This is a genomic window from bacterium (assembly GCA_035691305.1).
Classification (GTDB): Bacteria; Sysuimicrobiota; Sysuimicrobiia; order Sysuimicrobiales; family Segetimicrobiaceae; genus DASSJF01.
Genome location: DASSJF010000018.1, coordinates 1 through 43,273, shown reverse-complemented (window position 1 = coordinate 43,273; position 43,273 = coordinate 1). Strand labels below are relative to the sequence as shown.

Sequence of the window (43,273 nt, the reverse complement as noted above, 5' to 3'; positions counted from 1 at the left end):
ACCCGCCACGTCTCTCCGGTCCAGGCGCCTCCGTCTGTCCGGTGAACCTCTGCCCGCTCGGCGCCCCGGATGCGCTGGAGCCGCGTGATCATCGGACGCTGCGCGGTCCAGACGACCGCGATCCCGTCGTCGGCGTCACTCCAGCGGATGACCGTTTCCCGCTCTGCCGCCTCACCTGTCATGCCGGAATCCCTCCCAACGATCCTGCGCCATGTGACGACACTTAGCGGACCGATAGAACAGATCGAGCGTCGACGCCCTCGGGTCCACTAAGTGAATCGGCGGGAAGCCGCTCATTTGGCCTTCCCGAGCACGTTACTTTGCGCCCACGATCTGTTGCTGATCGGCCCGCCCGGCACCGGCAAGACGATGCTGGCGCAACGGCTGCCGGCGATCCTGCCGCCGCTGTCGCGAGACGAGGCCCTCGAGGTCACGCGGGTCTACAGCGCGGCCGGCAGGCTGCCGTCGTCCGCGCCGCTGATCGCATTGCGTCCGTTCCGGGCGCCGCACCACGCGACGACCGTGCAGGGGCTTGTCGGCGGCGGCTCGCCGCCATCGCCCGGAGAAGTGAGCCTTGCCCACCTCGGGGTGCTGTTTCTCGACGAAGTCCCGGAGTTTCACCACGACGCGCTGGAATCACTTCGCCAACCGCTCGAGGAGGGCCGGATCGTCATAGTCCGGACCGCCGGCGCGGTAGCCCTTCCGGCGCGGTGCATGCTCGTCGCCGCGATGAACCCGTGCCCGTGCGGGTATCTCGGCGACCCGCGCCGTGCCTGCGGTTGCACGCCGTCCCAGCGGGCGCGCTACCGCGCGCGGGTTTCGGGGCCGCTGCTCGACCGCATCGACCTCCACGTCGAGATGCCCGCGCTCAGCGGCGCCGAGCTGGCCGCGGCGGGGCCGGCGGAGCGGACCGCGGATGTGCGGGCCCGCGTGGCGCGCGCCCGGGCGGCGCAATCGGCGCGCGCCGCGGCTCTGGGACTCGCGGACGCGGTCAACGCCACGATGCCCGTGGCCGCGGCCCGGGCGTGTTGCGTCCTCGGGCCGGAGTCCCGCGCGCTGCTCCGGCAGGCCGTCGACCGTCTCGGGCTGAGTCCACGCGCGTACCACCGTCTCGGGCGCGTGGCCCGCACGATCGCCGATCTCGGCGGCGACGCGTCCATCGGCGCGCCGCACGTGGCCGAGGCGATCGGCTACCGGACGTTGGACCGCGCGATGCAGTCCGGCGCGGCGGCGCCGTTCTGACGGGCCCGACCGGTGGAACCCGCGCCGGGGGCGCTCTGGCGGGTGCTTCGCGCGCACGCGACGCCGCAGGCTCGCCCCTGCCTGTGCTGCGGAACGGGCTATCCGATCGCGCCCGGCTGCCTCGCCCCTGCCGTCGTGCCCATCGGGCCGGACGCGTGCCCGCGCTGCGCGCAGCCCCGCAGCGGCCCGGGGTGCCGCGGTCTCGGCTGCGCGCGCGCGTGGTCGCGCCTCGGGCGTGCGGACGTGGTGCTCGGTTACAAGCGCGGCGACGTCGAGCGGCTGGTCCTCGCCGCCAAGCGGGTGGAGGTCTGGGCGATCGTGGCGCTCGGCCGCGCGCTCGCCGGGTGGTTACTCGAGACCGGCGTCCGCCGGCGGTACGACGTCGTGCTCCCTGTACCGTTTCACCGCGCGAATCTCGGCGGGCGGCCGGCCCATCCGTTGACCGCCATCTATCTCGACGCGCGCCCGGCGGCGAGGCCCCGCCTGCCGCTCGACGATCTCGCGCCTCCGCTGCTGGTGCGGCGGCGACCCTCGTCGGGACGGTGGGCGCGGTCCGAGCGCGAGCGGTGGCGCGCCGCCCGCGGTGCGGTGAGGCTCGGATATCCCACGCGGCTCCTGCGCGGCGCCCGCGTTCTGGTCGTCGACGACGTGCTGACGAGCGGGGCGACGTTGTCCGAGTGCGCGCGCGTCATCCTCGATGACGGCGGCGCGGCGACGGTCGACGCCGTTGTCCTCGCCCGCCAGCCGTGGCGGGAGCCGTGACGGACTCCGAGCGCGAGCGGCACTGCCTCGTTGCGCTATCGCTCGTGCCGGGGCTCGGCGCGGTTCGTGTGGCGAGGCTGCTGGCGCACTTCGGGTCGGCGGAGGCCGCATCGACCGCCGACCCGGTCGCCCTCGCCGGGGTCCCGGGGATCGGGCGGGGCCTTGCGGAGGCCGTCGCCGCGGCACGCGGCGACGGCCGCGCGTCGCGCGCGTTCGAGTGCGCCGCACGCGCCGGCGCGCGGGTGATCACCCGCTCCGACCCGGCCTACCCTGTGCGGCTGCGGCAGATTGCCGCGGCGCCGCCGGTGCTCTACGTGCGCGGCGGGTGGCCGGACGATGCGCCCGCGGCGGCGATCGTCGGGACGCGCCGGGCCACGCCGTATGGTCTCACCGTCGCCGAGCGTCTCGCGTCCGCCCTCGCCGAGTCTCAGGTGGCCGTCGTGAGCGGGCTCGCGCGCGGCATCGACGCGGCGGCCCACGCGGCGGTGGTCCGTGCCCGCGGGTGCACGGTCGGGGTCCTCGCGTGCGGCGTCGACGTCGCCTATCCTCCGGAGCACCGGACGCTCATGGCCGCGATGCTCGCGCGCGGGGCCCTCCTCGCGGAAGCCCCGATGGGCGCGCCGCCGGAGCGCGGGGCGTTCCCGGCGCGCAACCGCCTCATCAGCGGGCTCGCCGATGCGGTCGTGGTGGTCGAGGGCGACCTGGACAGCGGGGCGCTCATCACTGCGCGTCAGGCGGAAACTCAGGGCCGGCCGGTTTTCGCGGTACCCGGCAGCGTATACGCGCGCGGCAGCGCGGGCCCGCACCATTTGCTGGCGATAGGCGCCCGGGTTCTCACGCATCCGGACGACCTCCTGGCGGTGCTCGAGCGGGCGTCTCCCGGCGATTCGCCGGGCGCCGGCCACCCCGGCGTTCCGCCCGGACTCACGCGGGCCGAACAGGCCGTGGTCGCCGCGCTCGACAGAGGCGAGGCTCGCGCCGTGGACGGCGTTGCCGCGGCGGCCGGCGTGCGCGTCGCGGACGCCGCGGCGGCGCTCGTGGCGCTCGAGGTGCGCGGTCTCGTCCACCGCATGCCGGGCGGCCTCTACGTCGCGTCGGCCAGGTCTTGGAAGCGACAAATTTGACAATAGAAAGGGAGGGGTATAGAATCCTCCGACGATGCCGTTACTAATATTATTGAAGTAACGCGTAATCGTCAGAAACGCGCAATCGTCAGGGAACGAACGGCGGGCGTCGTCCGGCCACGGGCCGCGCGGCAAATTGCTGGGAGGGACAGCGTGGCGAGATCACTGGTCGTCGTCGAATCACCGACCAAGGCGAGGACGCTCAAGAAGCTCCTCGACGGCCGGTACGACGTCATGGCCTCGATGGGACATGTGAAGGACCTTCCGCGCAGCCAGCTCGGCGTGGACGTAGAACACGCGTTCGCGCCCAAGTATCTGGTGCCGAAGGGCAAGGGCCCGATCATCAAAGAGCTCAAGTCGGCGGCCAAGAAAGCATCGACGGTATACCTGGCCACCGACCCGGACCGGGAGGGCGAGGCGATCTCGTGGCACCTCTCCAACATTCTCACGCCGGTCAACGACAAGATCAAGCGGATCGAGTTTCATGAGGTGACGCGTGACGCGGTGCGCCGCGCCCTGCAGCACCCGCGCGAGATTCAGACCAGCCTCGTCAACGCACAGCAGGCGCGCCGGATCCTCGACCGACTCGTCGGCTACAAGCTGAGCCCTCTACTGTGGCGCAAAGTGCGCGGCGGCCTGAGCGCAGGGCGCGTGCAGTCGGTGGCTGTGCGCCTGATCGTCGAACGCGAAAAGGAGATCGACGCGTTCGTTCCCCAGGAGTACTGGTCGATCGCCGCGCGCCTCATCCAGCAGGGCGGCGCGGCGCCCCAGGTCGCGGACGCGTCCTTCCTCGCCAAGTTCATCGGCAAGGGCTCCGACAAGATCTCGATCGGCAATGAGACGGAGGCCAAAGCGCTCGTCGCGGAACTGGAGCGGCTGCCCTATGTCGTCGGCGAGGTGCGCCGGCGGGATCAGCAGCGGAATCCGGCGGCGCCGTTCACAACCAGCACGCTGCAGCAGGAGGCGAACCGGAAGCTCGGCTACTCCGCGGCGCGCACGATGGTCGTGGCCCAGCAGCTGTACGAGGGCCTCGACGTCGGGCCGGAGGGAACCGTCGGTCTGATCACCTACATGCGCACCGACTCGGTGAACATCGCGGAGTCGGCCCAGCAGCAGGCGCGCGAGTACATCGGCGCGACCTACGGCGCGGACTACGTGCCGGAGAAGCCGCGGCGCTACACCTCACGGCGCGACGCGCAGGAGGCGCACGAAGCGATCAGGCCCACGTCCGTGACCCGGACGCCCGACGCGGTCCGGTCCCGCCTCAAGGCCGATCAGTACAAGGTGTACAAGCTGATCTGGGAGCGGTTCGTGGCGAGCCAGATGGCGTCGGCGGTGATGGACACTCTGGCCGTCGACATCAACGCCGGGCCGTACCTCCTGCGGGCAACCGGATCGCGCGTGAAGTTTCCGGGGTTCCTCCGCGTGTATCTGGAGGGCCGTGACAACGGCGAGGAGGAGACGCCGGAAGGCTGGCTGCCCGACCTCACCGCCGGCGAAAAGCTTCGCCTGCTCGGGCTCGATCCGCAGCAGCACTTCACGCAGCCGCCGCCCCGTTACACCGAGGCGACGCTCGTGCGCGCGCTCGAGGAGCGGGGGATCGGCCGGCCGAGCACCTACGCGCCGATCATCGAGACGATCAAGCACCGCGGCTACGTCGAGCTCGAGGACCGGCGGTTGTATCCGACCGACCTCGGGATCCTCGTGAACGCGCTGCTCGTCGAGCACTTTCCCAACGTCGTGGATGTGGAGTTCACGGCGCGGATGGAGGAGAACCTCGACAAAGTCGAGGGGGGGGCCGAGGACTGGGTCGGTCTTCTCGCCGGTTTCTACCGGCCGTTCTCGGACGAGCTCGTGAAGGCGGAGCAGGAGATCCAAGAGGTCGAGATGACCCCGGAGGAGATCGGCGAGCCCTGCCCCCGCTGCGGCAAGCCGCTCGTCAAGCGGCGCGGACGGTATGGGGAGTTCATTGCCTGCTCGGGCTATCCGGAGTGCTCGTACACCCGGCCCGTCGGCATCGGCGTGCGCTGCCCGGTGGACAACGGCGAGGTCGTCGAGCGCCGGACGCGCAAGGGCCGGGTGTTCTACGGCTGCGCGAACTATCCCAACTGCACGTACGTGTCGTGGGACCGGCCGACCGGGCGGATGTGCCCGACCTGCGGCTCGATGCTGGTCGCGAAGCGCGCCCGTCGGGGGACTCCGCCGACGATCGTCTGCAGCAACAAGCAGTGCCCGTACAAGGAAGCCCCGCAGTCCCGCGAGCCGGAGCACGCCGGCGCCCGACCCTGAACGAGGCCGGCGTTCATCACATGGGTGCCGGCGAGTCCGGCGTTAGCCGCCCCGACGGTACGATTCGCTCGACGACCGTCGTCGCCGTGCGCCGTGACGGCCGGGTCGCCGTGGCCGGCGACGGACAAGTCACCGTAGGGTCGACCGTCCTCAAGCACGGCGCGCGGAAGGTCCGCCGCGCCGGCGACGGCGTGCTGCTCGGGTTCGCCGGCTCCGCCGCGGACGGGTTGACGCTTTACGACCGCCTCGAAGAGAAGCTCCGCGAGACGCGCGGCGATCTCACCCGCGCCGTCGTGGCGCTGGCCAAAGACTGGCGCTCGGACCGCGTGCTGCGGCGGCTCGAAGCGCTGCTCGTGGTCGCCGACCGCGCCCACCTCTTCGTGCTGTCCGGCAGCGGCGACATCATCGAGCCGGACGACGGCGTGGCCGCGATCGGCTCGGGCGGTCCGTACGCGCTCGCCGCGGCGCGCGCGCTCCTCACGCACTCGTCGCTCGACGCCGAGGCGGTGGCGCGCGAAGCCCTGCGCGTCGCCGCCGAGATCTGCGTCTACACGAACGATCAGGTGACGGTCGAAGTCCTGGACTAGGCGGGGTCCTGAAACGTCGATGAGCGTCACAACCGGGGGTCTCGAGTCCGCGTTCTCCATCGAGGCGCTTACGCCGCGCCGGATCGTCGCGGAGCTCGACAGATATATTGTCGGCCAGACCGCCGCCAAGCGGGCGGTCGCGGTTGCCCTCCGCAACCGGTACCGCCGCAGCCGTCTGGGCCCGGAGCTGCGCGACGAGGTCATCCCGAAAAACATCCTCATGATCGGCCCGACCGGCGTCGGTAAGACTGAGATCGCCCGGCGGGTCGCCCGGCTCGCCGGCGCGCCGTTCGTGAAGGTCGAGGCGACGAAGTTCACCGAGGTCGGCTACGTCGGCCGCGACGTCGACTCGATGGTGCGCGACCTCGCCGAGACCGCGGTGCAAATGGTGAAGGCCGAGCGCGTGGAGTCCGTGCAGGAACGGGCGGCGGCGCACGCGCGCGACCGCCTCGTCGAGATCCTCGTGCCGGCGCCCCGCCGCGAAGCCGTCCTCGGCAATCCGCTTGAGATGTTGTTCGGGGCGCGGCCGGGCCAGAGCCCCCCCGCCGAGCCGCAGCCCGGGATGACGCCGCCCGCGCCCGAGGCGGGTGATCTCGCGGTGCGCCGGGCGGCGGCGCGCACACGGCTCGATCGGGGCGAGCTCGATGGGGATCCGGTCGAGCTCGACGTCGAGGAGACCGCGACCCCGACGGTCGAGGTGTTCTCGGGGCAGGGCGTCGAGGAGATGGGCGTCAACCTCCAGGACCTCTTCGGCACGCTCCTGCCGAAGCGCCGGAAGCGCCGGCGGACGACCGTCGGCGAGGCGCTGCGCATCCTGACCGCGGAAGAGGCGCAGAAGCTGATCGACATGGAGGAGGTCGTGCGCGAGGGGATCCGGCGGGCGCAGGAGCACGGGATCATCTTCATCGACGAGCTCGACAAGATCGCCGGCGGGCGGGGCCCGTCCGTCGGGCCGGACGTGTCCCGGGAAGGCGTGCAGCGTGACATCCTGCCGATCATCGAGGGCTCGACCGTCACGACCAAGTACGGGCCGGTCCGCACCGACCACGTCCTGTTCATCGCCGCCGGCGCGTTTCACGTGAGCAAGCCCGCCGACCTGATCCCGGAGCTGCAGGGCCGGCTGCCGATCCGCGTCGAGCTCGCGCCGCTGACCGAGGCGGACTTTGTCCGGATTCTCGTCGAGCCGCACAACGCGCTGACCAAGCAGTACGCCGCGTTGCTCGCGACCGAGGGCGTCACGGTGGAGTTCCCGGACGACGGCGTCCGCGAGCTCGCCCGCATCGCCCAAGAGGTGAACGGCGAGACGGAGGACATCGGCGCGCGCCGCCTGCACACCGTCCTTGAGAAGGTGACGGAGGACCTGTCCTTCGCCGCGCCCGAAGCCCCGGCGCGCGTCGTGATCGACGCTGCCTACGTGCGCGGGCGCCTCAAAGGCATTCTCGACAGCCGCGACCTCAGTCGGTACGTCCTCTAGTCCTCTCGGGGATTGCTCTCGTCCGCCACTCGTTCGCGTACCGGGACCTACGGGCGGAGATGTCGGGCTAGGCGGCCGCCGCGGGCACAATGTTTCCGATCCTGATCGCAGGAGGAGAGGGCGTTGATGCCGCGACTTCGCGCACTGTGGCTTGCGGTCGTCATTCTAGCAGTCGGGGTGCTTCCGGCCTCCGCCGGTCCGGCCTCGCGGCCCGGCGGGTTTCCACGACCCATGGAAATCACGTCGCGCAAGGCCGGCGAGGTGTTCTGTCCGGCCGTCGCCCTCGTCTACGGCGCCGTCGTCATTCCCGCGGGACGGTGTTACCTGATCTCGGTGCTCCACGACGACACGGGGATGTTTCTCGCCTTCGCGCCTGAGGATTCTCGCATTCCGCCCGGGCAGCTCATGCGTTTGGACACACCGGCCGGCCCAAAGCTCAGGGGACGGCTGTTCCTCGTCCCGATCCGCACCTACTCCTTTCTGGCACCGGTGAACACGGTTCGGCTCGTCGCGGCCGAGATCCAGGATACCGGCACGCGGCTCTCAATTACGGTGGTCGGTACGCCCATCAACAACCTCGTCGTCGTCTTCGCTCTGCAGGTGTAGCCCCGGCTCTCCGGAAGCGCGTTCGCCGGGCGTCCCCGCCCGGCTCGCCGCCGTTGTCACGCCGGGTCCGGCGGTGCGGACCGCTCGCAGGGCCTGCAACCCGGCCCCGCGCCGTGGTGTGCTATACTGTCATGGCACTATCACACGCCCGCGTGACGGCGCCGGCGGTGCCCAGCAAGCGACGCGCCAGGCGCGCTTCGGGGTTCCGGCGCGGGATGATCCGGGCGGAGGCCAAAACCGGACGGGAGGTAGCATTGTGGCAGTTGTGACAATGAAGCAGTTGCTGGAAGCCGGGGTGCACTTCGGGCACCAGACGCGCCGGTGGAACCCGAAGATGGCCCCGTTCATATTCACCCAGCGTAACGGGATCCACATCATCGACCTGCAGAAGTCCGTGCCGTTGATCGACGCGGCGTATCGCTTCGTGCGCGACACCGTCGCGCAGGGGGGTACCGTGCTGTTCGTCGGTACGAAAAAGCAGGCGCAGGACGCGATCCGCGAAGAGGCGACCCGGGCCCACCAGTTCTACGTCAACCAGCGGTGGCTTGGCGGGATGCTGACGAACTTCGCGACGATCAAGGCCCGGATCGAGCGGCTGCACGAGCTCGTCGACATGCGGGACAACGGTACCCTCGAGATCCTGCCGAAGCGCGAGCAGACCGGGCTGATGGACGAGCTCGCGCGGCTCGAGAAGTACCTCGGCGGCATCGCGACGATGCGAAACATCCCGTCGGCGGTGTACGTGGTCGACACGCGCAAGGAGCACATCGCGATCGCGGAAGCGCGGAAGCTCGGCATTCCGGTTGTCGCGATCATCGACACGAACTGCGACCCCGACGAGGCCGCCTATCCGGTCCCGGGCAACGACGACGCGATCCGCGCGGTGCGGCTCATCACCAACCGGGTCGCGAACGCGGCGCTCGAAGGCTACGAGGAGCACCGCAAGGCGGAGATCATCGAAGAAGAGGCGGCCGCGGAGGGCGTCGAGCCCGCGCCGATGGCGCCGCTGCCGGGCGAAGAGGAAGTGGTGGAGGAGCCCGCGGAGGAGGAGGAGGTCCAGGCCTGATGCCGGACCGCAAGGGAACGTCAACAGAGATTTCCGCCGCGCAGGTCAAGGCGCTGCGCGAGCGGACCGGCGCCGGCATCATCGACTGCCGCAACGCGTTGGCCGAGTGCGGCGGGGACATCGAGAAGGCCGTGCAGGTGCTGCGGGCCAAGGGGCTCGCGGCGGCCGCGAAGCGCACCGGCCGCGTCGCGAACGACGGCGTCGTGACGTCGTACATTCACGCCGGCGGCCGGCTCGGCGTGCTGGTGGAGATCAACTGCGAGACCGATTTCGTCGCGCGGACCGAGGAGTTCAAGACGCTCGCGCGGGACATCGCGATGCAGATCGCCGCGACGGATCCGCGGTACGTGTCCCGTGAGGAGATCGCGGCCGACGCCCTCGAGTCGGAGCGGGCCGCCTACGTGGCCCAGGCGATCCAGGACGGCAAGCCCGAGGCGGTCGCCGCGCGCATCGCCGAGGGCAAGCTCGAGAAGTACTTCGCGACCGTGTGCCTGCTCGACCAGCCGTTCATCCGCGACGAGGGCTCGAAACCGCGGACGATAGGCGAGGTCGTGCACGACGCCATCTCCCGGACCAAGGAGAACATCAAAGTCCGCCGGTTCGCCCGGTTCAAGCTCGGCGAAGCATGACCGAGGCGCCGGCGCCCAGGTACCGCCGCGTCCTCCTCAAGTTGAGCGGGGAGGCCCTCGGCGGTTCCGGGGAACGGAGCCTCGATCCCGACGTGCTGCATTTGGTGGCGCGCGAGGTCCGCGCCGTCCGCGAGTCCGGCGCGGACGTGGCGCTGGTGGTCGGCGGCGGCAACATCGCGCGCGGCGTGCAGGTGGCGGCGCGGACCGGCGTGGCGCGGGTCACCGCCGACTACATGGGCCTGCTCGCGACGGTCATCAACGCGCTCGCGCTGCAGGACGCGATGGAGCGCGAGGGGCTCGAGACGCGCGTGCAGACTGCGATCGAGATGCACCAAGTCGCCGAGCCCTACATCCGACGCCGCGCGATCCGCCACCTGGAAAAAGGCCGGGTCGTGGTCTTCGCCGGCGGCACCGGCAGCCCGTATTTCACTACGGACACCGCCGCGGCGCTGCGGGCGATCGAAATCGAAGCGGGCGCCATTCTGATGGCCAAGCGGGGCGTGGACGGCGTCTACGACAAAGACCCGCGCGAGTCCGCGAACGCCGTCCGGTTCAACCGGCTGGACTACATGGAGGTCCTCAACCGCGGCCTCAAAGTCATGGACGCCACCGCGACCTCGCTCTGCATGGATAACGGCATGCCGATCATCGTCTTCGATATCTCGCGGCCGGGCAATCTCCGCCGCGCGGTGCTGGGCGAGGAAATCGGGACGCTGGTAGGGGGAGGGAACCCCGATGCACGCGGTCGTCGCTGATGCGAAGAGCCACATGCAGAAGGCCGTGGACGCCACGAAGCGCGAGTTCGCGGGGGTTCGGACCGGCCGTGCCAGCCCGGCACTGCTCGAGCGCGTGAGCGTCGACTACTACGGCGTCTCGACGCCCATCACTCAGGTCGCCAACGTGTCGGTGCCGGAGGCGCGGCTGCTCGTGATCCAGCCGTGGGATAAGCAGCTGATCAAAGAGATCGAGCGGGCGATTCAGAAGAGCGAACTCGGTCTCACGCCCTCGACGGACGGCGCGGTGATCCGCCTGCCGATCCCGCCGCTCACCGGCGACCGGCGCAAGGAGCTCGTCAAGGTGGTCCACAAGCAGGCCGAAGAGGGCCGGGTGGCCATCCGCAACGTCCGGCGCGACAACCGCGAAAAACTGGAGCGGCTCGAGAAAGCGGGCGACCTCTCGAAGGACGACGCGCGCCGCCATCAGGACGAACTGCAGAAGCTTACCGACCAGTTCATCAAGGATGTCGACACGCTGCTGGCGGCAAAGGAAAAGGAGATCACCGAGGTCTGATGCGCGCCGCCGCCCCGCCGAACGTGGTGGGGTACCTCCTCGACGACGCCCGCGCCGCGCTCGCCGAGGCAGGTTGGACGGACGTCGAGACGTCCGAGACGCGTCCGCCGCGCCGCACCCTCGTGCCGCCGTATCGCGTGCTCCGGCAGCGGACCTCGGGGACCCGCGTTGCCCTCGTGGTCAGCGGCGAGCGCGCGCAGACGTGACCGCGGAGCGGTTTGGCGCGGCCCGGACTCGGCCTCCTCGCGACGGGGAGGCCGACTCTCAGGGGCCCGAGCCGGGGGGCGCCCCACCCGCCGCGTCGGACGCGCCGCGCGGCGCGGACGCCGTCGATCGGACGCGCATGCCGCGCCACGTGGCGATCATCATGGACGGCAACGGCCGGTGGGCGGAGCGCCACGGGCTGTCCCGCGTCGAAGGGCACCGTGCCGGGCGCGAGGCGCTGCGGCGCGTGCTCCGCGGGGCCTGCGAGTACGGCATCGAGGTGCTCACACTGTACGCGTTCAGCACCGAGAATTGGCGGCGCCCCGCGGGCGAAGTGCACGCGCTCATGGCGTTGCTACTCGAGTCTCTCGAGGGCGAGGCGCAGGAGCTGCACACGAACGGGGTGCGCTTCCGTGCCTCGGGGCTGGTGGGTGAGATGCCGCCGGAGGTCCAGGACGCGATCCGCCGGGTCACGGCGCTCACCCGGGACAACGGGACGATCATCCTCAACCTCGCGCTCAACTACGGCAGCCGCCGGGAGCTGACCGAAGCGGTTCGCCGGATCGCGGGCGCCGTGGCCGCCGGCGTCCTTGCGCCGGACGCGATCGACGAGCAGACGATCGCGCGCCATCTTTTCGCGCCGGACCTGCCGGATCCGGATCTGCTCATTCGCACGGGCGGCGAGCAGCGTCTCAGCAACTTCCTGTTGTGGCAGGCCGCATATACGGAACTCTACTTTACCGACGTGCCGTGGCCGGAGTTCACGCCGGAGCATCTCCTGGCGGCGGTGGCGGCCTATCAGGCGCGGGAGCGGCGATTCGGCGGCGTGGACCGTGGATAGCGTGCAGGACGTCGCGGCGACGGTGCGCGGCAGAGACGCCGCCGTCCCCGCCGAGCGAAGGCGCACGCTCGCGCAGCGCGCGCTCACGGCGATCTGGGGCGTGCCGCTCGTGCTCGCGCTCGTGCTGGCCGGCGGGCCATGGTTGCTGGCCGGCGTCGGCGCGCTGATCGTGGTCGGGCTGCTCGAGTTCTACCGCATGGTCGCGCGGGCAGGGTACCAGCCGATCTGGGAGGCCGGCCTGGCGGCCGGTCTGTGGCTCGCGATCGCGGCGGCGTGGCCGGGGGCGTGGCCGGCCGGGTGGGCCGACCTCGTGCTGCCGGCGCTCCTGTTCTACACGATCCTGACACAGTTGCGGCGCGGTCATCCCGACCGCTCGCTCGTCAACACCGGCCTCACGCTGCTCGGCGTGCTCTACGTCGCCTACCTGGCGACGTTCTTGATCCGGCTTCGCGCGCTGCCGATGGCGCCGGGCGGTCCCCACACCGCCGTGCCGGCGCTGCTCGTCATCTGCGCCGTGTGGGGGGCCGACAGCGCCGCGTACTTCGTCGGGCTTGCGATCGGCCGCCACAAGCTGTTGCCGCGCGTGAGCCCGCACAAATCCCGCGAGGGCGCCGCCGCCGGCGTGGCGGCCGGGGTGCTCGTGGGCCTCGCGTTTGCGTGGGCGACGGGCATGGCGCCCGGGGTCGCCCTCGCCGTCGGCGGCCTCTGCGCGGGCGCGAGCATCGTCGGAGACCTGTGGGAGTCGTCGATCAAGCGCGAGGTCGGCGTGAAAGACGCGGGCTGGGTGCTGCCCGGGCACGGAGGCATGCTCGATCGCTTCGACGGACTGCTCTTCGCCGCGGTGACGGGGTATCTCGTAATGCGCTGGTGGCTCGGGTCGTGACGCGGCGAATCGCGCTCCTCGGATCGACCGGCTCCATTGGGCGCGCGACGCTCGACGTCGTCGGGCGGCTTCGCGCCGCCGGTGTCGAGATCGAGGTGGCCGCGCTGGCCGCGCGCCGGGACGTCGCGGCGCTCGCCGCGCAGATCCGGGTATGCCGTCCCGCGGCCGCGGCACTGCAGCGTCCCGAGGACGCCGAAGCCCTGCGCGCCGCGGTGCCGGGATGGGACGGCGAGGTGTTCTCCGGACCGGAGGGACTCGACCGCCTGGCCGCCGGCGGGGCCGATCTTGTGGTGGTCGCGGTCGAGGGCGTCGTCGGCCTGGCGCCTACGCTGGCCGCGCTGCGCGCCGGCGCGGACGTCGCGCTGGCGACGAAAGAGGCGCTCGTCGCGGGCGGCGCGCTGGTCGTCGAGGCCGCCGCGCGCGCGGGCCGGCGGCTGCTGCCGGTCGACAGCGAGCACTCGGCTATCCTGCAGTGCTTGGAGGGACGGTCCGCGGGGGACGTCGCGCGGCTGTGGCTGACCGCGTCCGGCGGGCCGTTTCGCCGCACGCCGGCGGAGGCGCTGGTCGCGGTCACCCGCGAGGACGCGCTGCGCCACCCGACGTGGCAGATGGGGCCGAAGGTGACCGTAGACTCCGCCACCTTGATGAACAAAGGGCTCGAGATCATCGAGGCGCACTGGCTGTTCGGGGTTGCGCCCGAGCGGATCGAGGTGGTGGTCCATCCGCAGAGCATCGTGCACTCCTGCGTCGAGCTCGTAGACGGCTCGATCCTGGCGCAGCTCGGACCGGCCGACATGCGTCTGCCGATCCAGGCGGCGCTGACGTATCCGCGCCGCGTACCGCAGGGCATCGCCCGGCTCGACCTGCGCGCGCTCGGCGCGCTCGAGTTCGAAGCGCCGGACGACGCGCGGTTCCCGTGCCTGGAGCTTGCGCGCGAGGCGCTGCGGCGGGGCGGCACCGCGCCCGCGGCCCTCAACGCCGCCGACGAGGCGGCCGTGCGCTTATTCCTCGACGGACGCATCCGTTTTACCGACATCGCCCAGGCGGTGCGCCGCGCGCTCGACGCACACGTGCCGCGGCCGGTCGGCTCGCTCGCGGACGTGCTCGCCGCGGATCGGGAGGCGCGCGCCGCTGTAGAAGCGGTGTGCGCGGCATAATGGAGTTCTGAGACGAGGCACGAAATGGGCAGGAGGCCGCAAGGCCGGCAGTCCTGCGTAAGACAGGGGGACGGGAAGTGTCGACGATAATCCTGGCCGTGCTGGCCTTGGAACTCATGATCCTGGTCCACGAGCTGGGGCATCTCGTGGTGGCGAAGCGGGCCGGGATCCTCGTGCAGGCGTTTGCGATGGGGTTCGGGCCGCGCCTCTTCGCGGTGACCCGCGGCGAGACGACCTACAGCCTCAACCTGCTGCCGATCGGCGGCTACGTGAACATGGCCGGCGAAGACAGCGACAGCCCCGGCGTGCCGTCCGAGCGTACGTTCCGCGGCAAGTCGGTCGGGTGGCGGCTCGCCATCGTGCTCGCGGGGCCGGCGATGAACTTCGTGCTGGCGATCGTGCTGCTGGCGGCGGTGGCCATGTCGTACGGCGTGCCGCTACGCGTGAGCACCCAGGTTGGGACGCTCGTCCCGGACTATCCCGCGGCGCAGGCCGGACTCAAGACCGGCGACACGATCATCTCCGTGGACGGCCGGCTGATGCGCGACGGCCAGCAGATGATCGACCTCATCCACCGCAGCGGGGACCGCACCCTGGCGATTCTCGTCCAGCGCGACGGGCGGAGGTTCATTCTGCACGTGCCGACGCGGTTCGATCCGCGGCAGAAGGTGTGGATCACCGGCTTCTCCCCGACCGTGGTGCGTGGGCGCCTCGACCCCGTGCGCGCGGTGGGCTGGGGTGCCGCGACGACGTTCCGCGACGCGGGCGCGTACCTCGCCGCGCTCGGCAATCTGATCCAGTCCGGGCGTCTCCTCGGCGAGCTCGGCGGGCCCGTGACGGCGGTCAACGTGCTCGGGCAGGCGGCGCACGCCGGCGGGGAGACGTTCCTCTACTTTACGGCGTTCTTCAGTATCATCATCGGGCTGTTCAACCTGTTCCCGCTGCCCGCGCTCGACGGCGGACGCGCGGCGTTCCTGGTGATCGAGGGCCTCCGGCGGCGCCCCGTCGATCCGCGCCGCGAGGGCTACATCCATCTCGTCGGGCTGGCGCTGTTGTTGTGCTTGATTCTCGCGCTCACCGTGCGCGACGTCATGCATCCCGTGCACTTACCGCTGCCGTAACCTGCGCGTGCTACAATAACGCCGATGCATCGGACGAAGACAAGGCGGGTGATGGTCGGGCGCGTGCCGGTGGGCGGAGGCGCGCCGATCGCCGTCCAGTCGATGACCACGACCGACACCCGGGATCCCGAGGCGACGGTCGCCCAGATTCTCGCCCTCGAACAGGCCGGCGTCGAGATCGCGCGGGTGGCGGTGCCGGACCGCGCGGCGGCGGACGCGCTGCCGGCGATCAAGGCCCGCATTCACGTGCCGCTCGTCGCCGACATCCACTTCGACTACCGGCTCGCGCTGGCGTCGCTGGAGGCCGGGGTGGACAAGCTTCGGCTCAATCCGGGCAACATCGGCAGCGAGGACCGCGTGCGCGCGGTCGCCCGCGAGGCCAAGGGTCGGGGCGTGCCGATCCGGGTGGGCGCCAACATCGGCTCCCTTTCCAAGGAAATGCTGCGGAAGTACGGGGAACCCTGCGCCGCCGCGCTCGTCGACAGCGCGCTCGACGAGATCCGGATTCTCGAGGACCTCGACTTTCACGATATCGTGGTCTCGGTCAAGGCGAGCGACGTCGAGATGGCCCTCGAGGCATACACGACGATCGCGGAGCGGATGCCGTACCCGCTCCACGTCGGTATCACCGAGGCCGGGACGACGTGGGCCGGTACGGTGAAATCGGCCGTCGGGCTCGGCGCGATTCTCTCGCGCGGGATTGGTGACACCATTCGGGTCTCGCTCGCCACGGATCCGGTCGAAGAGGTCAAGGCCGGCTTCGAAGTGTTGAAGGCCCTCGGCTTGCGAATGCGCGGACCGATTCTCGTCGCCTGTCCCTCGTGCGGCCGGGCGGACGTGGACATCGTAGCGCTCGCCGAGGAAGTCGAGCGGCGCCTCGCCGCCTACCCGGTGCCGATCAAGGTCGCGGTGATGGGCTGCGCCGTCAACGGGCCCGGCGAGGCCCGGATGGCGGATCTGGGCGTGGCCTGCGGTAAAGGCATGGGTCTGATCTTCAAGCGCGGCCGGATCGTCGCGAGCCTGCCCGAAGCGGATCTGCTCGAGGCCGTGATGAAGGAAGTCGAGGTCGTGGCGCGCGAGAAGCAGGTGGCGGAAGAGAGCTAGACCGGACCGCACCTCGCTCGCGTCGCGTTCGCGCCGCCCGTTTCGCAACCCGATCCCCGCGCAGTCGGTACCGGTCGCGGCGCGCCTGCGCCCCGCAGGGGTTGTGGGGAGTGCGGCGAACCTGCAAGGTCGAATCTCGCGATCTCGCATGGTCGCGAACGAATCTGACTGGGCGGAGGCCATCGCGATGCGCGATATCAAGGTCGAAACGTTGCCGGGGGTGCCGGTCGGCGAACTCCAGGTCGAGATGGTCGAGCGCAAGGGCGTCGGTCATCCCGACTCGATTTGCGACGCGATCATGGATCGCGTGTCCGTCGAACTGAGCAAGGAGTACATCAGCCAGTTCGGGCACATTCTCCATCACAACATCGACAAGGCCTTCCTCGTCGCCGGCGACGCCGACACGCGCTTCGGCGGAGGGAAGATCACGGAGCCGATGCGGCTCATCTTCGGCGACCGCGCTACCTACGGGATCAACGGCAAGGAGCTGCCGATTCGGGAGATCGCGATCCGGACGGCGAAGCACTGGATGCGGGAGAACCTGCGCTTCGTCGATCCGGGCGCCGCGGACGACCAGGACGGTCCCCACGTCACCTACCAGCTTGAGCTGAAGCCCGGCTCCGCGGAGCTGGTCGACATCTTCAGCCGCGACACCACCGGCGCGAACGACACCTCGGCGGCGGTCGGCTACTGGCCGATGACGGAGACCGAGCGCCTCGTCCGGGAGACCGAGCAGTACATCAACTCGCGGACGTTCAAGGAAGAGTTCCCGGAAGCCGGCGAGGATGTGAAGGTGATGGGCGTGCGTCTCGGCCCGGAGCTGCGCCTGACCGCGGCCGTCGCCTTCGTCGATCGGTTTGTCGACGGCGAGGATCAGTATTTCCGGCGCAAGCGACAGCTGCACGAAAACGTCGTCCAGTTCTTGAAGAAGCGCTCGACGCTCGAGCGCGTGCACTTCGATGTCAACACGCTCGACGAGCCGGGCCGCGGGCAGAACGGCGTGTACCTGTCGGTACTGGGTACGTCCGCGGAGTCGGGCGACAGCGGGCAGGTCGGACGCGGCAACAAGGTGAACGGCGTGATCGCGATCAACCGACCGATGGGCACGGAGGCGGCGGCCGGCAAGAACCCAGTGTCGCACGTCGGCAAAATCTATTCGGTCTTCACCCACCAGGTCGCGCAGAAGGTCTACGAGGAAGTCTCCGGCATCCGCGAAGTGTACGTCTGGATGGTCAGCCAGATCGGCAAGCCCATCGACCAGCCCATTACGGCCGCGCAGATCATTCTCGCGAAGGGCGTGCGCCGCGGCGCCGTTGAGCGGCGGGTGCGCGACGTCGTCGATCGCGAGCTGGCCGGGATCAACGTCTTCTGCCGCGACCTCGCCGCCGGCAAGTACAGCGTCTGCTGATCCGGGCGGCCGCCGCCGGTGGATTCCGCCGCCGGCAACGATGTAATTGCAGCCGGCCGGTGAGTCGTCAGGCACGGCTGCCGGGAGCGATCCTGGCGGCCGTGTTCATTTGTGCGGGGTGCGCGGTCGAGCGCGTGCCCGTTGGAGCCGGCCCGCCGTTCCTCCGCGCCGCCGGGCTCGCGCGCGTGTCGGATCTGCACGCGGTGAGCCCTCCCGCCTGGGCGCCGGACGGCCGCCTCCTCGCGTTCAGCACGGCGGATGCGGTGTGGAGCGTCCGGGCGGCGCCGGGGGACCTTGACCGGCGGCGCGTCGCGTCGCTCGCCGGCGTCGAACGTGTGGCCTGGTCGCCGGACGGCCGCGCCCTCGTCGCGCTCGCCGGCGGGCGGCTGTTCGTTGTGGCCCTCGACGATCCCACGCCGCGCCCACTCGTGGCCGCCCGCGGCGTGCGGGATCCGGCGTGGCCTCCCACCGGCCGGAGGGTCTTCGAGCGAAGCACGGACGCCGGCGCCGGACCCGCGTACGCGACCGGCGCGGGTCCGACCACGCTGTGGACGGTGCGTGCCGGCGGGCGCGCGGCTCGCGTCGCATCGCTCGCGTCGGACCTCGAGGTTCGCGCGATTACGTGGCTGGCGGCGGACACGGGATTGGCGGTGAGCGCAGCCCCGCCCGGCGGCCGCGCCGACCGCGTGCTCTACCTGCGTTCCGGCGCGCGGGCGGCGCCGCGCACGCAGATGTTGCCGGCCGGCGGCCGAGACCCGGTCCCCTCGCCGGAGGGACGCTTCATCGCCTATCTCCAAAACGCGGGCGGGCCCGCGCCGGGCGGAAGCGCCGGGGACACGGTCCAGATCGCCGTGATGCGCGCCGACGGATCCGGGCGCCGCGTGCTGACGCCGCCGGGCCGCTACAGCAGCCTTGCGTGGTCACCCGCCGGTACCGTGCTGGCGTACGCGCGACAGGAGGCGGGCCGGACGGCGATCGAGATCGCCGATGTGCTCACAGGCGAACGGCTGTGGCTCGGCGATCACCGGTCGGAACCCGCCGCGTCACCCACGCCGATTGCAATCGTGTGGGCGCCCGACGGCTCGCGCCTCGCCTTCGACACGGGCACGAACGCCGGCTTCGTCTGGATCGCAACGCTCGAGCGGCGGTAGGCCGGCGCGGTTACCCGCGGTCGTTGACCGCAGCCGGCGCGCTCGCCTTGACACAATCTCGGACCGGGGAGACAATGAGTTGTAATGTGTGGGCGGCGGCCCCGCGGACACCCGGCGGGGCCGCGGCACGCGCGGGGGTGACGTCAGTGCCGACCTACGAATACCAGTGTCCGCACTGCGGGCATCGGTTCGAGACGATGCACGCGGTGAACGCAAAGCCGCCGAAGTGCGAGCGCTGCGGCCGCGATGTGCGGCGCGTCTTCACGCCGGTGGGCATCATCTTCAAAGGCTCGGGCTGGCACATCACGGATTACCGCAAGACGCCGCCGCCGGTCGACGGGGAGGCCAAGAAGAGCGAGACCGCCTCCGCGGACAAGAAGTCCGGCGACGGCGGGAAGGCGGACAAGCCGTCGGGCGCCGCTTCACCCGACGGGAAGAAGTCGGGCAGCAAGTCCGTGTCGCGCTCCGGTGGCGGCGGCGCGTCGTAGGAGTCGCGGTGGTGAGTGGGCGCGGCCGGCCGGCCGCGCCCTCGTGCTATCTCTGGCCTTCTTCGCGGCCGGGCCCGCGCCGGGAGGGGCGCAGCCCCCGCCGGCCGCGCCGGCGCTCGCGGTAACCCTCGGATTCGACGGCGCCGTGCGGCCGGGCGCGCCCGTCGCCCTCGACGTGCGGACGCCGCCGATGCCGGCGGGCGGATCGGCCGAACTTATCGTCGACACGCCGGCGCTCGCGCCGCAAACCGGCCGGGCGACCGTTTCTACGGTGGTGTCGTTTCAGGCCGCGGCCGGGGTCGTAGAGCGGCGGCGCGTGCCGATCGTGATCCGCGACGTCCGGCATCCGGTGCGTGTGCGTCTCACCCTCGGCGGCCGCGTCATCGCCCGCGCCGAGGTGCCGGTCGCTCCCGCGCGCGTCGGCGGCCGCCTCGTCGTGCTGGTCTCCGACGTTCGCGCCGGCCTCGGAGCGTTGCGGCGTGTCGATGAGCGCGCCGTCGATGCCTACGTGGGCGCCGACGCGCTGCCCTCGCGCTGGCAGGAGTACACGGGCGTCGATCTCCTCGTGCTGCGGGACCTCGATCCCGCCCGGCTCAGCGACGCGCAGCGCGCCGCCGTGGTGACGTGGGTCCGTCTCGGGGGGCGCCTGCTCGTGATCGCGCGGCCCGGCGTGCCGCTGCCGGCGTTCCTGCGACCCGTGCTTCCGGCCCGCCTCGGCCCGGTGCCGATGCCGGCGCCGGCCGCCGATCTCGTCGCGCGCTTCGGTGGGACGGCGCCGGCAGGGCCCGTCGCCGCGGTCGCGCTCGTCCCGGAGCCGGGCGCGGCGGTCGTGGACGCGGGTGGTCTGACCGTGATCGCGGGCCACGCCGAAGGCGACGGCTACGTCAGCGTCTGGGGCATCGATCCGACCGTGCCGCCGCTCGCGGAATGGGACGGTCGTTCACGGCTGTGGGCGGCCGCGCTCGGCGCGCCGCCTTCCACGCTCGTTGAACCGACCGCGCTCGCCGAGCGCCTCGTGCCGCGCGCCCCGGTGGACCGGTTCTCGCACATCGCCGCGGGGCTGCTGATCGCGCTGTACATCGCCGGCGTGGCCGCCGTGCGGCGCCGGCGTCCCACCGCGGCGGGCGCGTCGTCGGCGGCGGCGGCCGCGGTGCTGGCCGTCGCCGTGTTTGCGACGTTCGCCGTCGGTGCGCGGGGGCGCTCGACCGCGCTGACCCAGGTTGTCGTGTTGCAGCGGGCCGCGGGCGCGCCGCTCGCGCGCGCGGTCACCGTGGCCGCGGCGGCCGTGCCTTACGGCGGGCCCGTCGACGTTGCCGCCCCGACCGGCGCGGTCGCCGCGCCGGAAGCCATCACCGGCGACCTGCGAATCGACTGGCGGGACGCGACCGCCGTGCTGGCGGGATCGGCGCGACCGGAGGCGCCGTGGGTATTTCAGGCGCTGACCGCGGTCCCGCTCGCGACGTCGGCCCGGTTCGACCTGGACGCGCAGACACTCGCGACCGATCTCGGCGCCGCCGGGCTGCGCAGCGCGGCGGTGTGGTCGCGCGGCCTTGTCTACCCGCTCGGCGATCTCCCGGCGGGGCGGTCCACGCGCCACGTACCCGCGACCGGGTGGCGCCGCGCGGCGGAGGCGGTCTCGGACGACCGGTCGCCCGCGCGGTTTTTCAGAGAGCCCGGGGAGCAGTATCCCGGCGCGATCGCGCGGTATCCGCGGCCGCTGCTGGTCGGCGAATGGTCCGGCCCGGCGCCCGTCTTTGTGTTGCCGGAGCGGGGCGGGGAGACGGCCGAGCACGTGGTGCTCGTGATTCCGATCGACGGCCCGGCGCCGACGGCGCGGGACGGGCAGCCGTGACCAATCCGGTCCTCCGCGGAGACCTCCGCGCGCGCGCCGGCAGCCGCAAACTCCTGGCGATCGAGCTCTTCTATCTCGGCGTGCTCGGCGTGCTGGTGTGGCTCGGGATGCCTGCGGAGCTCAGCGCGCAGACCGCGGAGCGGACCGCAAGCCTGACGACCGCGCTGCTGGCCGTGCAGGCGATCCTCGTCACCTATTTCGCCTCAGCCTGCGCGGCCCAGGAGATCGCCGTCGAGAGTGAAAAGTCTCCGGTCGATCTCGTCTTCGCGCCCTTCGCGCCGCGGACGATCGTCGTCGGCAAAAGCGCCGCGACGCTGACGACGGCCGGCTACTGGCTGCTGCTGGGCGCGCCGCTCGTCGTGCTGTCGGCCGGCATCCGTCACGATTCGGCGTCCGGGCTCGCGGGCGCAGGAGCTCTGATCGCCGTGGTAGCGTGGAGCGTGGGACAACTGGCGCTGTGGCTCCGCATCGCCGTCGAGTCGGACTTCTCGCGGACGCTCGTCCACTGGGGGTGCCTGCTTGTGGTGTTCGTCGGAACGCTCGGGCTGCCGGCGCCGGTGCGCGTGGTCAATCCCGTCCTCGGTATCGCCGCCGCGCAGCACGGGGCGCTCCCCGCGGTGGTCTACGCCGTGTACACGGCGTTCGGACTCGGCTGTGATGGGGCGGCGCGCCTGACGCTGCGGCGGTATCTCACATGAGCGCGCCGCCCGCGTTCGCCGCGCCGGAAGCCCGCGAGCTCGAACGATTCCTCGAACCCGTCGTTCGCCGGCTCACCGCGGCCGCGGCGGAGCGGTGGTTCGCGCGCGCGGTGGCCGCTGCGGCCGCCGGCCTGCTCGCCTGGGCGCTCGCCACCGCGATCGTTCCGGTGCCGTTTCCGCTGCATCGCCTGCTTCCCTGGGTTGGCGCGGCGGTCGCGGCCGCCGGCGTCATCGCCGGGCGGCTGTGCCGGCCGTCCGTGCTGGTCGCGGCGCGCATTGCCGACCGCCGCGCGGGACTCGCCGACAGGCTCGGCACGGCGGTGGACCTCTTGGGACGTTCTGGGCGTCCCGTCGGTCTCGCGCGCCTGCAGATCCGCGACGCGCTCACCGCCGCGGCGAACCTCGACGCGCGCGCCGTGGCGCCGCTCCGCGCCCCCAAGGATGCGGGGCTCGCGGTCGCGTTGTGCGCCGTGCTCGCCGCGTGGGCTGTGTTCGGCGCGGGGCTCGCCGTGCCGGGGACGCCAGCCGGCCGGATGGTCGCGACGATTCGCCGCGAAGGCCGCGTGCTCGTCGACGTCGGCCGCCGGCTGGATGAAGCGGCCCGCGCGGGTCAGCTGCCGGCGGCCCTGCGCAGTGCGCCCGCCGTGCAGGACGCCGGCCGACGTCTTGAAGCCCCTCGCGTCGGCTACGACGACGCGATCGGACGGGTGCGCGATGTCGTGCGGCAGTTGCAGACCGCGCAGGACAACACCCGCCGCCAGATCGACCAAGCGATGTCACCCGGCCGAAGCGACCGTTCCGGAACCGGCGCGGCCGGCAACGAGGCGGCCCGGCGGGCCGATCAAGCGCAGCGGCTCGACGCGGCGCGGCTGGCGCTCGAAGATCTCGCCGGCGCGCTGCGGCAGGGCAACGGCAGCGCCATGTCCCAGCGGGAGCTCGCGCGCCGGCTGGCCGCGTTGTCGGAGTCGCTTGACCAGTTGGGCGCCCCGTCCGGAGTACGCGCGGGGGTCGACCGCGCCCGGCGCGCCGCGGACAGCGGACGGCGCGACGCCGCGCAGGCCGCGCTGGGCGACGCCCTCCAAGACTTGCAGGGTCTTGAGCGGATGATCGGCGACGAGCAGGCGCTCGGGGACGCGCGCCGGCAGGTGCAACGGTCCGCCGACCGCATTGCGCGGGCCGCCGGCGGCGGATCGGCGCAGTCCGCGCAGCAGTCCGGGTCAGACACGACGTCACAGGCGGCGCCGGGCGCGAATCCCATCACTCCCGGCGGCGAAGAGGCGCCGCCGCCGCCGCCCGGGCCGAACCAGGGAAGCCTGCCCGGCCGGGGCACGGGCCCGGGCCTCGGCGCGCCGATGCCGCGGCTCGGAGGGACCAGAACACAGAGCCGTCTCCAGGGCTTGTCCGGACCAGGGTCGACTCACGTTCGGGAGATTGTCGGACCGGGACGCGCCGCGCCCTCGCAACGCGCGGCGGTTCGCCCGCCGGCCGGCGTGGCGCACGAGATCGACCGCGCGCTCTCGCAGGACCCGCTGCCGGCGGACTACGTCACACTGATCCGCCGGTATTTCGATACGCTCGGAGGTACACCGTGAGCAATCTCGCCGATCGTCCCGCAGCCGACCAGGCCGTCCAGGCCGTGGAGGAGTTCCGCCGCACGTTCGGGCTCGTGCGCGGAGAGTTGGCCCGCGTGATCGTGGGCCATCAGGAACTGCTCGATCTCGTGGTCGTCGCACTCTTCGCCGGCGGGCACGTGCTGCTCGAGGGCGTGCCGGGCCTCGGCAAGACGCTGCTCGTCCGCGCGCTCGCGCAGGCGCTCGATCTGCGCTTCGCCCGCATCCAGTTCACGCCTGACCTGATGCCGGCGGACATTCTCGGCACAAACCTCGTCGTCCAGGACGACGCCGGGCGACGCCGGTTCGAGTTTCAGCCGGGCCCGATCTTCGCGCAGATTGTGCTCGCCGACGAGATCAACCGGGCGACCCCGAAGACGCAATCGGCGCTGCTCGAGGCGATGCAGGAGCACGCGGTGTCGATCGCCGGTGAATCGCGGGCGCTCGACGAGCCGTTCTTCGTGCTGGCCACGCAGAACCCGATCGAAATGGAGGGTACGTACCCACTGCCCGAAGCGCAACTCGACCGCTTCCTGTTCAAGCTGCGCGTCGTCTTTCCGGGACTCGACGACCTTCGCGAGATCGCCGAGCGCACGACGGGGCCCGAGACACCCGAAGCGCGCCGGGTCGTCGATGGCGCGACGCTCCGCCGGCTGCAGGCGGTGGCGCGCGAGGTGCCGGTCGCGTCTCACGTGCAGGAGTACGCCGCGCGGCTCGTGCTCGCGACGCATCCGGAGCCCGAGCGCACTACCGATACGGCCCGGCGGTTCGTGCGGTACGGCGCGAGCCCGCGAGGCCTGCAGGCGCTGATCCGCGCGGGCAAGGTGCGCGCGCTCGCCGCGGGCCGGGCGCACGTGTCGGCGGACGATCTGCGGGCGCTCGCCGTACCGTCGCTGCGCCACCGCATCCTCCTGAACTTCGAGGGCGAAGCGCAGGGGATCGACGCCGAGCGCGTCATCGAGGACGCGCTGCGGCGCACCGAGGCGGAGACGGCGGGGGCCCTCAACGCCTGAGGCGCCGGCTTTCGTGATGGCCTCCGACCGTCCGATCCCCGGGTCCGCGTCCCCCGTCCGGCCCGGCGACCGGCCGTCTGCCGGCGGACTGGCCGGCCACGTGGCAATCACCGCCGGGGAGGAAAGCGCCGGGCTGCTCGATCCGGCGTTTCTGCAGCGGCTCGAGGCCCTCAGCCTCGTCAGCCGGCGCCGCGTCCGCGGCAGGCAGCACGGCGAGCGGCGCAGCCTGGTGCGGGGGCGCGGCATCGAGTTCGACGATTACCGCGCGTACGAACCCGGCGACGACTACCGGTACATCGACTGGAACATAGCCTCCCGTCTCGACCGCCTCTTCGTAAAGCTCTTTAGCGAGGAAGAGGATCTCGACGTGCGGCTGCTCGTCGATACGAGCCGCTCGATGGCGGCCGGGTCGCCGAGCAAGCTGCGGCTCGCGAAGCAGCTCGCCGCGGCGATCGGTTACATCGGCCTCGTCAACCTCGACCGCGTGGAAGTCGGCGCATTTTCGTCCGGGCCCGGCCCGAAGCTGAGCCGGCTGCGCGGCCGCGACCGCGCCTTCGACCTGCTACGGTTCCTGGACGGAATCGGGCCTGGGGGGACGACCGATCTCGGCCATGCGCTGCGGCGCGCACTCGAGGAGTCGCCGCGGCGCGGCCTGCTCGTCGTGATTTCGGATCTCCTCGACCCTCTCGGCTACGAGGACGGGTTCCTCCGCGCGCGTCACCACGGCATGCAGACGTTCGTGATCCACGTGCTCGCGGAGGAGGAGTTGTCCCCGCGTCTCGCCGGCGAGCTCAGGCTCGTGGACGCGGAGACCGGCCGGGCGGTGGAGGTGACGGTCGACGCCGAGGCGCTGCGGGCGTACGCCGTCGCCCGCGACGCGTACCTCGAGGACGTTCAGCGCTTCTGTTTCCGGCACGGCATCGACTACCTGCGGACGACGTCCGGCGTGCCGGCCGACGCGCTCGTGCTGCGGTACCTCCGGCAGGGAGGGCTCGTGCGGTGAGCTTCGGCGTTCCCGCGGCGCTCTGGGCGCTGGCCGCGATTCCGATGCTCGTCGTCCTCTACCTGCTGCGCGTGCGGCGCCGCGAGCAGGTCGTGAGCAGCGTGCTCTTGTGGGTGAAGTCGCAGCCGTCGGCGTCGGCGTTCCGCCCGTCGCGGCGCATCGAACGCAGCCTGCTCCTGCTGCTGCAGATCGTCGCCGCGGCGGGCTTGGCCGCGGCGCTCGCGCAGCCGGCGCTGCTCGGCTGGACCGCCGAGCGCGGCGACGTCGCGCTGGTGCTCGACGCGTCGCTCTCGATGCGGGCGCGGGATGTTGCCCCGACGAGGTTCGACCGGGCCCGGGCCGAGGCACGCGACGTGCTGGCGCGCCTCGGCCCGGGCCACCGCGCCGCGCTGGTCCTCGCCGCGGACCGGCCCATCGTGCTCGTGCCGCCGACGGAGGATCGCGGCCGCGTCGCGGCGGCGCTCGCCGATGCCCGGCCGTGGGACGTCGCGGGCGACATTCGCGCGGCCGTGACCCTCGCGGCGCAGCTCGTGCCGGGGTCGCGGGGGCGCATCGTCGTGTGGACGGACGCCGCGCGGACGTCCGTGCCGGCGCTTCCGAACGTCGCCGCACGCATCCTCGGCACGGCGGACGCCAACACCGGCATCGTCGCGCTGCGCGTGCTGCGGGACGGGCAGCGCGCCCAGGCGCTCGTGCGTGTGACCAACTTCGGCCGCGCGGCCGTGCGCGCCCCGCTCCGGATCACGCGGGACGGCGCCGACGTTTACGCCGTGACGCTCGCGCTCGCCGGAGGCGAATCGCGCACGGTGGTGTTTCCGGTCGCGGCCGCGGGCGCCGGAGTGCTCCGCGCGCAGCTCGACGTGCAGGATGCGCTGCCGGACGATAAGACCGCCGAGACGCCGCTTGCGCCGGCGCCGCTGCCGGCCGTGCTCGTCGTAGGACCCGACGATCCGCCGCTCGAGCGGCTGCTGCGCGTCGCGCCGGTGTCGCGCGCGGCCGTGACGCGCGACACCGACCCCGCGGCGTGGCGCGGCTACGACGTCGTGATTCTCGACCGCGCGGCGACCGGCGCGGTGCCGCCGGGCCGCTATCTCGCGATCGGCGCCGTGCCGCCCAACCTGCCCGCCAACCCTTCCGGCACCGTCGTGGCGCCCGAGATCGCCGCGTGGGACCGCCGTGATCCGATGCTGCGCTTCGTCGACTTTGCGGACGTGCACATCCGCCAGGCGCTGCGTCTCGAGCCCGAGGGCGGGCGCGTGCTCGCGGCCGGTCCGACGCCGCTCGTGTGGGCCTACGACGAACGCGGCATCCGCGCCGTCGTTCTGGCCTTCGGCCTCGCGGACTCGGATCTGCCGCAGCACGTCGCGTTTCCCGTGCTCTTCGTCAATGCCCTCGCCTGGCTCGGCGGCGACACCGCGGATCTCCGGGCCGGACAGACGGTCGATATCTCCGCGGCGGGGATGGACCGCGCCGAACTCCTGCGGCCGGACGGCACGCAAAGTGCCGTGACGGCCCGGGACGGCGTGTTTTCGATTCCGCTGCCGCGCGCGGGCATGTACCGGCTGGTATCCGCGGCCGGGGAGCGACTGCTGCCGGTCGCGCTCGGATCGGAGCGCGCGGGGCTGATCGCGCCGGGGGCGGCGGTGCCCGGGCCCGGGCCGTCCGCGACGGGTTCCCAAGCGCTGGCGCGGCTTGCGCTGTGGCCGTGGTTCGTCCTGGGGGCCGCCGCGGTCGCGCTCGGCGAGTGGGCGCTCGCGACGCGCCGTCACGGCGGAGACGCCTGATGCCGCTTGTCACCTTTGCCCGGCCGCTCGCGCTGCTGTTCCTGCCGTGCGTGGTCCTCGCGTTGCGGCTCGGCCGCCGCCGCCCCGGGCGGCGGTGGCGCCTCGCGTCGGCGCTGCGCGCGGCGATGCTGACCTGCCTCATCCTGGCGGCGGCCGGTCCGGCCGTCCGCGTGCCGGCCACCGGCGCGTCCGTCGTGTTCGCGGTCGATCGTTCGCTCAGCGTGACGGCCTCGGGCGCAAGGGACGCGGAAGCCGCGTTCGTGCGGGGTGCCCTTGCCCGTATGCGTTCGCAGGACAGCGCCGGTATCGTGACCTTCGGCGGCCGCCCCGCGCTGCGGGCGTCGGTCGCGCCGCGCATCGCGGCGGGCGACCTCGGCGTGGGGCCTGAGCCCGATGCGACCGACATCGGCGCCGCCCTGGATCTCGCGCGCAGCGTCCTCCCGGCCCAGGGCGCGCGGCGGATCGTGCTGCTGAGTGACGGCGGACAGAACGCGGGAGATGCGGCATCCGCGGCGCGCGCGGCGGCCGCGGCCGGGATTCCGATCGACGTCGTGCCGGTCGGCGCCCCCCCGGCACCCGACGTGTACGTCGACGACGTCGTCGCCCCGGCGGAGGTGCGGCCCGGCGAGACCTATGAGGTGCGCGCCGTGCTGCAGGCGACGGCGTCCGCGACGGCGGCCGTCACCCTCCGGCGGAACGGTGTGGTAAGCGCCGTGCGATCGCTGTCGCTTCCTGTCGGCGAGACCGCGGTGCGGTTCCCCGAGGTGGCGCTCACCCCGGGACCCATCCGCTACACCGTCGACGTCGACGCCTCGCCGAGCGCGCTCGCAGGCAACAAGCGGGGCGAGGCACTCGTCGTCGTTCGGGGACGGCCGCGCGTCCTGTTCGTCGCCGACGGCCCGCGGCCGGTCGCGGACTGGCTTCGCCGGCAGGCACTGGAAGTCGACGTGCGGTCGCCGGACGGGGTGCCGGCATCACCGCTCGGTCTCGCCCCGTACGCCGGCGTCGTGCTGGACGACGTGCCGGCCACCGCGCTGAGCCGGGCGCAGCAGGAAGCGCTCCGCACGTTCGTCGCAGAGGCCGGCGGCGGCCTGGCCGCGATCGGCGGCCCGCACGCATTCGGCGTCGGCGGCTACGCCGGCACGCCCGTCGAAGATGCGCTCCCCGTCAAGATGGACGTCCGCCAGACCGCGACGCTCCCGACCGTAGCGGTCGTGCTCATCATCGACTCCTCGGGCAGCATGGAAGCGTTCGGGACAGAACTGGCCAAGGAAGAACTCGCGAAAGAGGTCGCCGCGTCCGTGATCGACCACCTGGGCGAGCACGATCTCATCGGCGTGATCACGTTCGATCAGGAGTACCGCTGGCTCGTCCCGATGACCGAGGCGCAGTACCGCGCCCGGGTGCTCGATGAGATCTCGCGGCTGCAGGCCGGCGGCGGCACGCTCATGTATCAGCCGCTCGAGGCGGCGCACGCCGCGCTGCGCAATTCGCCGGCGCGTCTCCGGCACGTGATCGTGATGAGCGACGGGCTCACCGATCCCGGGCCGCCGGGCACGAGTTTCCGCGCGCTCGCGACAGGCATGGCCCGCGACCGGGTCACGTTGAGCACCGTGGCGATCGGCAACGACGCGGACCGGCCCTTCATGCGCAATCTCGCGGCGTGGGGCCTCGGCCGCAGCTACTTCGCGAAGAATCTCTACGCGATCCCCGAGATCTTCACCACCGAGGCGTTTCTCGCGACGCGGTCGTACCTGATCGAGACGCGCTCGCCGTTGAGCCGCTCGGGCGCGGCGCCGACGCTGGCGGGTCTGCCGGCGCCTCCGCCGGTCGACGGCTACGTGGCAACCGTGCCCAAACCGGCAGCCGACGTGGCGCTCGTGAGCCCGCGGCGCGACCCCGTCCTCGCGACCTGGCAGTACGGCCTCGGCCGCGCCGTCGCGTTCACGTCTGACGACGGCCTTCGCTGGACGTCGGGATGGCGAACGTGGCCGGACACGGCGCGGTTCTGGTCGCAGGCCGTCCGATGGATGCTGCGCGACGAGGGGAGCGGGCTCTACGCTCAGACCGTGGCGGACGGGGGCGAGGGCCATGTCGTGTTGGACGTGCGCCGCGCCGACGGCGCGCCGTGGAGCGGCCTCGGGGTCACCGGCCGGGTGTCGGCGCCGGACGGTGCGGAGCGGGCGATCACGCTGCCGGAAACCGTCCCCGGACGGTATGAAGGTGCCTGGCCCGCCGCGGCGCCGGGCACCTACAAGGTCGTGGTGGCCGCGCGGGATCCGGCGCGCGCCGCGCCCGTCGGAACGCGCATCGCGGGGCTCGTCGTCCCGTACTCGCCGGAGCTGCGCCCGGCGCCGGGCGGCCCCGCGCTGCTGAGCCGTATCGCCGAGACCGGCGGCGGGACGTTTCTCTCCGATCCCGCCGACGCCTTCCGGCCGGGACGCGGCAGCGGATCCCGCGACGCGTGGCCGCCGCTCGTCGCCGCCTCGCTCGTGCTGCTCGTCGGCGAGGTGGCGGTGCGGCGCGTGCCGGCGCTCGCGGATCGTCTCGCGCTGGCGGCCGCGGCGCTCATCCGGTGGCGTGAAGGCTCCGCCGCCGCGCGCGCCGGAGACGACGCGGCCTACGAAGCGGCGGACCGGTGGGCGGCGGACGAGGCGGCGCACGCGGAGGAGGACGCGCTGCGGGCATCGTCCATGGAGCACGCCGCGCGGTTGTACGTCGCGCGGCTGCGCGGCGGGCGCCGGGACTAGCGTCTTTGCGCGGATCGCTCGGCCGGTCCGGGTTTAGGGCGCGGCCAACGCGCGCCGGCTCAGCCGCAGACCGTCAGCAGCGTCTCCGGACTCTCGAACCGGTGATCCGGCTCCGTTCCCAGCAACTCGGCGCGACGCATCGTGCCCCAGAGTGCGGCGCCGGCGCCGGCGCCCGCTCCGCGCGCGGCCGCCATGTCCTCGACGCTGTCCCCGACCATGAGCGCCTCGGCCGGGGCGACACCGAGCAGCCGCGCCCCGAGCGTTACCGGTTCCGGATCGGGCTTGTGCCGGGAGACGTCCTCGTCGACGACGATCGCGCGGCACCACCGGTCGAGGCCGAACGCGCGCACCGCGGCGCCGGTGGTGGCGCGGCGCTTAGACGTGACGATGCCGAGCAGGTAGCCGCGCGCGCCGAGCGCGTCGAGCACGGCCGGCACGCCGGGAAACAGCCGCGCGCGCTCGTCGTGCATCTCTATGTACCGCCGCAGGTATTCCTTCGTCAGCTCGTCGGCGCGGGCCGGCGCGATGGCGTGGAACTTGGCGCGCACCGGCCAGCTCCACGTCCGCAGCGTTTCCTCGCGGTCGAGCGTCCGCCCGAGCAGCGTCCGGCAGGTCTCGACGAAGGACGTGACGATCAGGTCGGCGCTGTCGAGGAGCGTGCCGTCCATGTCGAACAGGACGGCCCGGTAAGGTTTCGGGGCGGCGGTCATCCGCGCCAGGCGTCGGCCGGGCGGCCTTCCCACATCGCCGTGTAGAGGGAAAGCAGCGGCTCGCCGGCCAGCGGCCGCGGGTTGTTGGGACGCGGATAGCGGGCGAGGCACTCGTCGACGAGCTCGGGCAGCCGCTCGCGCTCGAGGCCGAGCGTACGCAGCGCCTCCGGCATGCCGACGTCGAGGCCGAGCGACTGCACGCGCCGCACCGCGTCGCCGCCTGCCGGCCCGCCGAATGCTCCGTCGCCTCCGTTTCCTCCGGCCGCCGCGGCGATGCGCCGCAGCCGGTCCGCCGCGGCGTCGCGGTTGTACGCCATCGCGTACGGGAGTGCGAGCGCGCACGAGAACCCGTGCGGCAGATGCAGCCGGTTCGCGATCGTGTAGGCGATGGAGTGCCCCAGGATCATGCCGGCGTTGAGCGTGAGGCCGCCGAGGTACGCGGCCAGCATCATCTGCGCCCGGGCCCGCGCGTCGCCGCCGTCGGCGTAGGCGCGCGGCAGCGCCGCGAAGATCAACCCGACGCCCTGCGATCCGGTGAGGTCGGTCAGCGGGGTTGCGCCCGCCGACAGCATCCCTTCGACGCAGTGGCTCAGCGCGTCGAGGCCGGTGTGGGCCGTGACGGTCTTCGGGAGCGAGTACGTCAGACGGGGATCGAGCAGTACCCCCGCGGCCAGCAGGTTGGGGTGATTGTTCGCGAAGGCCTTCTGGCCGTTGTGGATGATCACCGCGTTCTGGCTGGCCTCCGCACCCGTGCCCGCGGTCGTGGGCACGAGCACCGTCGGGACCGAGGGTTCGGCAAAGCGGCGGTTTCCGCCGGGCGCGTTGGTGTACAGAAGGACGCCGCCCGGGTTGCGGACGAGGGCGGCCGCGAGCTTGGCGACGTCCATCACGCTGCCGCCGCCCACCGCGCAGACCACGACCGGAGAAACGCGGCGGGCGACCGCCGCCGCGCGATCCGCGACCTCGGCGCTCGGCTCTCCCGGGATGTCCGCGAAGCGTTCGATCGAAAAGCCGGCGGCCGCGAGCCCGTCGGCGACCGGCTGCGCGAGTCCCAGGTTGTCGACCACAGCGTCCGTCACGAGCAGCGCCGTACCCGGCGCGACGGCGAGCTCCGCCAGGCACTCGCCGATGCGTCCGGCGGCGTCCTCGCCGTACCAAACACGGCTTGGGCCGCGGAACGGGCGGACGCCGGCGGGCGTCGATGGCGCGGACACGAACGGGATGATACCATCGGGTCGGCATGGGGTAAAGGAGGCGTAGCGGGTGGCGCAGGCCGAGATCGGTATTTTCGGGGGGTCGGGCTTTTACTCTCTCCTCGATGACGCGCGCGAGGTGAAAATCGAAACGCCTTACGGCGAGCCCGCCGACACGGTGACAGTCGGGGAACTGGCCGGGCGTTCGGTCGCCTTCCTGCCGCGCCACGGCCGGACGCACCGCCTACCGCCGCACCGCATCAACTATCGCGCGAACGTCTGGGCAATGAAATCGCTCGGGGTGCAGTGGCTGGTCGGCCCCTGCGCGGCCGGGAGCCTGCAGGCGGCCGTACGTCCCGGCGACTTCGTGGTGTGCGACCAGTTCGTCGACCGGACATGGGGCCGCGCGGACACGTTCTACGACGGGCCGGTGACAACGCACGTGTCGGCGGCGGACCCGTACTGTCCGACGCTGCGCCGGCTCGCGGTGGACGCGGCGAAGGCGGTGGGCATTCCGGTGCGCGACCGCGGCACGGTCGTCGTGATCCAGGGGCCGAGGTTCAGCACGCGGTCGGAGAGCCGGTGGTTCCGCGACCGGGGGTGGGAGGTTATCAACATGACCAACTATCCCGAGTGTATTCTCGCGCGCGAGCTCGAGCTCTGCTACGTGAACATCTCGTTGATCACGGACTACGACGTCGGGGTGGAAGGCGATCCGTCGGTCGACCCGGTGAGCCACGAGTCGGTGCTGCGGGTGTTCCGGGAGAACAACGAACGGCTGCGCCACCTGCTGGTGGCCCTGATCGAGCGCGTGCCGAAGACGCGGGACTGTTCGTGCGGGCACGCGCTGGCCACCGCGCGGATCGAATAGAGGGTCGGGCGGACGGCGGCGGTGATGGTGCGGGATCGGGCCGGGCGGATCAGCGGGATCCTGGTGTTTGCGCTCGGCGTGCTGCTGCTGGTGGCCGTGTTCTACCTTGCCTACATCGAGCTGGTCGCGTCCGGCGCGCTGGCCGGCACGGCGGGCGGCCGGTCGGCGGGCGACATGGCGCTGTTTGTGGCGGCGAAGGGACTCTTTCTTTTCGTGCTGGGGTTTGTCGCGTCGGCGATCGCCAATAAGGGGATCGCGTTCTATCAGGCCGCCGGGGGGCAGGACGCCGGCTAACGACGGCGCGCCGTGTGGAGGCGAAGATGGAACTCGATGTGGCAGTGCGTACCAACGGCGATGTAACGGTCGTCGACGTGGCGGGCGAGGTGGATCTGTACACGGCGCCCCGCCTCGAAGAGGCGCTGACCAAAGCCGCCGGGCGGACGCCGCCGCTGATCGTCGTCAACCTCGGCCGCACCACTTATCTCGACAGCACGGCGCTGCGCGTGCTGACCGCCGTCTTCAAGCGCGTCCGCGAACGGCGGGGGGAGATGGCGATTGCGGAGGTCCAGCCGAAGATCGCTAAACTGTTCACGCTCACCGGCCTCGACCAGGTGCTGCCGCTCTACCCCACTGAGCGCGAAGCCCTCGCGAAGGTTCACCCGGCGGCCGGGACCTAGCCGGGCGAGCCCAGCATGAGGCGGGGCAGCAGGATCCGCGGCAAGATCGCCGCGGTGATCCTGATCTGCATGATCCCGGTGCTGGTGCTCGCGATCGTGCTCTACGCCGAGCGCACCGCGGACCTGCGGAACACCGTCGTGCGCTCACAAGAAGACCTCGCCCGTGCGCTTGCCGAGCAGGTCACCGCATTTTTCTCAAACGCCGTCCACACCGAGCGCCTCGCCGGCGCGGCGGTTACCGCGCAGCCGTACCCCGTCAGCGGCATTGCGCAGCTCTTCGCCGGGATCCGCCGCGCGGAGCCGGCGTTCCGCCGCCTGACGCTTGCCGATCTCTCCGGGCGGGTCGAGGCGGGCGATCCGCCGCCGGCCCCCGGAACGCGGCTCAGCGGTGCGGCGTACGAGCAGGTGCGGGACGGCGCGCCATGGGCAGTCGGGCAGCCGCAGTCCGTCGGCGGACATCCGCTCGTGGAAGTCACGACCGCGATCATGAGCGGCGACCGACGGGTGGCGCTCGTCGACGGCGTCGTCGACCTGACGCTGCTGCCGGCGTCGGCGCCAAGCGCCACCACGCCCGATGCGGACGCCGTGGTGCTGGACCGCGACGGGCGCATCATGTTCGACCTGCGGGCCGGTGCGCGGCCGGCGGACTCGCTCCGGGCGGCGCCGGCCGTCGCCGCGGCGTTGCAGGGCCGCGTGGGCGACATCACCGCCTATAAGGATCCGCAGACCGGCCGGCGCGACATCGGCGCGGCGGTGCCGATCTCGTCGCTGGGGTGGGCGGCCGTTGTCCTGGCGCCGGAATCGTCCGCCTTCGACCCGGTCCGGCGCGAGACGGCGACCGAGGCGATCTGGCTCTCGGCCTACGTCATCGTCGGGCTTGGGCTGGCGTGGGTGCTCGGCGGCGAGCTGAGCCGGCCGATTCAGGCGCTGGCGCGCGCCTCGGAACGGGTGGGGCACGGGGAGGTGGGCTACCGCGTGCCCGTCCGGCGCACCGACGAGCTCGGAGACCTGGCGGCCGCTTTCAACGATATGAGCGCGCAGTTGGAGCGGTACGTCCGCGAGATGAGCGCCGTGCAGGCCGTGAGCGACGTCGCGCTCTCCACGGTTCGCGTGGACGACCTGCTGCCGCCGCTCGTGCAGCGCATCGTCTCGGCGCTCGACGGCGACAGCGGCGTGATCTGGTTTGTCGACGACACGACGGGCGAGCTCGCCGTGCCCGAGGGATTTCACGCCATCCCGGGAACGGTGCGGCGTCTCAGCCCCGGAGAGGGGCTTGCCGGGCGCACGGCGCGCGGCTACCGCGCCGTGCAGGTTGTCGACCGAGCCTCGTTGCGGGCCGTCGATCCCGACCTCGCCGACCACGGCGTGCAGGCGGCGCTCAGCGTGCCGCTCCGCGCCGGCGGCGCGACGATCGGGGTGATGCAGGTCCTCGCGCGCAGTCCGCGCGAGTTCGGGCCGGCGGAGATCCGCCTCGTCGAAACATTTGCGGACCGTGTCGCGCTGGCCGTCAGCAACGCCCGCGCCTACGAACGGCAGCAGGAGATCGGCCGGATCATTCAGCAGGCGCTGATGCCGGCGCCCACCGTCCGGCTGCCCGGGCTCGCGGTGGCGGGGCGGTACCAACCGAGCCGTGAGGTCGGCGGCGACTTCTACGCGGTGCTGCCGCTCGACGACGGGCGCGTCGGCCTCGGCATCGCCGACGTGGCGGGCAAGGGCATTCCCGCCGCAACTCTCGCCGCGCGCACCCGATATCTGTTGGAGGCGCTCGCGCAGGACGGCCGCGATCCCGCCGACGTGCTGTCCCGGCTGAACGCGGCACTGGTGCGGGACTCGGCCTCGTCGCTGTTCGTGAGCCTGTTCTACGGCGTGCTGATGCCCGCGGCTGGGACGTTCCGGTACGCGAGCGCGGGGCACGTGCCGCCGGTGCTGCTGCGGGCCGGCGAGCCGGAGGGCCGGTTGCTCGACGTGACAGGTCTGCTGCTTGGTATTCTGCCGGACGCACGGTACGTCTCGCACGAAACCGCGGTCGACCCCGGCGACCTCATCGTCCTCTACACGGACGGGGTGACCGAGGCGCGCCGGTCGGACGGCGAGCTCTTCGGCGAGCCGCACCTGGCCGCGGTCGTCACGGCGGCGCGGGACGGTACCGCGGAAGACGTGGCCGACACCGTGATGCGGGCGGTGACCGACTGGGCAGGTCCCGGTCCGCGCGACGACCGTGCGCTGGCCGTCGTGCACCTGCTGCCGGTCGGCGCACCCGCGGCGGTGCCGCCGGATCAGGCCGCGACTACGGCCTCCTGAGCGGACAGAACGAAGGTCAGGGCCGGCGGGAAAGCAGGAGGGCTGCGGCGAGCAGGACGCCGGTGCGCTGGTGCAGTTGTGCGGTGCCGCGGAGGGCGAGGCTGAGCGCGACCGGATCGCTGTCCCGGGCGAGGCGGCGGCACAGGGACACGGCCGCGGGCGCGGTGAGGAGCGCGGCAAGACACAGCGGCGGCGACGCCCCGACGGCCACGCCTGCGATGACCGCCGCGTAGGTCAGTACGACGAGCAGCGTGTATTCGGCGCGCGTCGCGCGCGGGCCGATCAGCGTGGCCATCGTGCGCTTTCCGCTCCGGCGATCGCCGTCGATGTCGCGGAGGTTGTTCACGACGAGCACGGCCGTGACGAGCGCGGCCATCGGAAGCGACAGCCACCAGGCGGTCGGGCCGAGCCCGCGCGCCTGCACGAAGTACGCCCCGAGGACGATCACGGGCCCCATGAACACGAAGACCACGAGGTCTCCGAGACCGACGTAGCCGAGCGGCAGGGGACCGCCGGTATACGCGTACCCGGCCAGCACGCTCAGGACCCCCGCGGCCAGTACCGGCCACCCGGCGACGGCGGCGAGCCACAGCCCGAACGCGCTTCCGGCCGCGAACAGCGCGAGGCCGCCGGCCAGCACCGCGCGCGGCGACAGCAGCCCGTGCTGAATCAGGCCGCCCGGCCCGATCGACTCGCCGGTATCCACCCCGCGCACGTAGTCGTAGTAATCGTTGGTCATGTTGGTGCCGGCCTGGATCGCCGCCGCCCCGCCGAGCGCGGCGAGGAAGATGAGGGCCGTGAAGTGACCGTCGCGCGCCGCCGCGGCCGTTCCGAGTAGCACCGGCGTGACGGATGCGGTGAGCGAGTAGGGTCGCGCGGCGCGCCACCACAAGGCCGGCCGTCCGCCGCGGCGCACCGCTGCGCCCGCGGGCCGTTCTTCCACCGCGGGCGGCTCTGCGGCCCGCGTCATGCCCGCCACGGAATGACGCGCCGCTCGAGCCAGTCCAGCGCGGCCGTGGCAATCCACCCCAGCGCGGCGGTGACGAGCAGCCCTGCGAACATCACGTCGATCGCGAAGATCTGATACGCGCGCCAGATCAGATGCCCGATGCCGGCGTCGGACCCGAGCAGCTCGGCGCCGACGATGACGATCAGCGCGAAGCCCATTCCGAGCTTGAGCCCCGTGAAGATCGACGGGAGCGCGCCCGGAAGCGCCACGGTCGTGACGAGCGCGGACCGGCGGGCGCCGTAGGCGCGCGCGACGCGGGCGTACGATTCGTCGAGCCCGAGGACGCCGGCCATCGTGTTGAGCAGCACCAGGAAGAAGATGCTGAGCGCGACGATGCTGAGTTTCGACGCCTCACCGATCCCGAGGTAGAAGATGATGAGCGGGTAGACCGCGATCTTCGGAATGGGATAGATCGCGGAGACGAGCGGCATGATCGCGGCGCGCACGGACCGGCTGAGCCCCATCGACAGTCCGAGCGCGACGGCCGGCGCTGCGCCGAGCAGGAAGCCGATCACGATGCGCTGTACGCTCACCGCCACGTTGTACGGCAGCTCGCCGCTCCGGGTCATCGCGGCGAGCGTGCCGAGCACGACGCTCGGCGGAGGCACGTAGCGGGCGTCGAGGACGCCGGCCCGGCTGAGGGCCTCCCAGACCGCCAGGAACACGATCGGCGAGAGGAGGGTGAGCGCGCGATCGGCGCGGCGGGGGATCACCGCTTTCCCGTCGGGGGCCCGGCTGACGCCGGGCCGCGCGGCGACTCCGCGGCGCGCAAACTTGAAATTTGAGCGGGCAGCGATGTACTCGCAGCGAGCTCGTTTTCGAGCTCGTCCCACAGGCGGGCCGTGAACGCGCCGTAGGCCGGATCGCGCCGCACCTCACGGTATTCACGAGGACGCGCGAACGGCACCGGGATGTCGGCTTTGATGCGGCCGGGCCGGGCGCTCATCACGAGCACGCGGTCGGCAAGCCGTGCGGCCTCGTCCAGGCTGTGCGTCACGAACAGCACCGTCGGGCGCCGCTCCTCCCACAGGGCGAGCAGCTGGTCTTGGAGGACGAGCCGCGTCTGCTCGTCGAGGCTCGCGAACGGTTCGTCCATCAGCAGTACCGTCGGATCCGTAGCCAGCGCCCTCGCGATGCTGACGCGCTGGCGCATCCCCTCGGAAAGCTGCCGCGGATACGTGTCGCGGAACGCCGCGAGCCCGACACGGCGGAGTTCGGCCTCGGCGCGCCGGGACCGCTCGGGGCGCGGGACGCCGAGCATGCGCAGTCCGTACTCGACGTTGCCGAGGACCGTCATCCACGGAAAGGTGCTGACGCCTTGGAATACGACCGCCGCGGCGAGCCGCCGGGGCCCCGCCGGCGGGACCGCGACCTGGCCCGCCGACGGGCGCAGCAGCCCTGCCAGCACGTGCAGCAGTGTCGTCTTGCCGCAGCCCGACGGTCCGATGAGCGCGCAGAATTCGCCCGGCGCGATACGCAGCGACACGTCCCGCAGCGCCGCGATCTCGCCGCGCTCGGTGCGGTAGCCGTGCGTCACCGCCGACGCGGCGAGCGCGGCGGGCCCGGTGAGGATGGCGGTACTCACGGCGCCGGCGTGAACGGTCCCGCGAGCGCGAGCGCCCGCCGCACGAACGACGTGTCGACATAGGCCTGCGGCGGCAGCGGCTTCGTGTAGGTCAGCTCGCCGCGCGTCCGGAAGAACTCCTCGAGCCGCACGAAGTCGTTGAAGTTCATCGCGCCGTTCGGTTCGTAGTACGGACGCCGCGCCCGCGCCACCACGTCCGCCGGCACGCCGGTGTACTTCTGCACGATCCGCGCGACGTCGGGCCGGCGGAACCCCGCCCCGTACAGGTCCCGGCACGCGCGGAGCCACGCCACCATGAAGCCCACCGCGTAGTCGGGGTGGCCGCGCATGAATTCGCCGCCGAAATACGCCGCGGTAACCTGGACGCCGTTGATGAAGTCGTCGCTCAAGACCGAGATCTGCCCCCGGTCCTCCGCGAGGGTGGCGAGCGGCTCACCGAGGAGGCCCGCGGCGATCGCGCCGTTGGTGAGGGCGGCCGGCACCTCGGGAAAGTTTACCTCCACCGGCTGGATGTCGACCATCGTCAGCCCGCCGTGCAGCATCGCGGCGTTGAGCCAGAACTCGGTGGCGGATCCCAGCACGTTGATGGACACGCGTTTGCCGCGGAGGTCGCGGACGGTACGGATCTCGCCTGCGTCGCGGGCACGGCGGCTGATGACCAGCGGCGTGCTTACCGGCGGCCGTTCGAGGTGAACGGGGCCGACGACTTTGAAGTCGAGCCCGCGCGCCGCCGCGTTGAAGACGCCGGCGCCCAGGCCGCCGATCACCGCTTCCGCCCGGCCGCTAGCCAGCACAACGAACGCGGAGGTGCCGCCCGGCGTGCTGATCAGTTCGACGTCGAGGCCTTCGCGGGTGAAATAGCCCCGCTCGATCGCTACGTAGAGCGGCGCGAAGATCAGGACGGGAACGTGCACGACGCGGATGTGGAGGACGGACCGCGTCTGCGCGCGCACGCGCGCGGGCGTCCAAAGGCTCGACCCCGCGCCGAGCGACGCCGCGCCGAGCGCCATGGTGAAGAAGGTCCGCCGGTTCATCACTGTTCGATCTCCTTTCGCGCGTCCGACGCGCCGATGCTGCGCAGCAGCAGCAGCCGAAGGTCGGGAAGGCGATCGGTCACGCGTCCGTCGCCGGCCACGAGCCATTGCGTGATCACCTCGTTGAGCGTGCCGAGCCACGCCTGAGCCGCGAGCGCCGTGTTCTGGGCGGGGATCGCCCGTTCGGTGACGGCACGGTCGAGGTGCCGCTGGATCACCTGCGCGAAGCGGCGGTGGATCTCAAGGCGTTTCTCCTCCAGGGCGGGGCCCAGGCCGACCGCTTCGACGAGCAGGATCTTCGCGAGGTCGCGCCGCGTCTCGGCGGTCTCGAGCACGACCCGCAACGCGCCTTCGACCTTGCGGAGGGCGGTGGGTTCGCCGGCGATCGCCGACTCTGCGCCGGCCTCGACGAGGCCCGCGAGGGTGTCCATAAGCGTGAGGAACACGTGCTGTTTACTCGAGAAGTAGTGGTAGAAGGCCCCTTTTGATGTGCCCGAGACCGCGACAACGTCGTCGACGGTGGTGCCGTGGTACCCCTGCTCGGCGAAGACCTCCATCGCCGCCTGGAGTAGACGGTCCCTCGTGTCGGTGGCGGCCGTGGACCGCCGGACGGTTCGGATGGACATAGCCTTCAGAGGTAGATTAGACCGACGCGTCGGTCTACCCTCTCTAGATGAGTTTCGTGAAGTTTGAGTACGAAACGAGGAGTACAGCCGTGCAATATAAAAGCCTCTCTGTGCTCGAACAGCGAGTCCGCACCATCAGACTGGGGGGATCCTCGTGCGGCGCCGCGGCACGCGCGTCCCGGTGCGCCCGGCCGGTGCGGTCAAACGTGGGCCCGTCGCCCGCGGCTCGCCATCCGCCAATCCTCAGCCCGCCGGCACGACGTCGCCGCTCGGCTTCGCGTTCGCCAATCCGCACGCGACGCGGGACAACTACGACACCTTTGACCCTAAGAACGTCTTCGCCGACGCCAGCATCAAGTCGACCCCCACACCCGAGCCGGTGCCGGTGCCGCGGCGCACGCCGCCCGTGCTCGCACTCGCGGACGTCGTCGGCGCCGGCGTCGTCTCTCAAATTCAGCGGGCGGGCAAGATCGTGTTTCACGCCGTCGGCGACACCGGCGGCATCAAGCAACCGGACAGCCAGTTCAAGGTGGCGGATGCGATGGCGGCCGAGATCGCAGGCGCGACCTACGCGGGCGGGCGACCGACGTTCTTCTTCCACCTCGGCGACGTGGTCTACTACTATGGTCAGGAGCGCTACTACTACGATCAGTTCTACGATCCGTACCGCGACTACGATGCGCCGATCTTCGCCGTGCCGGGCAACCACGACGGCGTGCTTTTTCCCGGAGAGCCGGTCAAGTACTCGCTGGAGCCGTTCTGCAACAACTTCTGCACAGCCAAGCCGGTGCACCACGTCGTCGCACAGGGCTGCGCGCGGACGACGATGACGCAGCCCGGCGTGTACTTTACGCTCGACGCGCCGTTCGTCAAGATCATCGGCCTGTACTCGAACACGAGCGAGGGCGCGACCCAGGGTCTGCTCAGCGGTCCAAAGGTGGGCCCGGACCAACTCAACTTTCTGCAAGCCCAACTGCAAGCCGCGGCCGTGCGGCGCGCGCAGAACGACCGGCGCGCCGTCGTCATCGCCGTGCACCATCCGCCGTTTACCGGCAGCGGCAGCCACACGCCGAATCCGGCGATGCTGGGTGACATCGACGCCGCGTGCCGGAAGGCCGGCATCTACCCGGACGTCGTGCTCTCCGGCCACGCCCATCTGTACGAGCGGTACACGCGGACGGTCGCCGGCCGCCAGATCCCGTACGTCGTCGCCGGGAGCGGCGGCTACTTCAATCTATCAGGCTTCAAGCCCGGCGCCGGCGGGCAGAAGCCGAAGCCTCCGGTGACAGGCACCGACGCGAACGGCAATCCGCTCACACTCGAGGCGTTTTCTGACACCCTTTACGGCTATCTGCGGCTCGCGGTCGATCTCGGGACGCTCTCCTGCGAGTTCGTGGCTGTGGACAAGGCCACCGGCAGGGCGGGAGTGTCCGACGGGTTCGGCGTCAACCTGGCGACGTACGCGGTGACGTCGCGGCCGGGTCCGCGGCTGGGCGCATGAGGCCATCGAGGCCCGCTTTTCGTTGACGGTCCGCTCGGCACGTGGTATAGTGCTCGTGCCAAGCAGAAGCCATCCGCTTCTCACCTCATGGCGCGCCGGGCGCTGCCGATGAGGTCGGCACGATCGAGATTGTGCGAGGGGGTGGCAATGCCGCCCCTTTTTTGTTTGGGCAGCCAAGGGGGTTGAGCGTTTATCGAGAGAGAGATCAGAATCAACGAGCGCATTCGGGCCCGCGAGGTGCGGCTGATCGGGGACGGTGGCGAACAGCTCGGCGTAGTACCGACGCGCGACGCGCTCGCGCGCGCGCAGGACGCCGGGCTTGATCTGGTCGAGGTGGCGTCGACCGCCAACCCGCCGGTGTGCCGGATCATGGACTTCGGCAAGTACAAGTACGAACAGGCGAAGCGCGAGCGGGTTGCCCACAAGAAGTCGAAGACGTCGGGGCTCAAAGGCATGCGGTTGAGCCCGAAGATCGGGCAGCACGATCTCGACACCAAGACGCGCGCCGTCACGAGCTTCTTGAAGGACGGCGACAAGGTGCGGGTCTCGATGTGGTTTCGCGGGCGCGAAATGGCACATCCGCAGGTCGGCGAGCAGATTCTGAAGCGGATGGCGGCGCAGCTCGCCGACGTCGGCGTCGTCGAACGGCCGCCGCTTATGGAAGGCCGGAACATGATCATGATTCTGGCGCCGAAGAAGAACTGAGGGGGACGAGATGCCGAAGCTCAAGACGCACCAGGGGACGGCGAAGCGGATCCGCGTGACCGCGCGGAAGCGTCTGCTGCGCGGTCGCCAGCTCGGCGGCCATTTGATGGTGGGCAAGTCGCCGAAGCGCCGGCGGTCGCTGCGCCAGCGGCGGGAGATCGAGGGGACGGACCGCGCGCGGGTGGCGGCGCTGCTGCCCTACAGGTAAAGGCGCGGCCGCGCCCCGGGACGGACAGGGGGGAAGGTGAGATGGCACGCGTAAAGCGAGGGGTCACGACCCGTCGCCGGCACCACAAAGTTCTAAAGCTCGCCAAGGGGTACTGGGGCAAGAAGAGCCGCTGGTTCAAGCTCGCGAACCAGACGGTGCACCGCGCGCTCCAACAGGCGTTCAACCACCGGCGCGCCCGGAAGCGGGAGTTCCGGCGGCTGTGGATCGCGCGCATCAACGCCGCGGCGCGTATTCACGGGACGTCGTACAGCCGCCTGATCTTCGGTCTCCGCCGCGCGGGGATCGAGGTCAACCGCAAGGTGCTCGCCGATCTCGCCGTTCGCGACGACCGCGCCTTCGAAGCGCTCGTCAAGCGCTCGCGCTCGGACGGCTAGCCCGCACGAGCTTCAATTGAGCAGGCGGTGAGCGGCGGGCCCTCCCCGAAGGGAGGGCCCGATTCGTCTGCGGGGGTGGACGTGCCGATCATCTCGAGCCGGCACCATTCGCTCATTCGCGACCTGCGCGCCGCCCTGCGGGCGCCGGGCCGGCGGTCGAGCGTGTGCGCGATCGAAGGGTGGCGGCTGCTTGACGCGGCGCTCGCGGCCGGCGTGCGGCTCGACGTGCTGCTCCTCACCGAGGAGGCCGCCGCGGACGGCTCCGCGGCCGCCGTTCGCGAGGCGGCGCGCGCCCGCGCCGCGCGGGCGGTCACCGTGACGC

44 protein-coding genes are annotated in these 43,273 nt (G+C 71.9%); 36 read left to right on the top strand and 8 right to left on the bottom strand.

The window, feature by feature from the left end; genetic code table 11:
* Window positions 1-182, bottom strand: a 182-nt coding sequence (locus tag VFL28_03455; GenBank protein HET7263700.1) for a hypothetical protein, incomplete at its 3' end; no start/stop codon positions are given.
* A 115-nt stretch (window positions 183-297) separates the two neighbouring features.
* On the opposite strand from VFL28_03455, the gene VFL28_03450 reads away from it, so the two are divergent.
* The 27 genes from VFL28_03450 (at window position 298) to VFL28_03320 (ending at window position 30,136) form a co-directional block, all read left to right on the top strand.
* Entirely contained in the window at window positions 298-1,242 is a 945-nt protein-coding gene (locus VFL28_03450; GenBank protein HET7263699.1) for an ATP-binding protein, read from the top strand.
* A 12-nt stretch (window positions 1,243-1,254) separates the two neighbouring features.
* Window positions 1,255-2,004 carry a phosphoribosyltransferase family protein gene (locus VFL28_03445; GenBank protein HET7263698.1) on the top strand — a complete coding sequence of 250 codons (750 nt, stop codon included), beginning with the start codon at window positions 1,255-1,257 and terminating at the stop codon, window positions 2,002-2,004.
* Window positions 2,001-3,128, top strand: a complete 1,128-nt coding sequence (gene dprA, locus VFL28_03440) for a DNA-processing protein DprA (GenBank protein HET7263697.1) — start codon at window positions 2,001-2,003, stop codon at window positions 3,126-3,128. Before VFL28_03445 ends, dprA begins: the two co-directional genes overlap by 4 nt.
* Before the next feature lie 153 nt (window positions 3,129-3,281).
* A complete protein-coding gene (topA, locus tag VFL28_03435) occupies window positions 3,282-5,417 on the top strand; it encodes a type I DNA topoisomerase (protein HET7263696.1) in 2,136 nt (711 codons plus the stop codon).
* A 20-nt stretch (window positions 5,418-5,437) separates the two neighbouring features.
* On the top strand, window positions 5,438-6,004 hold the full coding sequence (hslV, locus tag VFL28_03430) for an ATP-dependent protease subunit HslV (GenBank protein ID HET7263695.1): 567 nt from the start codon (window positions 5,438-5,440) through the stop codon (window positions 6,002-6,004).
* A gap of 19 nt (window positions 6,005-6,023) precedes the next feature.
* Window positions 6,024-7,478 (top strand): ATP-dependent protease ATPase subunit HslU, encoded by a 1,455-nt coding sequence (gene hslU, locus VFL28_03425; protein HET7263694.1) that lies wholly within the window; start codon window positions 6,024-6,026, stop codon window positions 7,476-7,478.
* A 126-nt stretch (window positions 7,479-7,604) separates the two neighbouring features.
* Window positions 7,605-8,084, top strand: a complete 480-nt coding sequence (locus VFL28_03420; GenBank protein ID HET7263693.1) for a hypothetical protein — start codon at window positions 7,605-7,607, stop codon at window positions 8,082-8,084.
* A 256-nt stretch (window positions 8,085-8,340) separates the two neighbouring features.
* Window positions 8,341-9,150 (top strand): 30S ribosomal protein S2, encoded by an 810-nt coding sequence (rpsB, locus tag VFL28_03415; GenBank protein ID HET7263692.1) that lies wholly within the window; start codon window positions 8,341-8,343, stop codon window positions 9,148-9,150.
* Window positions 9,150-9,779, top strand: a complete 630-nt coding sequence (gene tsf / locus VFL28_03410) for a translation elongation factor Ts (protein ID HET7263691.1) — start codon at window positions 9,150-9,152, stop codon at window positions 9,777-9,779. Before rpsB ends, tsf begins: the two co-directional genes overlap by 1 nt.
* Window positions 9,776-10,534, top strand: coding sequence for a UMP kinase (gene pyrH / locus VFL28_03405; protein ID HET7263690.1), 759 nt, complete (start codon window positions 9,776-9,778; stop codon window positions 10,532-10,534). The genes tsf and pyrH overlap by 4 nt, the downstream gene beginning before the upstream one ends.
* Entirely contained in the window at window positions 10,515-11,069 is a 555-nt protein-coding gene (frr, locus tag VFL28_03400; GenBank protein HET7263689.1) for a ribosome recycling factor, read from the top strand. Before pyrH ends, frr begins: the two co-directional genes overlap by 20 nt.
* Window positions 11,069-11,275 (top strand): PASTA domain-containing protein, encoded by a 207-nt coding sequence (locus tag VFL28_03395; protein ID HET7263688.1) that lies wholly within the window; start codon window positions 11,069-11,071, stop codon window positions 11,273-11,275. Before frr ends, VFL28_03395 begins: the two co-directional genes overlap by 1 nt.
* Window positions 11,272-12,114, top strand: a complete 843-nt coding sequence (locus tag VFL28_03390; protein HET7263687.1) for an isoprenyl transferase — start codon at window positions 11,272-11,274, stop codon at window positions 12,112-12,114. The genes VFL28_03395 and VFL28_03390 overlap by 4 nt, the downstream gene beginning before the upstream one ends.
* Entirely contained in the window at window positions 12,107-12,997 is an 891-nt protein-coding gene (locus VFL28_03385) for a phosphatidate cytidylyltransferase (protein HET7263686.1), read from the top strand. The genes VFL28_03390 and VFL28_03385 overlap by 8 nt, the downstream gene beginning before the upstream one ends.
* Complete coding sequence (dxr, locus tag VFL28_03380) at window positions 12,982-14,154, top strand: 1-deoxy-D-xylulose-5-phosphate reductoisomerase (protein ID HET7263685.1); 1,173 nt, start codon at window positions 12,982-12,984, stop codon at window positions 14,152-14,154. Before VFL28_03385 ends, dxr begins: the two co-directional genes overlap by 16 nt.
* A 77-nt stretch (window positions 14,155-14,231) precedes the next feature.
* Window positions 14,232-15,275 (top strand): M50 family metallopeptidase, encoded by a 1,044-nt coding sequence (locus VFL28_03375; protein HET7263684.1) that lies wholly within the window; start codon window positions 14,232-14,234, stop codon window positions 15,273-15,275.
* A 24-nt stretch (window positions 15,276-15,299) separates the two neighbouring features.
* Entirely contained in the window at window positions 15,300-16,379 is a 1,080-nt protein-coding gene (gene ispG, locus VFL28_03370) for a flavodoxin-dependent (E)-4-hydroxy-3-methylbut-2-enyl-diphosphate synthase (protein ID HET7263683.1), read from the top strand.
* A gap of 187 nt (window positions 16,380-16,566) precedes the next feature.
* Window positions 16,567-17,787 carry a methionine adenosyltransferase gene (locus tag VFL28_03365; GenBank protein ID HET7263682.1) on the top strand — a complete coding sequence of 407 codons (1,221 nt, stop codon included), beginning with the start codon at window positions 16,567-16,569 and terminating at the stop codon, window positions 17,785-17,787.
* Between the two features lie 59 nt (window positions 17,788-17,846).
* Entirely contained in the window at window positions 17,847-18,938 is a 1,092-nt protein-coding gene (locus tag VFL28_03360; GenBank protein HET7263681.1) for a hypothetical protein, read from the top strand.
* 146 nt (window positions 18,939-19,084) lie between these two features.
* A complete protein-coding gene (locus VFL28_03355; GenBank protein ID HET7263680.1) occupies window positions 19,085-19,426 on the top strand; it encodes an FmdB family zinc ribbon protein in 342 nt (113 codons plus the stop codon).
* A gap of 43 nt (window positions 19,427-19,469) precedes the next feature.
* Complete coding sequence (locus VFL28_03350) at window positions 19,470-21,278, top strand: hypothetical protein (protein HET7263679.1); 1,809 nt, start codon at window positions 19,470-19,472, stop codon at window positions 21,276-21,278.
* Complete coding sequence (locus VFL28_03345) at window positions 21,275-21,976, top strand: hypothetical protein (protein ID HET7263678.1); 702 nt, start codon at window positions 21,275-21,277, stop codon at window positions 21,974-21,976. The genes VFL28_03350 and VFL28_03345 overlap by 4 nt, the downstream gene beginning before the upstream one ends.
* On the top strand, window positions 21,973-23,568 hold the full coding sequence (locus VFL28_03340) for a hypothetical protein (GenBank protein ID HET7263677.1): 1,596 nt from the start codon (window positions 21,973-21,975) through the stop codon (window positions 23,566-23,568). Before VFL28_03345 ends, VFL28_03340 begins: the two co-directional genes overlap by 4 nt.
* Window positions 23,565-24,599: an AAA family ATPase gene (locus VFL28_03335; GenBank protein ID HET7263676.1), complete on the top strand. Its 1,035-nt coding sequence runs from the start codon at window positions 23,565-23,567 to the stop codon at window positions 24,597-24,599. The genes VFL28_03340 and VFL28_03335 overlap by 4 nt, the downstream gene beginning before the upstream one ends.
* 16 nt (window positions 24,600-24,615) lie before the next feature.
* Window positions 24,616-25,602, top strand: a complete 987-nt coding sequence (locus VFL28_03330) for a DUF58 domain-containing protein (protein ID HET7263675.1) — start codon at window positions 24,616-24,618, stop codon at window positions 25,600-25,602.
* The gene (locus tag VFL28_03325; protein HET7263674.1) at window positions 25,599-27,386 is read left to right on the top strand and encodes a BatA and WFA domain-containing protein; all 1,788 of its coding nucleotides are present in this window, start codon (window positions 25,599-25,601) and stop codon (window positions 27,384-27,386) included. The genes VFL28_03330 and VFL28_03325 overlap by 4 nt, the downstream gene beginning before the upstream one ends.
* Window positions 27,386-30,136, top strand: coding sequence for a VWA domain-containing protein (locus tag VFL28_03320; protein ID HET7263673.1), 2,751 nt, complete (start codon window positions 27,386-27,388; stop codon window positions 30,134-30,136). The genes VFL28_03325 and VFL28_03320 overlap by 1 nt, the downstream gene beginning before the upstream one ends.
* Before the next feature lie 59 nt (window positions 30,137-30,195).
* Here VFL28_03320 and VFL28_03315 read toward each other — a convergent pair whose 3' ends face one another.
* Both VFL28_03315 and VFL28_03310 read right to left on the bottom strand, forming a co-directional pair.
* Window positions 30,196-30,846 carry an HAD-IA family hydrolase gene (locus VFL28_03315; GenBank protein ID HET7263672.1) on the bottom strand — a complete coding sequence of 217 codons (651 nt, stop codon included), beginning with the start codon at window positions 30,844-30,846 and terminating at the stop codon, window positions 30,196-30,198.
* Window positions 30,843-32,060, bottom strand: coding sequence for an iron-containing alcohol dehydrogenase (locus VFL28_03310; protein HET7263671.1), 1,218 nt, complete (start codon window positions 32,058-32,060; stop codon window positions 30,843-30,845). Before VFL28_03310 ends, VFL28_03315 begins: the two co-directional genes overlap by 4 nt.
* 49 nt (window positions 32,061-32,109) lie before the next feature.
* Between VFL28_03310 and VFL28_03305 the strand changes: the two genes are divergently transcribed.
* Genes VFL28_03305 through VFL28_03290 form a run of 4 tightly spaced genes read left to right on the top strand, consistent with a single transcriptional unit; the run spans window position 32,110 to window position 35,888 of the window.
* Window positions 32,110-32,910: an S-methyl-5'-thioadenosine phosphorylase gene (locus VFL28_03305; protein ID HET7263670.1), complete on the top strand. Its 801-nt coding sequence runs from the start codon at window positions 32,110-32,112 to the stop codon at window positions 32,908-32,910.
* 24 nt (window positions 32,911-32,934) lie between these two features.
* On the top strand, window positions 32,935-33,204 hold the full coding sequence (locus VFL28_03300) for a hypothetical protein (GenBank protein ID HET7263669.1): 270 nt from the start codon (window positions 32,935-32,937) through the stop codon (window positions 33,202-33,204).
* A 26-nt stretch (window positions 33,205-33,230) separates the two neighbouring features.
* Window positions 33,231-33,587: an STAS domain-containing protein gene (locus VFL28_03295; GenBank protein HET7263668.1), complete on the top strand. Its 357-nt coding sequence runs from the start codon at window positions 33,231-33,233 to the stop codon at window positions 33,585-33,587.
* Window positions 33,588-33,602: 15 nt separating this feature from the next.
* Window positions 33,603-35,888: a SpoIIE family protein phosphatase gene (locus VFL28_03290; GenBank protein HET7263667.1), complete on the top strand. Its 2,286-nt coding sequence runs from the start codon at window positions 33,603-33,605 to the stop codon at window positions 35,886-35,888.
* A 16-nt stretch (window positions 35,889-35,904) separates the two neighbouring features.
* Here the strand turns inward: VFL28_03290 and VFL28_03285 are convergent, their stop codons facing one another.
* The 5 genes from VFL28_03285 to VFL28_03265 are packed head-to-tail and all read right to left on the bottom strand — an operon-like array spanning window position 35,905 to window position 40,142.
* Window positions 35,905-36,858: a 1,4-dihydroxy-2-naphthoate polyprenyltransferase gene (locus tag VFL28_03285; protein ID HET7263666.1), complete on the bottom strand. Its 954-nt coding sequence runs from the start codon at window positions 36,856-36,858 to the stop codon at window positions 35,905-35,907.
* A complete protein-coding gene (locus VFL28_03280) occupies window positions 36,855-37,610 on the bottom strand; it encodes an ABC transporter permease (protein ID HET7263665.1) in 756 nt (251 codons plus the stop codon). Before VFL28_03280 ends, VFL28_03285 begins: the two co-directional genes overlap by 4 nt.
* Window positions 37,607-38,482, bottom strand: coding sequence for an ABC transporter ATP-binding protein (locus tag VFL28_03275; GenBank protein ID HET7263664.1), 876 nt, complete (start codon window positions 38,480-38,482; stop codon window positions 37,607-37,609). The genes VFL28_03280 and VFL28_03275 overlap by 4 nt, the downstream gene beginning before the upstream one ends.
* The gene (locus tag VFL28_03270) at window positions 38,479-39,516 is read right to left on the bottom strand and encodes an ABC transporter substrate-binding protein (GenBank protein HET7263663.1); all 1,038 of its coding nucleotides are present in this window, start codon (window positions 39,514-39,516) and stop codon (window positions 38,479-38,481) included. The genes VFL28_03275 and VFL28_03270 overlap by 4 nt, the downstream gene beginning before the upstream one ends.
* Window positions 39,516-40,142, bottom strand: a complete 627-nt coding sequence (locus tag VFL28_03265; protein HET7263662.1) for a TetR/AcrR family transcriptional regulator — start codon at window positions 40,140-40,142, stop codon at window positions 39,516-39,518. The genes VFL28_03270 and VFL28_03265 overlap by 1 nt, the downstream gene beginning before the upstream one ends.
* Window positions 40,143-40,296: 154 nt before the next feature.
* Here VFL28_03265 and VFL28_03260 point away from each other — a divergent pair, with 154 nt between their 5' ends.
* The 5 genes from VFL28_03260 to VFL28_03240 all read left to right on the top strand — a co-directional run.
* Window positions 40,297-41,643 (top strand): metallophosphoesterase, encoded by a 1,347-nt coding sequence (locus VFL28_03260; protein ID HET7263661.1) that lies wholly within the window; start codon window positions 40,297-40,299, stop codon window positions 41,641-41,643.
* Between the two features lie 204 nt (window positions 41,644-41,847).
* On the top strand, window positions 41,848-42,348 hold the full coding sequence (gene infC, locus VFL28_03255) for a translation initiation factor IF-3 (protein HET7263660.1): 501 nt from the start codon (window positions 41,848-41,850) through the stop codon (window positions 42,346-42,348).
* Between the two features lie 10 nt (window positions 42,349-42,358).
* Window positions 42,359-42,556, top strand: a complete 198-nt coding sequence (gene rpmI, locus VFL28_03250) for a 50S ribosomal protein L35 (GenBank protein ID HET7263659.1) — start codon at window positions 42,359-42,361, stop codon at window positions 42,554-42,556.
* 41 nt (window positions 42,557-42,597) lie between these two features.
* A complete protein-coding gene (rplT, locus tag VFL28_03245) occupies window positions 42,598-42,951 on the top strand; it encodes a 50S ribosomal protein L20 (GenBank protein ID HET7263658.1) in 354 nt (117 codons plus the stop codon).
* A gap of 81 nt (window positions 42,952-43,032) precedes the next feature.
* Window positions 43,033-43,273, top strand: a 241-nt coding sequence (locus VFL28_03240; protein ID HET7263657.1) for a hypothetical protein, incomplete at its 3' end; no start/stop codon positions are given.

Bases quoted from the DNA above. Each gene is read 5' to 3' on its own strand.
- VFL28_03395 (HET7263688.1), top strand. From the start codon at position 11,069: ATGCGCGCCGCCGCCCCGCCGAACGTGGTGGGGTACCTCCTCGACGAC.
- ispG (HET7263683.1), top strand. From the start codon at position 15,300: ATGCATCGGACGAAGACAAGGCGGGTGATGGTCGGGCGCGTGCCGGTG.
- VFL28_03340 (HET7263677.1), top strand. From the start codon at position 21,973: ATGAGCGCGCCGCCCGCGTTCGCCGCGCCGGAAGCCCGCGAGCTCGAA.
- hslV (HET7263695.1), top strand. From the start codon at position 5,438: ATGGGTGCCGGCGAGTCCGGCGTTAGCCGCCCCGACGGTACGATTCGC.
- VFL28_03420 (HET7263693.1), top strand. From the start codon at position 7,605: ATGCCGCGACTTCGCGCACTGTGGCTTGCGGTCGTCATTCTAGCAGTC.
- VFL28_03285 (HET7263666.1), bottom strand. From the start codon at position 36,858: ATGACGCGGGCCGCAGAGCCGCCCGCGGTGGAAGAACGGCCCGCGGGC.
- VFL28_03270 (HET7263663.1), bottom strand. From the start codon at position 39,516: ATGAACCGGCGGACCTTCTTCACCATGGCGCTCGGCGCGGCGTCGCTC.
- VFL28_03320 (HET7263673.1), top strand. From the start codon at position 27,386: ATGCCGCTTGTCACCTTTGCCCGGCCGCTCGCGCTGCTGTTCCTGCCG.
- VFL28_03300 (HET7263669.1), top strand. From the start codon at position 32,935: ATGGTGCGGGATCGGGCCGGGCGGATCAGCGGGATCCTGGTGTTTGCG.
- VFL28_03290 (HET7263667.1), top strand. From the start codon at position 33,603: ATGAGGCGGGGCAGCAGGATCCGCGGCAAGATCGCCGCGGTGATCCTG.
- tsf (HET7263691.1), top strand. From the start codon at position 9,150: ATGCCGGACCGCAAGGGAACGTCAACAGAGATTTCCGCCGCGCAGGTC.
- rpmI (HET7263659.1), top strand. From the start codon at position 42,359: ATGCCGAAGCTCAAGACGCACCAGGGGACGGCGAAGCGGATCCGCGTG.
- VFL28_03295 (HET7263668.1), top strand. From the start codon at position 33,231: ATGGAACTCGATGTGGCAGTGCGTACCAACGGCGATGTAACGGTCGTC.
- hslU (HET7263694.1), top strand. From the start codon at position 6,024: ATGAGCGTCACAACCGGGGGTCTCGAGTCCGCGTTCTCCATCGAGGCG.
- pyrH (HET7263690.1), top strand. From the start codon at position 9,776: ATGACCGAGGCGCCGGCGCCCAGGTACCGCCGCGTCCTCCTCAAGTTG.
- frr (HET7263689.1), top strand. From the start codon at position 10,515: ATGCACGCGGTCGTCGCTGATGCGAAGAGCCACATGCAGAAGGCCGTG.
- VFL28_03265 (HET7263662.1), bottom strand. From the start codon at position 40,142: ATGTCCATCCGAACCGTCCGGCGGTCCACGGCCGCCACCGACACGAGG.
- VFL28_03365 (HET7263682.1), top strand. From the start codon at position 16,567: ATGCGCGATATCAAGGTCGAAACGTTGCCGGGGGTGCCGGTCGGCGAA.
- VFL28_03330 (HET7263675.1), top strand. From the start codon at position 24,616: ATGGCCTCCGACCGTCCGATCCCCGGGTCCGCGTCCCCCGTCCGGCCC.
- VFL28_03315 (HET7263672.1), bottom strand. From the start codon at position 30,846: ATGACCGCCGCCCCGAAACCTTACCGGGCCGTCCTGTTCGACATGGAC.
- rplT (HET7263658.1), top strand. From the start codon at position 42,598: ATGGCACGCGTAAAGCGAGGGGTCACGACCCGTCGCCGGCACCACAAA.